47 protein-coding genes and 1 tRNA gene (2 of these 48 only partly in view) are annotated in these 57,671 nt (G+C 67.6%); 30 read left to right on the forward strand and 18 right to left on the reverse strand.

Annotation, left to right across the window (positions count from 1 at the left end):
• The 5 genes from HMF7854_RS11430 to HMF7854_RS11450 all read left to right on the forward strand — a co-directional run.
• Positions 1 to 716, forward strand: partial view of a tryptophan halogenase family protein gene (locus HMF7854_RS11430; protein ID WP_126719208.1) — the end only. 793 nt of this gene lie to the left of the window's left edge; 716 of the gene's 1,509 nt are visible here — the last part of the coding sequence; its start codon lies beyond the left edge, outside the window; it ends in the stop codon at positions 714 to 716.
• Positions 713 to 2,233, forward strand: a complete 1,521-nt coding sequence (locus HMF7854_RS11435) for a tryptophan halogenase family protein (RefSeq protein WP_126719209.1) — start codon at positions 713 to 715, stop codon at positions 2,231 to 2,233. The genes HMF7854_RS11430 and HMF7854_RS11435 overlap by 4 nt, the downstream gene beginning before the upstream one ends.
• Positions 2,230 to 3,291: a LacI family DNA-binding transcriptional regulator gene (locus HMF7854_RS11440; RefSeq protein ID WP_126719210.1), complete on the forward strand. Its 1,062-nt coding sequence runs from the start codon at positions 2,230 to 2,232 to the stop codon at positions 3,289 to 3,291. The genes HMF7854_RS11435 and HMF7854_RS11440 overlap by 4 nt, the downstream gene beginning before the upstream one ends.
• A complete protein-coding gene (locus HMF7854_RS11445; RefSeq protein ID WP_126719211.1) occupies positions 3,288 to 4,466 on the forward strand; it encodes an MFS transporter in 1,179 nt (392 codons plus the stop codon). The genes HMF7854_RS11440 and HMF7854_RS11445 overlap by 4 nt, the downstream gene beginning before the upstream one ends.
• Positions 4,467 to 4,546: 80 nt before the next feature.
• Positions 4,547 to 7,018 carry a glycoside hydrolase family 3 protein gene (locus HMF7854_RS11450; protein WP_126719212.1) on the forward strand — a complete coding sequence of 824 codons (2,472 nt, stop codon included), beginning with the start codon at positions 4,547 to 4,549 and terminating at the stop codon, positions 7,016 to 7,018.
• Positions 7,019 to 7,025: 7 nt separating this feature from the next.
• Here HMF7854_RS11450 and uvsE read toward each other — a convergent pair whose 3' ends face one another.
• The 9 genes from uvsE to cyoA all read right to left on the reverse strand — a co-directional run bounded on the left by uvsE (position 7,026) and on the right by cyoA (position 16,397).
• Positions 7,026 to 8,186: a UV DNA damage repair endonuclease UvsE gene (uvsE, locus tag HMF7854_RS11455; RefSeq protein ID WP_126719213.1), complete on the reverse strand. Its 1,161-nt coding sequence runs from the start codon at positions 8,184 to 8,186 to the stop codon at positions 7,026 to 7,028.
• A complete protein-coding gene (locus HMF7854_RS11460; protein WP_126719214.1) occupies positions 8,183 to 9,253 on the reverse strand; it encodes a single-stranded-DNA-specific exonuclease RecJ in 1,071 nt (356 codons plus the stop codon). Before HMF7854_RS11460 ends, uvsE begins: the two co-directional genes overlap by 4 nt.
• 401 nt (positions 9,254 to 9,654) lie before the next feature.
• Positions 9,655 to 10,188: a response regulator transcription factor gene (locus HMF7854_RS11465; RefSeq protein ID WP_126719215.1), complete on the reverse strand. Its 534-nt coding sequence runs from the start codon at positions 10,186 to 10,188 to the stop codon at positions 9,655 to 9,657.
• A complete protein-coding gene (locus HMF7854_RS11470; protein WP_126719216.1) occupies positions 10,185 to 11,498 on the reverse strand; it encodes an ATP-binding protein in 1,314 nt (437 codons plus the stop codon). Before HMF7854_RS11470 ends, HMF7854_RS11465 begins: the two co-directional genes overlap by 4 nt.
• The gene (locus tag HMF7854_RS11475) at positions 11,498 to 12,157 is read right to left on the reverse strand and encodes an SURF1 family protein (protein ID WP_476712811.1); all 660 of its coding nucleotides are present in this window, start codon (positions 12,155 to 12,157) and stop codon (positions 11,498 to 11,500) included. Before HMF7854_RS11475 ends, HMF7854_RS11470 begins: the two co-directional genes overlap by 1 nt.
• Positions 12,158 to 12,201: 44 nt before the next feature.
• Positions 12,202 to 12,588: a cytochrome o ubiquinol oxidase subunit IV gene (cyoD, locus tag HMF7854_RS11480; protein ID WP_126719217.1), complete on the reverse strand. Its 387-nt coding sequence runs from the start codon at positions 12,586 to 12,588 to the stop codon at positions 12,202 to 12,204.
• Entirely contained in the window at positions 12,585 to 13,223 is a 639-nt protein-coding gene (cyoC, locus tag HMF7854_RS11485) for a cytochrome o ubiquinol oxidase subunit III (protein WP_126719218.1), read from the reverse strand. The genes cyoD and cyoC overlap by 4 nt, the downstream gene beginning before the upstream one ends.
• The gene (gene cyoB / locus HMF7854_RS11490) at positions 13,220 to 15,223 is read right to left on the reverse strand and encodes a cytochrome o ubiquinol oxidase subunit I (protein ID WP_126719219.1); all 2,004 of its coding nucleotides are present in this window, start codon (positions 15,221 to 15,223) and stop codon (positions 13,220 to 13,222) included. Before cyoB ends, cyoC begins: the two co-directional genes overlap by 4 nt.
• On the reverse strand, positions 15,216 to 16,397 hold the full coding sequence (gene cyoA / locus HMF7854_RS11495) for a ubiquinol oxidase subunit II (RefSeq protein WP_239016950.1): 1,182 nt from the start codon (positions 16,395 to 16,397) through the stop codon (positions 15,216 to 15,218). The genes cyoB and cyoA overlap by 8 nt, the downstream gene beginning before the upstream one ends.
• 109 nt (positions 16,398 to 16,506) lie before the next feature.
• On the opposite strand from cyoA, the gene HMF7854_RS11500 reads away from it, so the two are divergent.
• The 6 genes from HMF7854_RS11500 to HMF7854_RS11525 all read left to right on the forward strand — a co-directional run bounded on the left by HMF7854_RS11500 (position 16,507) and on the right by HMF7854_RS11525 (position 23,282).
• Positions 16,507 to 17,835, forward strand: coding sequence for an MFS transporter (locus HMF7854_RS11500; RefSeq protein ID WP_126719221.1), 1,329 nt, complete (start codon positions 16,507 to 16,509; stop codon positions 17,833 to 17,835).
• A gap of 224 nt (positions 17,836 to 18,059) precedes the next feature.
• Positions 18,060 to 19,100: a glycosyltransferase family 2 protein gene (locus HMF7854_RS11505; RefSeq protein WP_126719222.1), complete on the forward strand. Its 1,041-nt coding sequence runs from the start codon at positions 18,060 to 18,062 to the stop codon at positions 19,098 to 19,100.
• Positions 19,101 to 19,108: 8 nt separating this feature from the next.
• Positions 19,109 to 19,867 carry an ABC transporter permease gene (locus tag HMF7854_RS11510; protein ID WP_185829263.1) on the forward strand — a complete coding sequence of 253 codons (759 nt, stop codon included), beginning with the start codon at positions 19,109 to 19,111 and terminating at the stop codon, positions 19,865 to 19,867.
• Positions 19,867 to 21,108 (forward strand): ABC transporter ATP-binding protein, encoded by a 1,242-nt coding sequence (locus HMF7854_RS11515; protein ID WP_126719224.1) that lies wholly within the window; start codon positions 19,867 to 19,869, stop codon positions 21,106 to 21,108. The genes HMF7854_RS11510 and HMF7854_RS11515 overlap by 1 nt, the downstream gene beginning before the upstream one ends.
• A gap of 1 nt (position 21,109) precedes the next feature.
• The gene (locus tag HMF7854_RS11520; protein ID WP_126719225.1) at positions 21,110 to 22,255 is read left to right on the forward strand and encodes a glycosyltransferase; all 1,146 of its coding nucleotides are present in this window, start codon (positions 21,110 to 21,112) and stop codon (positions 22,253 to 22,255) included.
• Positions 22,245 to 23,282, forward strand: a complete 1,038-nt coding sequence (locus HMF7854_RS11525) for a glycosyltransferase family 2 protein (RefSeq protein WP_126719226.1) — start codon at positions 22,245 to 22,247, stop codon at positions 23,280 to 23,282. Before HMF7854_RS11520 ends, HMF7854_RS11525 begins: the two co-directional genes overlap by 11 nt.
• Here the strand turns inward: HMF7854_RS11525 and HMF7854_RS11530 are convergent.
• Positions 23,279 to 25,426, reverse strand: coding sequence for an ATP-binding protein (locus HMF7854_RS11530; protein ID WP_239016951.1), 2,148 nt, complete (start codon positions 25,424 to 25,426; stop codon positions 23,279 to 23,281). The genes HMF7854_RS11525 and HMF7854_RS11530 overlap by 4 nt on opposite strands.
• Positions 25,427 to 25,621: 195 nt before the next feature.
• Positions 25,622 to 25,697: transfer RNA gene (locus HMF7854_RS11535), tRNA-Ala, on the reverse strand.
• Between the two features lie 190 nt (positions 25,698 to 25,887).
• On the opposite strand from HMF7854_RS11535, the gene HMF7854_RS11540 reads away from it, so the two are divergent.
• From HMF7854_RS11540 to HMF7854_RS11550, 3 genes are all read left to right on the forward strand, one after another.
• Positions 25,888 to 27,159: a DUF2171 domain-containing protein gene (locus tag HMF7854_RS11540; protein WP_126719228.1), complete on the forward strand. Its 1,272-nt coding sequence runs from the start codon at positions 25,888 to 25,890 to the stop codon at positions 27,157 to 27,159.
• A gap of 121 nt (positions 27,160 to 27,280) precedes the next feature.
• Positions 27,281 to 28,273, forward strand: coding sequence for an NADP-dependent oxidoreductase (locus tag HMF7854_RS11545; protein WP_126719229.1), 993 nt, complete (start codon positions 27,281 to 27,283; stop codon positions 28,271 to 28,273).
• 67 nt (positions 28,274 to 28,340) lie between these two features.
• Positions 28,341 to 29,258 (forward strand): endonuclease/exonuclease/phosphatase family protein, encoded by a 918-nt coding sequence (locus tag HMF7854_RS11550; protein WP_126719230.1) that lies wholly within the window; start codon positions 28,341 to 28,343, stop codon positions 29,256 to 29,258.
• On the opposite strand, the gene ypfJ is transcribed toward HMF7854_RS11550, so the two are convergent.
• On the reverse strand, positions 29,208 to 30,104 hold the full coding sequence (gene ypfJ / locus HMF7854_RS11555) for a KPN_02809 family neutral zinc metallopeptidase (protein WP_126719231.1): 897 nt from the start codon (positions 30,102 to 30,104) through the stop codon (positions 29,208 to 29,210). The genes HMF7854_RS11550 and ypfJ overlap by 51 nt on opposite strands.
• A gap of 148 nt (positions 30,105 to 30,252) precedes the next feature.
• Here ypfJ and HMF7854_RS11560 point away from each other — a divergent pair, with 148 nt between their 5' ends.
• From HMF7854_RS11560 to HMF7854_RS11570, 3 genes are read left to right on the forward strand one after another with little or no spacing between them, the layout of a single operon-like run.
• Positions 30,253 to 31,020, forward strand: a complete 768-nt coding sequence (locus HMF7854_RS11560; RefSeq protein ID WP_126719232.1) for a 3-hydroxybutyrate dehydrogenase — start codon at positions 30,253 to 30,255, stop codon at positions 31,018 to 31,020.
• A 38-nt stretch (positions 31,021 to 31,058) separates the two neighbouring features.
• The gene (locus tag HMF7854_RS11565; protein ID WP_126719233.1) at positions 31,059 to 31,679 is read left to right on the forward strand and encodes a DUF4893 domain-containing protein; all 621 of its coding nucleotides are present in this window, start codon (positions 31,059 to 31,061) and stop codon (positions 31,677 to 31,679) included.
• Positions 31,680 to 31,727: 48 nt separating this feature from the next.
• The gene (locus tag HMF7854_RS11570) at positions 31,728 to 33,047 is read left to right on the forward strand and encodes an amidohydrolase (protein ID WP_126719234.1); all 1,320 of its coding nucleotides are present in this window, start codon (positions 31,728 to 31,730) and stop codon (positions 33,045 to 33,047) included.
• 12 nt (positions 33,048 to 33,059) lie between these two features.
• Here HMF7854_RS11570 and HMF7854_RS11575 read toward each other — a convergent pair whose 3' ends face one another.
• On the reverse strand, positions 33,060 to 33,326 hold the full coding sequence (locus HMF7854_RS11575) for a hypothetical protein (protein WP_126719235.1): 267 nt from the start codon (positions 33,324 to 33,326) through the stop codon (positions 33,060 to 33,062).
• A gap of 98 nt (positions 33,327 to 33,424) precedes the next feature.
• The gene (locus HMF7854_RS11580) at positions 33,425 to 34,357 is read right to left on the reverse strand and encodes an aldo/keto reductase (protein WP_126719236.1); all 933 of its coding nucleotides are present in this window, start codon (positions 34,355 to 34,357) and stop codon (positions 33,425 to 33,427) included.
• A 77-nt stretch (positions 34,358 to 34,434) separates the two neighbouring features.
• Here HMF7854_RS11580 and prsK point away from each other — a divergent pair, with 77 nt between their 5' ends.
• The 5 genes from prsK to HMF7854_RS11605 all read left to right on the forward strand — a co-directional run bounded on the left by prsK (position 34,435) and on the right by HMF7854_RS11605 (position 42,683).
• A complete protein-coding gene (prsK, locus tag HMF7854_RS11585) occupies positions 34,435 to 36,555 on the forward strand; it encodes an XrtA/PEP-CTERM system histidine kinase PrsK (RefSeq protein WP_126719237.1) in 2,121 nt (706 codons plus the stop codon).
• Positions 36,552 to 37,928, forward strand: coding sequence for a PEP-CTERM-box response regulator transcription factor (gene prsR / locus HMF7854_RS11590; RefSeq protein WP_126719238.1), 1,377 nt, complete (start codon positions 36,552 to 36,554; stop codon positions 37,926 to 37,928). Before prsK ends, prsR begins: the two co-directional genes overlap by 4 nt.
• 113 nt (positions 37,929 to 38,041) lie before the next feature.
• The gene (locus HMF7854_RS11595) at positions 38,042 to 39,880 is read left to right on the forward strand and encodes a DUF885 domain-containing protein (protein ID WP_126719239.1); all 1,839 of its coding nucleotides are present in this window, start codon (positions 38,042 to 38,044) and stop codon (positions 39,878 to 39,880) included.
• Positions 39,881 to 39,891: 11 nt separating this feature from the next.
• The gene (locus tag HMF7854_RS11600) at positions 39,892 to 41,727 is read left to right on the forward strand and encodes a DUF885 domain-containing protein (protein ID WP_126719240.1); all 1,836 of its coding nucleotides are present in this window, start codon (positions 39,892 to 39,894) and stop codon (positions 41,725 to 41,727) included.
• A gap of 68 nt (positions 41,728 to 41,795) precedes the next feature.
• Positions 41,796 to 42,683 (forward strand): iron-containing redox enzyme family protein, encoded by an 888-nt coding sequence (locus tag HMF7854_RS11605; protein WP_126719241.1) that lies wholly within the window; start codon positions 41,796 to 41,798, stop codon positions 42,681 to 42,683.
• A 1-nt stretch (position 42,684) separates the two neighbouring features.
• On the opposite strand, the gene HMF7854_RS11610 is transcribed toward HMF7854_RS11605, so the two are convergent.
• From HMF7854_RS11610 to HMF7854_RS11620, 3 genes are all read right to left on the reverse strand, one after another.
• Positions 42,685 to 43,389 (reverse strand): hypothetical protein, encoded by a 705-nt coding sequence (locus HMF7854_RS11610; RefSeq protein WP_126719242.1) that lies wholly within the window; start codon positions 43,387 to 43,389, stop codon positions 42,685 to 42,687.
• A gap of 4 nt (positions 43,390 to 43,393) precedes the next feature.
• Positions 43,394 to 43,969, reverse strand: coding sequence for a DUF4337 family protein (locus tag HMF7854_RS11615; RefSeq protein WP_126719243.1), 576 nt, complete (start codon positions 43,967 to 43,969; stop codon positions 43,394 to 43,396).
• Between the two features lie 65 nt (positions 43,970 to 44,034).
• On the reverse strand, positions 44,035 to 45,840 hold the full coding sequence (locus HMF7854_RS11620; RefSeq protein WP_126719244.1) for an ABC-F family ATP-binding cassette domain-containing protein: 1,806 nt from the start codon (positions 45,838 to 45,840) through the stop codon (positions 44,035 to 44,037).
• 170 nt (positions 45,841 to 46,010) lie between these two features.
• Here HMF7854_RS11620 and HMF7854_RS11625 point away from each other — a divergent pair, with 170 nt between their 5' ends.
• The 7 genes from HMF7854_RS11625 to HMF7854_RS11655 all read left to right on the forward strand — a co-directional run bounded on the left by HMF7854_RS11625 (position 46,011) and on the right by HMF7854_RS11655 (position 55,816).
• On the forward strand, positions 46,011 to 46,307 hold the full coding sequence (locus tag HMF7854_RS11625) for a PepSY domain-containing protein (protein WP_126719245.1): 297 nt from the start codon (positions 46,011 to 46,013) through the stop codon (positions 46,305 to 46,307).
• A gap of 108 nt (positions 46,308 to 46,415) precedes the next feature.
• Entirely contained in the window at positions 46,416 to 47,081 is a 666-nt protein-coding gene (locus tag HMF7854_RS11630) for a response regulator transcription factor (protein WP_126719246.1), read from the forward strand.
• A gap of 119 nt (positions 47,082 to 47,200) precedes the next feature.
• Positions 47,201 to 48,514 (forward strand): sensor histidine kinase, encoded by a 1,314-nt coding sequence (locus HMF7854_RS11635; RefSeq protein WP_126720191.1) that lies wholly within the window; start codon positions 47,201 to 47,203, stop codon positions 48,512 to 48,514.
• 71 nt (positions 48,515 to 48,585) lie between these two features.
• Complete coding sequence (locus HMF7854_RS11640; RefSeq protein ID WP_126719247.1) at positions 48,586 to 50,613, forward strand: M13 family metallopeptidase; 2,028 nt, start codon at positions 48,586 to 48,588, stop codon at positions 50,611 to 50,613.
• 119 nt (positions 50,614 to 50,732) lie between these two features.
• A complete protein-coding gene (locus HMF7854_RS11645) occupies positions 50,733 to 52,706 on the forward strand; it encodes a M13 family metallopeptidase (RefSeq protein ID WP_239016952.1) in 1,974 nt (657 codons plus the stop codon).
• Between the two features lie 139 nt (positions 52,707 to 52,845).
• Complete coding sequence (locus HMF7854_RS11650) at positions 52,846 to 53,859, forward strand: polyprenyl synthetase family protein (RefSeq protein WP_239016953.1); 1,014 nt, start codon at positions 52,846 to 52,848, stop codon at positions 53,857 to 53,859.
• 34 nt (positions 53,860 to 53,893) lie between these two features.
• Entirely contained in the window at positions 53,894 to 55,816 is a 1,923-nt protein-coding gene (locus HMF7854_RS11655; RefSeq protein ID WP_126719249.1) for a S9 family peptidase, read from the forward strand.
• A 27-nt stretch (positions 55,817 to 55,843) separates the two neighbouring features.
• On the opposite strand, the gene HMF7854_RS11660 is transcribed toward HMF7854_RS11655, so the two are convergent.
• Positions 55,844 to 56,578, reverse strand: coding sequence for a Crp/Fnr family transcriptional regulator (locus HMF7854_RS11660; protein ID WP_126719250.1), 735 nt, complete (start codon positions 56,576 to 56,578; stop codon positions 55,844 to 55,846).
• 212 nt (positions 56,579 to 56,790) lie between these two features.
• Between HMF7854_RS11660 and hrpB the strand changes: the two genes are divergently transcribed.
• On the forward strand, positions 56,791 to 57,671 hold the beginning of the coding sequence (gene hrpB, locus HMF7854_RS11665; RefSeq protein ID WP_126719251.1) for an ATP-dependent helicase HrpB. The gene runs 1,591 nt beyond the window's last position; only the first 881 of its 2,472 coding nucleotides appear in the window; the start codon lies at positions 56,791 to 56,793; the stop codon falls past the right edge of the window.

The raw sequence follows: 57,671 nt of genomic DNA on the forward strand, positions 1-57,671 counted from the left end.
GCGCCAAGGCCTGCGACTACGGCTGGCAGTGGCGGATCCCGCTCCGCCATCGCGCCGGCAACGGCTATGTCTATTCGACCCGCCACCTCAGCGCCGACGAGGCGACCGCGGCGCTGCTCGCGGATCTCCCCGGCAAGCCGCTGCGCGATCCGCTGTCGATCCCGTTCCGATCGGGCCGCCGCACCCGCGCCTGGCAAGGCAACACCGTCGCGCTCGGCCTCGCCTCGGGCTTTCTCGAGCCGCTCGAGAGCACTTCCATCGCGCTGATCGAAACCGGGATCGAGCGGCTGAAGGAGCTGTTCCCGACCCGCGACCTCGACCCCGCGCTCGCCGACGAGTTCAACGACGCCACCGCTCGCGAGATGGAGCGGGTGCGCGACTTCATCATTCTCCACTACAAGCTGACCCGGCGCGACGACACGCCTTTCTGGGTTCATTGCCGCGACATGGCAGTACCACCGACACTGGAGCGCAAGCTTGCGCTGTGGGATGCCCGCGGCGAGTTCGTCCGCTATCGCTGGGAGATGTTCCACCCGGCCAGTTGGCTCGCCATGTACGCCGGCTTCCAGCGCATTCCCCGCTCGCTCCACCCGGCGCTCGCCACAGTCCCGGCGGGTCTCACCGGCGAGGGCCTCGACCGCATCCGCGCGGTGATCGATCGCCAGGTCGCCGCCTCGCCCTCCCACCAGGCGTTTCTCGACAAGGTGCACGGATGAACGAGGAGAGCGGCCGGCCGATCAGGAACCTGTGCATCGTCGGTGGCGGTACCGCCGGCTGGATCGCCGCTGCGCTGCTCGGCCACTATGCCGGCCACCTGTTCCGCATCCGCCTCGTCGAATCCGAGGAGATCGGCACGATCGGAGTCGGCGAGAGCACCATCCCGCCCTTCCTCCAGCTGATCGCCCGCCTCGGGATCAGCGAGAGCGAGTTCATCCGCGAGACCCAGGCCAGCTTTAAGCTGGGCATCCGGTTCGACGACTGGCTCGATCGTGGCAGCTCCTACTTCCACCCGTTCGGCGCGATCGGCGCGCCCAATCCGCCGGTCGATCCCTATCAGCTGTGGCTGCGCGCCCGCACCGCCGACCCCTCGCTCGAGCTGCAGTCGCTCGCGCCCGCCAGCGTCATGGCCGATGCCGGCCGCTTCATGCTCCCGTTCAAGGCCGCGACAACGCCGGTCGGCGGTGCCGCCTATGCGCTTCACGTCGATGCGAAGCGGGTCGCCGCCTTCCTCCGCCGCTTCGCCGAGGGCAAGGGCGTGGTGCGCACCGAAGGGCTGGTCGACCGAGTCGAGGCCGAGGGCGACCAGGTCGCCGCCATCGTTCTGCGCAGCGGCGAGCGGATCGCCGCCGACCTGTTCGTCGACTGCACCGGCTTCCGCTCGCTCCTCCTCGGCCAAGCGCTCGAGGTCCCGCTCGACGACTGGTCCGACCTCCTCCTGTGCGACCGCGCGGTGGTGGTGCAGACCGAGAACATCGGTCCGCCGCCCCCCTTCACCCTCGCTGAGGCGCAGGACGCTGGCTGGCGCTGGCGGATCCCGCTCCAGCACCGCACCGGCAACGGCCATGTCTTCTCCTCGCGCCACATGGGCGCCGACGAGGCCCGCTCCATTCTCCTCGCGAAGGTCGAGGGTCGGCCGGTCACCGAGCCGATGCTGCTGAGCTTCACCACCGGCGCCCGGCGCGAAATGTGGCGCGGCAACGTCGTCGCCGCCGGCCTGTCCGCCGGCTTCATCGAGCCGCTGGAATCGACCGCGATCCACCTCGTCTATCGCGCCATCGACTTCCTCCTCCGCTATCTCCCCGGCACCAGCCGCGCGCCCGAGCTGGCGGCCGAGTTCAACCGGCGAATGACCGGCGACTATGTCGAGATTCGCGACTTCATCATCGCCCACTACAGCCTGACCCGGCGCCGCGACGCGCCCTTCTGGCGCGATGTCGCCTCGATTGAATTGCCGGCCGGATTGCGCCATCGGGTCGCCATGTTCGCCGATGCCGGCATGCTACCCGAGGTTCTCGACGGCCTGTTTAGCGCGGTCAGCTGGCAGTCCGTGCTCGACGGCATGGGCGTGCTGCCGCGCCGCCCGCACCCGAGCGTCGCCAATGCCGAGCCGGCGGCGCTCGCCCGCGACCTCCGTGGGCTCGAGCAGGCGATCGGCCGGACCGTGCAGCAGCTGCCCACCCATCAGGCTTTCCTCGACCAGCACTGCCGCGCCGAAAAACCCCTCGCCGCATGAACGACTTCGCCGTGAAGCCGCCCGGCAAGATCACCATCCGCGAGGTTGCCGCAGCCGCCGGCGTCTCGCTGCAGACCGTTAGCCGGGTCATCAACAAGGGCCCCAACGTCAGCGACAAAGCGCGCCGCCGGGTCGAGGAAGCGGTCGCCGCGCTCGGCTATTCGCCCAGCATCGCCGCTCGGCGGATGGGCGGCAGCAAGTCCTATCTCCTGCTCGCGCTCAACGACCGCGACCGCACCATTGAGACTTGGCAGCTGCGCGAGGGCACCGACTGGGTCGACCAGATGCTGCTCGGCGGCATGCTGACCTGCGCCGAGCACGGCTACCGGCTGATCTTCGAACTGGTCGACACCCACAGCGACAACATCGAGCGCGAGCTGGCCGGGGCGCTCGCCGCGCTGCGCCCCGACGGTGTGATCCTCACCCCGCCGCACAGCGACAACGCGACCATCGTCCGCCTGCTCGACAAGCATGGCGTGCCTTGCGCCCGGATCGGCGGATGGGAGGGGCTCGGCGGCTCGCTGATAAGAATGGACGATCTCGAGGCCGCCGCCCGGACCGTCGAGCATCTCGCCGGCCACGGCCACCGCCGCGTGGCCTTCATCGCCGGCGATCCCGAATACCGGCTCTCCGAGGAACGCGTCGCCGGCTACCGCGCGGCGGTTGAGCGGCTCGGTCTCGACCGCGACCCGGAGCTCCTCGAGCAGGGCGATTTCGGCTTCGAGTCCGGCGCCGCCGCGACCCGCCGGCTGCTCGCACTCGACCGCCCGCCAACGGCGATCGTCGCCAGCAGTGACCAGATGGCGCTGGCGGTGCTAGCGGTCGCCCGCGAGCGCGACCTGATGGTGCCCGACGCCCTCTCCGTTGTCGGTTTCGACGACACGCCGATCGCCCGCACCAGCGTTCCGCCGCTGACCGCCGTCTCGCAGCCGGTCTCGGCGATGACCGCCTGCGCCGCCCGGCTGCTGATCGAAGGCAGCGACAGCGCCGCGCTTCCGCACATCATCAATTTTGAGCTGGCGGTGCGCGCCTCGACCGGCCCCGCACCGCGCGGATGACCACCGACGAACGGCAGCCGACCCGCCTGCTGATCGCCTTTGCCCTTGCTTGGGCGGGCGGCTGCATCGCCTACACCCCCTTCCTCACATTGCTACTGCCGATACGGCTGACCGAGCTGACGGGCAGCGCGGACCGCGACTGGCTCGCGCTGTCGGCGACGCTAGGGGCCATCGCCGCCAGCCTTTCCAACATCCTGTGGGGTTGGCTGAGCGATCGCAGCGGGGTGCGGCGCGCCTGGTTCGGCACCGGCCTCCTTCTCACCACGCTCGGTACCTGGCTGGTCACCCGCGCCGAGGACGCCCCGACCCTGCTCGCCTCGGTGGTCGCCTGGCAGGTGGCGCTCAACATGTTGCTCGGGCCGCTCGCCGCCTATTTCGCCGACAGCGTACCCGACCGCCAGAAGGGTGCGTTCGGCGGGCTGCTCGCCTTCGGCCCGGCCAGCGCCGCGCTGTCGCTGCTCGCCGTTTCGGCCGTCCCGCCGCACCTTCCCGCGCAACTCGCGGTCATCACCGGGGTGGTGGTCGCCTGCATGATCCCGCTGCTGCTGCTCGGCCGGGCAAAGCCGATCGCCGCCCGCGCCCATGCCGCCGCCCCTGCGACCGATAGCCCCGCGCATGGCCGCGCGACTCTCCTCGCGCTGTGGATCGCGCGGCTGGTGGTGCAAGTCGCCGAGGGACTGCTGTTTCTCTTCATCTACTATGTGCTGCGCGAGCGCTCGGGTGGCCAGCTCAGCGTCGCCGAATATGGCCTCGCCAACGCCTCGGTGCAGATGCTCGCCATCCCTGTCGCGCTCGGCCTCGGGCGGGTGTCGGACCGGACCGGCCGGCGCAAGCGCCCGCTGCTGGCGATGCTGGCGATGATGGCCGCCGGCCTTGCCGGCATGGCGATCTTCCACGACTGGACGCTGATCGTTGTCGCTTATGCGACCTTCCTGACCGGCTCGAACAGCTTCCTAGCGCTGCATTCGACCTTCGCCATGCAGAAGCTGCCCCGACCGGCGAACTACGGCCGCGACCTCGGTGTCTTCAATCTCACCAACACCCTGCCCTCACTGACCACGCCGCTGCTCGCCGTCGCCGTGATCGGCCACTTCGGCTATTCCGGGCTGCTCGCCGGCCTCGCCGTGGCAATGGTCATCCCGGCAGCCGTGCTGCTCCGCCTCCGGCTCGACTGATCGTCGCACGACTCCGCTTGCATCGGTCTCCGCTTTCGGCAATTGTGAACGTTATCAAAAAAGATCGAAGGGGGAGAGTCATGGTCGCAACCAAGTGGCGCGGAGCGACCGCGCTGGCCGCAGTCCTGGGCCTCGGCGGGCCTGCCGCCATGAGCCAGGCGCAGGCTCCGGCGCTGAGCCCGGTCGCTCATCCGGCGCGCTGGCCCGTCGCAGCCAGCCCCGCGACCTTCACCGACGCCGCCACCGAGTCGCGGATCAGCCGGATGATGGCCGGCATGACGCTCGAGCAGAAGGTCGGCCAGACGATCCAGGGCGACATCAGCACGATGAAGCCGGAGGATCTCGACACCTATCCCCTCGGCTCGATCCTCGCTGGCGGCAACAGCGGCCCGTTCGGCGACGAGCGCGCTTCCTCCTCGAAATGGGCCGAGCTCGTCCGCCAGTACCGCGCCCACTCGCGCGCATCGGGCGGCATCCCGATCCTGTTCGGGGTCGACGCCGTCCATGGCCATTCCAACGTCCCCGGCGCGACCATCTTCCCCCACAATGTCGCGCTCGGCGCCACCCATGACCCGGCGCTAATCCAGCGGATCGGCGCAGCCGCGGCCGCCGAGGTCACCGCCAGCGGGATCGAGTGGACCTTCGCCCCCACCATCACCGTTCCGCAGGATCTGCGCTGGGGCCGCAGCTACGAGGGCTTCTCGTCCGATCCCCAGCTGGTCGCCTCCTACGCCCGCGCCATGACTCTTGGCCTGCAGGGCTCTTTGGTTGTCGGCCGCCCGGTCGACGGCAACCATGTCGCCGCCACCCCCAAGCATTTTCTCGCCGACGGCGGCACTCTCGGCGGCAAGGACCAGGGCGACGCCCGGATCTCCGAAGCCGAGCTGATCGCCAAGCATGCCCAAGGCTACCCCGCCGCGATCAACGCCGGCGCGCTCACCGTCATGGTCAGCTTCTCCTCCTGGAATGGCGAGAAGAACCACGGCAACCAGTCGCTGCTGACCGGCGTCCTCAAGGGCCGGATGGGCTTCAAGGGCCTGCTGGTCGGCGACTGGAACGCCCATGGCCAGGTCGAGGGCTGCACCACCATCCATTGCCCCGCCGCCTACAATGCCGGGCTCGACCTGTTCATGGCACCCGACAGCTGGAAAGGCCTTTACGAGAACACCATCGCCGACGTTCGCGCCGGGCGCGTCCCGATGGCGCGGATCGACGATGCAGTGCGCCGCATCCTCCGGGTCAAGGCCAAGCTCGGATTGCTCGACGGCCGCCCGGTCCGCGACGTTCCCGCCGAGCTCGGCAGCGAGGCGCACCGGGCCATCGCCCGCGAGGCTGTCGCCAAGAGCCTCGTCCTCCTCAAGAACAACGGCATTCTCCCGGTGAAACCCGGCGCCCGCGTGCTGGTCGCGGGTGACGGCGCCGACAACATGGCCAAACAGGCCGGCGGCTGGACCATCACCTGGCAGGGCAGCGACACCAGCAAGAAGGATTTCCCCAACGGCCGGACGATCTGGGACGGGATCAGCAGCGCGGTCCGGGCCAGCGGCGGCAGCGCCGAGCTCGCCGCCGACGGCCGTTACGGCCAAAAGCCCGATGTCGCTATCGTCGTGTTCGGCGAGCCGCCCTATGCCGAGTTCCAGGGCGACATCGCCACGCTCGCCTACCAGCCGCAGGCACAGACCGATCTCGCGCTGCTCAGGCGCCTCAAGGCCGCCGGGATCCCGGTGGTCTCGGTCTTCCTGTCCGGCCGCCCGCTGTTCACCTCGGCCGAGATCAATGCCTCCGATGCGTTCGTCGCCGCATGGCTCCCCGGCACGCAGGGCGACGGCGTCGCCGACGTGCTGGTCTCCGCGCGCGGCGGCCGCCCGACCCGCGACTTCACCGGCCGACTGCCTTACGCCTGGCCGCGCGACGCGCGCTCGCCGGTCGTCAATCCGCTGTTCGCTCGCGGCTACGGTCTCAGCTACGCCAAGCCGGGCCGGGTCGGACCGCTCGCGGAGACGCCCGGCATCGATCTTTCGCAGGCGCTCAACGTCGAGAGCTATTTCGATCGCGGCCAGACGCTCGCGCCCTGGGCAATGACCCTGGTCGATGCCAACGGATCGCGGCCGGTCCGCGGCGCCGCCTCGGCGAGCCCGCTCTCGCTGGTCCGCGCTCGCCCGGTCGATGTCGCCGCGCAGGAGGATTCGCTCGCGATCGAGTGGACCGGCCCCGGCGCAGTCTCGATCGACGGACCCGAAGCGGACCTCGACCGCCAGCTGACCGGAGCCTTCGGGCTCCAGGCCGACATGATCGTCACCCGCCCGGCGAGCGCGGCCGTCACGCTCGGCGTGGCCGGCCAGGCGCTCGACGCGAGCGCCGCGCTCGGCAAGGCCGGTCCGGTCCACCTGCTGGTGCCGCTGCGCTGCTATGCCGACCGCGGCGCCAACTTCCGCGCGGTGCGCACCCCGGTCCAGATCCAGTCGAGCGGCGCGTTCGGGCTTACTATCCAGCGGCTGAAGCTGGTTCCGATCGGCGCGCCGACGCCTTGCCTGCCGGCGCCGCGCGGCTAGCGGCAGCCTACTCGGCGGCGATCGCCAGGCCCTCGTCGACGTCGGGCTGCTGCTCGGCGTCGACCCCGGCCTCGAGAGCCGCCTCGTCAGCGGCGAGATCGGCGGCGTCGGCCTCGGTAATCCCGAACCGCGCCGCCACGTCGGGCGCGAAGCGCAGCAGGTCGGGCCGCAGCCGAAGCAGGCTCAGGTCCTTCGACTTGCCCTCCAGCATCACGTCGAACACCAGTCCTTCCGCCGTCCGCATGAAGGTCGCGAACTCGAATGGGTTGGTGAAGTCGGCGTGCCCGGTCCAGATCGGCGGGCGGAGCACCGTTTTGACCCGCGCGGTCGCCTTGACCGGTCCCTTGAGCAGCGCCTTGGACTTGCTCGCCTTGCCGGCCTTCGCCGCCTCGCGCTGCTTGGGCGTGATCTTCTGTTTCAGCTCGCGCATCTCCGTCCGCGGTGAGGAGAAGTGCAGCTTGGGCCGCACCCCGTTCGGCCAGGTTGCCATGAACTTCTCGAGCGTGTCGCGCAGGTCCAGTCGCTCGGGGTTCAAGCACCAGAAGTGCTGATAGTCGAACACGAGCCGGACTCCGGTGCGTTCGTGGATCCACAGCGCGTCGGCGGCGGAGAAGCGGATGTCGTCATTCTCCAGCACCAGCCGGCGGCGGACATGCTCGGGGCACTGGCTCCATCCATCGATCCACCGCGCCCGGCTCGCCTCGCGGTCGTCGTAGACCCCGCCGACATGGGTCACCATGACCGCCTCGTCGTCCAGTTCCATCCGGTCGAGCATCTCGGCCTGGCTCGACAGGTCCCAGATGCTCTTGCGGGTAAGCTCCGGGTCGGGCGCGTTCAGCAGCACATATTGCGACGGGTGAAAGGACAGGCGAATGCCGTAGCCCCGCGCCTTTGCCCCGAACGCACGCAGCTCCGCGTTGCTGTCCGCCACCATCGAATGGAACTGCGGCATGTCGGGGTGGGTCGCGTAGGGCGCGATGTCCGATGACATCCGGTACATGTCGATGCCCTCGCGGTGGAGATAGTCGAGCACCGGGTCGAGCAGCTCGAGCGAGCATTTGAGGTGCGGGTCCTTCTGCCAGCGGCGGGTATCCTGTGTCTTCATCCCGCCGCGGCCCATCACCTTGACGGGGAAGCCGAGGCGGAGCGGGTAGCTGGGGTCGGTCATGCTGGCACCTGTGCTTGAGGGAGGCCGAGCCCGGCAATGAACGCGTTCCAGTCGGCGCTTCGGAGCGCGCCGCCGGTCGCCTGGGCGTGGCCGTTGCCGTAGCGCCCGTCGGCATTCGCCGGCCGGTGTTCGGCGAGAAAATCGATGAGGTTGCGTCCGCTCGCCGAGCGCGCGGCGAAATGGACCCAGCCCGCACGGTAGCCGCGATTGGCGGCGATCACGATCTTGTCCTTGAGCCGCATACGCCACTGTTGCGCGACCAGCGGGTGGATCTGGCATTCGCTGTCGAGCTGGATCAGCGCCACGTCGCCGGCGATCTGCGGCGGGGCGCGCTTGGCCGCCTCCATCGCCGTGCGGACCTCGGCCTTGGCGGTATGGAGCGCTAGCGCGTCCTCGCCCGTCCCCTTGGTGATCTCCTTCGGCCCGTCGCTGGAGAGCAGCAGCCGGAGCGCCGGGCCAGCATCCGCCGCGCCTGTCCGCCGCGGCGCGTTGAGCAGCGACACCGCGTCCTTAAGCGCGGTCTTGCCGAACCGCTTTTCCGCGTCGGCGAGTTCGGGGAAGCCGCGTTTCTCCGCCATGTCGCCGATCAGCCCGATCGCCGCCAGCCACAACAATCCTTCGTCGGCGTCCAGCGCGCCCGCCGCCCACCAGGCGAGCAGCGCGGTGGTCGGCTCGGGGTCGAGCCCGTTGCCGCTGATGGTGATCGCGTCCTCGGGCTCACCGGTCGGGACATGGTGGTCGATTACCAGCGTCGGGCAGCCGGGCAGCACCGGCTCGGGCCGGGTGCCCAGGTCGGCGACGATCAGCCCGCCCGGGTCGAGCACCGCCAGCCGGTCGCGGACCGCTTCGTCCCACGGCCCCTCGCCCTTCCCGACGAGCGCCGGCACCGCATGGCGCCCATGAGCCTCCAGCGCCCGCACCAGCAGCGCGGCGGCGCTCAGCCCATCGGCGTCGAAATGACCCAGTACGACCATCGGGCGCGCCGGATCGAACCACGCCAGCGCCTCGCGCATCGCTGCCGCGGCATCGCCGCGCGGGTCTCTGCTGTTGCTGAGGCGGCCGAGCATGAGCGAACAACGTCGTCCCGCCGACGAGGCTCCCGAGCGACCAAGTTTCCCTGCCGCCCGCAATGACGCCAAGCAGAACCCCCGACCACGATACCCGACGATGACGTCGGCAATCGGGCTTAGGTCGCCTGGCCTACTAGACCTCACCGACCATGCGGAAGAATAGGCCAGAGGCTGGAGGCTGCGAAGCAATCCTGAACGTCTCGCTCGCCATCACGGCCTCGGCGCAGTCGCATGAATAGCAAGGCCGGAACCCGGGACTGGTCGTCGCTACGCCCGAACCACACCGGACCGGTCGCCGGCGTGCAGGAGCTGAAGGGAGCGGGAGCCGACTGCCCCAACATGGCCAGCAGAGCCTTCAGCTCCTGCCGCCGGCACGAACCGAGCGCCGCTCGGCCGCCTCAGCTCAGCCGCCGCTTCTCCAGCTTTCGCGCCAGCGTGCGCCGGTGCATTCCCAGCCGCCGTGCGGTCTCCGAAATGTTGAACCCCGTTTCGGACAGCGTCTGGTTGATCCGCTCCCATTCCAGGTTCTTGATCGATGTCGGGCGCCCCGCGACCGGGGCCGAGGCATCACCCTCGCCGTGCCCGAACGCCTCCTCGATGTCGTCGGTGTTGGCCGGCTTGGGCAGATAATAGCATGCGCCGAGCTTGATGGCCTCGACCGCGGTGCTGATGCTGGCGAAGCCGGTCAGCACCACGATCCGGATCGCTGGATCATGCGCGTGGAGCTGCTCGACGCAGCCCAGCCCCGAGGCGGTCCCGAGCTTCAGATCGACCACCGCGAATTCGAACCGCTCGCGGTCGAGGAGCCGCGCGAGCGCGTCGGGGCTCGCGGCGTGCAGCACCGCATAGCCGCGCCGCTCGAACGAGCGCTGCAGCGTCCGCGCGAACGTCGCGTCATCCTCGACAATCACCAGCCGCCGCGTCTCGCTCATGCCTGCACTTCCCTGGCGTCGTCGGAACCCGCGGGCAGCTCAATCCGCACCTCGGCGCCGCGGCCACGCAGGTTGCGCGCCTCGAGCCGGCCGCCGAGCTGGCGCGCGACATTGGCGGCAAGGAACAGCCCGACGCCCCGCCCCTCACCCTTGCTCGACGGGACCGGCCGGCCGATCTGCTCGAGCTGACCGGATGCGAAGCCAGGGCCGCTGTCCTCCACCGCGATGACCAGCCGCTCGCCGCGCCGAACCGCGCGCAGCCCGACCTGTCCGGGCGACACCTCGGCGGCATTCTCCAGCAGGTTCCACACCGCCTGCCGGAGCGCGGGCTCGACAGCCAGCGTGGCGCTGCCGACATCCGCGTCGTCGACCAGCAGCGCGGTCGCGGGATAGGTCACTCGCCACTCCGTCGCGATCGCCTGGACGAATGCTCCGGCATATTCGCGCGCGAGCGGCGCTCCGCGCGGCTCGCCCGCCGAATGGAGGATGTCGGTAACGATCGCCTTGCAGCGCTCGACCTCGCCGCGCATCTCCTCGACTTCGGCGAGCAGCTGGGGATCCTCGCGGATCCGCGGCAGCCGGCGCCAGTCGCCGACCAGCACTGAAAGGGTCGCCAACGGGGTCCCAAGCTCGTGCGCGGCGCCCGAGGCGAACAGCCCCATCCGAACGATGTTCTCTTGCTCCGCCGCCCGCTCGCGAAGCTCGCCCAGGTAAGCGTCGCGGGCTCGCAGGTTGCCGCTGATCCGGCCCATGAACAGGGTCAGCAGCAGCCCCGCCAGCGCGAAACTGATCCATCCCGCGAGACCGTAGAGCAGGCCCGCGTCGGCGACGAGGCTGGAGGGCAGCCGCAACGGCCAGTGAACCAGTCCCAGCGCGGCGTAGAAGAAGGTCGCGAGCACCACCAGCAGCCACACCGACCAGCGCTCGAGCAGCATCGCGCCGAGCACCACCTGGAGCAGGAAGAGGAGGCTGAACGGGTTGGTCGTCCCGCCGCTGAGATAGAGCTGGAGCGCCAGCGCCCCCATGTCGAACAGCAACGCGAAGGTAATCTCGACGTTGGTGATCCGGTGCCGTGGCAGGCTGACCAGTGTGCCGAGGTTCACTGCCGCCAGGAGTGCTGCAATCCCCAGCATCGCGCCGAGTGGCAGCGGCACGCCAAGCAGGAAGTGCGCGACGAGGATAGTCGCGATCTGCCCGGCGACAGCCAGCCAGCGGAGCTGAACCAGCTGACGCAGGTTTTCCGCGGCGGTATCGGGGGTCGGCGGCAGCGCTGCCGCCGGCACCGGAGAGGTCGTGGGCGCTCCATCCATCAGCCGCGCCTCCATACGATCCACGCCCCGGCGAGCGACAGCAACGCCAGCCCGAACCAAGTCAGCGCATATTGGAGGTGCGCGTTGCGGAAGGAAACCACGGTCAGCCCGCCCTGCGGCCAGCCGCCCGGTACCGGGGTCGCGTCGGCATCAATGAAATAGGGTGCCGCCCCGGCAACCCCGCGCGCCCGGGCGATCGCCGCCACGTCACGCGAATACCAGCGGTCGGCGTCCGGACGGTTGCTGCGCAGGAACCCCCCGCCCGGCTCGCTGAACCGCAGCAGCCCGGTAACGGCGACTAAGCCCGGCAGTTCACCCGCCGCCCGGCTCGCAGGCGATCTCCGCTCGGGCGGGACGAAGCCACGGTTGACGAACACGCTGCCCCACCGGGTCCGGAGCGGGGTCATGACCCAGTAGCCGCCGCCCTGTTCGGTCACCGCCTGGACCAGCGTCTCGCGATCGTTCAGCAAGGTCCCCGCGATCCGCACCCGTCGGTATTCGGCATTGTCCCGGGTCAGGCCCGCCCAGGCGCCTGGACCCGGCGCGGGCGCCGGCGCCGCATGAACCCTCTGGTCGACCCGCGCGATGAGGTCGAGCTTCCACGCCCGCCGCTGCACCTGCCACACGCCAAGCCCAGTGAAGAGCGCCACGAGAAACAGCGCCAGCGCGAGCAGCGCCAGCCGCTTGGGCCGGGACCGCTCGCTTACGGAATGCCCCCGTTCCCGCCGGCCGACATCGGCATCATGTTCGAGTTGAGATGGTACATGATCCACAGCGAGCCCACGACCATGATCAGCAGCACCACCGAGGTGAACACCAGCGAGACTAGAGTCCAGCCCCCTTCCGCGCTGCGGTTGACGTGGAGGAAGCAGACGATGTGAACAATGATCTGGATCATGGCCATGGCAACGATCGCGATCACCGTCGCCTGCGCGTTGCCGAGCGCGCCGGTCATCACCAGCCAGAAGGGCACTGCGGTCAGCACGACCGAGAGGAAGAAGCCGATCAGGTAGCTCTTCATCGATCCGTGGCCGGGCGTGTCGCCGTGGGCGTGCAGCGCCGCCTGGCTGTCGGCGTCGGGCGCGCTCATCGCAGGACTCCCATCAGATAGACGAAGGTGAAGACGCCGATCCAGATCACGTCGAGGAAGTGCCAGAACAGGCTGAGGCAGAGCAGCCGTCGCTTGTTCTCGGGGATCAGCCCGCGCTGGGCGAGCTGGACCAGCATGATCCCGATCCAGAGGATCCCGAAGGTGACGTGGGCCCCGTGCGTGCCGACGAGGGTGAAGAAGGCCGACAGGAAGGCGCTCCGGTCCGGCCCCGCTCCTTCGGCGATCAGCCCGGCAAATTCCTTCAGCTCAATGCCGACGAAGGCCATCCCGAACAGCGCCGTGACCAGCAGCCAGACTTGGGTCTGGCGCAGCTTGCCCCGCTCCATCGCCAGCATGGCGAACCCGTAGGTGATGGAGGAGAAGAGCAGCATCGAGGTGTTGACCGCCACCAGCGGCAATTCGAACAGCTCGCGCGGGGTCGGACCGCCCGCATAGCCGGTCCCCAGCACGCCGTAGGTCGCGAACAGCGTGGCGAAGATGAGCGCGTCGCTCATCAGATAGATCCAGAAGCCGAGCAGCGTCGCACCGCCGGTCTCGTGGTGATGGTCCTCCGCCTCGACCTGGTAAAAGGTCGGGTTGGCCGCGCCCTCCGCGGTCACCGCGCCGCCGCTCATGCCGCGGCTCCGGCCAGCGCAGCGTCATGCGCCCGTTCGGTGACGGCCACCTCCTCCGCGGGAATGTAATAGTCGCGGTTGTAGTTGAAGGTATGGGCGATGGAGACGACCAGCAGCCCGGCGAAGGCGATCGCGGCGAGCCACCAGATGTACCAGATCATCCCGAACCCCATGACCAGCGCTAGACCCGACAGGATCACGCCCGTCCCGCTGTTGCGCGGCATGTGGATCGGCTGGAAGCGGTCGCTCGGCCGCTCGTGCCCGCGCTGCTTCATGTCGTACCACGCGTCGAGGTCATGGACGACCGGGGTGAAGGCGAAGTTGTAGGCCGGCGGCGGCGAGGAGGTCGCCCACTCGAGCGTCCGACCGTCCCACGGGTCCCCCGTCGTGTCGCGCAGCTGGTCGCGCTTCATGTAGCCGACAACGATGCTGAGCAGCCCGCCAAGGATGCCGATCGCGATGATCACCGCGCCGATCGCGGCGAGGACGAACAGCGGCTGCATCGTCGGGTCGTCGAAGTGCCGCACGCGGCGGGTCGCGCCCATCAGCCCGGCGACGTAGATCGGAGTCCAGGCGAGCCAGTAGCCGATCACCCACCCCCAGAAATGGACGCGGCCCCAGAACTCGTCGACCTTGAACCCGAACGCCTTGGGGAACCAGTAGTCGATCCCGGCGAACAGCCCGAAGATCACCCCGCCGATGATCACGTTGTGGAAGTGGGCGACGAGAAACAGCGAGTTGTGGAAGACAAAGTCGGCCGGCGGCACCGCGAGCAGCACGCCGGTCATCCCGCCGACCGTGAAGGTCAGCATGAAGGCGACGACCCACATCATCGGCAGCTCGAACCGGATCCGGCCGCGGTACATGGTGAAGAGCCAGTTGAAGATCTTCGCGCCGGTCGGGATCGAGATCACCATGGTGGCGATGCCGAAGAAGCTGTTGACGCTCGCGCCCGAGCCCATGGTGAAGAAATGGTGGAGCCACACCAGGTAGGACAGGATGGTGATGACCACCGTCGCGTAGACCATCGACGAGTAGCCGAACAGCCGCTTGCCGGTGAAGGTCGAGGTCACCTCGGAGAAGATCCCGAACGCCGGGAGGATCAAAACGTAGACCTCCGGATGGCCCCAGATCCACACCAGGTTCCAGTACATCATCGGGCTGCCGCCGTGATCGTTGGTGAAGAAGTTGGTGCCGATGTAGCGGTCGAGCAGCAGCATCGCGAAGGTCGCGGTGAGGATCGGGAAGATGGCGACCGCCAGCACGTTGCTGCACAGCGCGGTCCAGCAGAAGACCGGCATCTTCATCATCGTCATGCCGGGCGCGCGCATCTTGAGAATGGTCGCGACCATGTTGATCGCGGACAAGGTCGTTCCCACCCCGGCGATCTGCAATGACCAGAGATAATAGTCGACGCCGGTGTCCGGGCTGTTCTGGAGGTTGCCGACTGGCACGTAGCCGAGCCATCCGGTCCGCGCGAACTCGCCGACGAACAGCGAGGTCATGACCAGCGCCGCACCCGCCGCGGTTAGCCAGAAGCTCAAATTGTTGAGGAAGGGGAAGGCGACGTCGCGCGCGCCGATCTGCAGCGGCATGACGAAGTTGATGATCCCGACGACCAGCGGGATCGCCACGAAGAAGATCATGATCGTCCCGTGGGCGGTGAAGATCTGGTCGTAGTGATGGGCAGGAAGATAGCCCTGGTTCGCACCGAACGAGACCGCCTGCTGCGCCCGCATCATCAGCGCGTCGGCGAAGCCGCGGAGCAGCATGACGATGCCGAGGATCACGTACATGATCCCGATCTTCTTGTGGTCGACGCTGGTGAACCACTCGCGCCACAGCCAGCCCCACAGCCGGTACTTGGTGATCGCGCCGACCACCGCCAGCCCGCCCAGCGCGACGACGATGAAGGTCACGAGCACGATCGGCTCGTGGATCGGGAAGCTGTCGATCGTCAGGCGGCCGAAGATGGTCTTGAGAAGGCTCTGGCTAAACATTCACGGGCTCCCCGGCGCTCGCCGGCGAATATCTGGGGTCGTTGAAGGTCATGTTGCGGTTGCTGTTGCTGCCCGGGTTGGTCGCCCCAGGCGGCTCGCTGCCGCGCGGCGTGGTGAGGTGCGGGCTGCTGCCCTTCTCCTCCGGGCTCTTCTGCAGCGCGCCCTTGGGCTTGGTGCCGAAGATGGCGTCGGTGTCGCGGCCTGCCGGCATTCCGCCGCCCGACCGCATGTCGCGCGGATTGCCGCCGCCGCCCGCCTGATCGTGGCGCATCATGTCCGACATGCAGGGCTTGCCCGGCTCGACGCAGCGCTCGTAGACCCGCCGGAAGAGATCGGGCGCAACCGACGAGAAATAGATGGGTTTCACCTTCTCGCTGGGGCGCACCAGCTTGGCGAAATTGGAGTCGCTCAGCGGCAGCGGGCTCGCCTTCACCCGGCCGACCCAGCGCTGGAAGTCCGCCGCCGGCACCCCGTGCACCTTGAAGACCATGTCGGAGAAGCCTGCGCCGCTGTAATTGCCCGAGAAACCAATGGTTTCCACTGGCCGGTTGAGGATGGCGTGGAGCTGGCTGCGCATCCCCGGCATGGTATAGATCATCCCTGCCAGCGTCGGCACGTCGAACGTGTTCATCATGTTGGTCGAGGTCATGTCGAACCGCACCGGGACGCCGACCGGAAGCGCCAGCTCGTTGACCGTCGCGATCCCTTGGTCGGGGTAGATGAACAGCCACTTCCAGTCGAGCGAGACGACCTCGATCCGCAGCGTCTTCGCGTTGGGTGCGACCTTCTCGGTGGCCGACGCCTGCTCGATCGGCCGGAACGGGTCGAGCAGGTGGGTGCTCCACCAGGTCAGCGCGCCCAGCGCGATGATGATCAGCAGCGGGGCCGACCAGATCACCAGCTCGAGCGCGGTCGAATGGTCGAAATGCGGATCGTAGGTCGCGTCCTTGTTGCTCGCCCGGTAGCGCCAGGCGAACGCCACCGTGAGGACCAGCACCGGGACGATGATGAGCAGCATCAGCGCGGTGGAGATGAGGATGATATCGCGCTGCTGCTGCGCGATATAGCCCGCCGGGTTGAGCACGTCGGAGCTGCAGCCGGCGAGCAGCGGCAGCGCCACGAGCGCGAGGAACCGGGCAGGCCGGGCGCGAAGGCGAGAGAATCGATCGATCACGATAGTGCCCATCTAGTCGTCGGGAGCGGAACGCCCATTGGACAGTTTGTCCTATGTCACCGCCGTCGCTTTGGTTCCATAAGGCTTTCAGACCATCACCGGGACGACCATGACCTCCGCAGCCAATTCCACCCCGCTCGAGCAGGACGCGCGCCAGGTGAACGCGCGGGACCGGGACATCCGTCCCGGGGAGATCGCGATCGGCGTGATCGTCGGCCGCACCAGCGAGTTCTTCGACTTCTTCGTCTACGCGCTGGCCTCGGTGCTGGTCTTCCCCAAGCTGGTCTTCCCGGCGCTCGATCCGCTGACCGGAACGCTCGCCTCCTTCGCCGTCTTCGCCCTCGCCTTCCTTGCCCGGCCGTTCGGCACCCTCCTCTTCATGTGGGTCGACCGCGAGCATGGAAAGGGTGTCAAGCTCACCATCGCGCTGTTCCTGCTCGGCGGCTCGACCATGGCGATCGCCTTCCTGCCCTCCTTCGAGCAGATCGGCTGGGCCTCGGCCGCGCTGCTCGCGCTGTTCAGAATGGGTCAGGGCATGGCGCTCGGCGGCTCGTGGGACGGGCTCGCCTCGCTCCTGGCGCTCAACGCACCCAAGGATCGGCGCGGCTGGTACGCGATGATCCCCCAGCTCGGCGCACCGCTCGGCCTCATCGTCGCCGCCGCGCTCTTCTCCTTCTTCCTCGCGACCCTCTCGCCCGAGGACTTCCTCAGCTGGGGCTGGCGCTACCCCTTCTTCGTTGCCTTCGCGATCAACGTCGTCGCGCTGTTCGCCCGCCTCCGCCTGGTCGCCACGCCGGAATTCAAGGAGCTGTTCGAGAGCCGCGAGCTGCAGCCGGCACCGGCGTTCGAGACCCTCTTCGCCGAGTGGCGGACGATCCTGCTCGGCGCCTTCGCCCCGCTGGCTAGCTTCGCCCTCTTCCACCTCGTCACCGTCTTCCCGCTTTCGTGGGTCACCCTCTTCACTGGCGAGCCGCCGCTCCACTTCCTCGTCATCGAGCTGGTCGGCGCGGTCGCCTTCGTGCTGGCGATCATGGCCTCCGGCCTCATCGCCGACCGGGTTGGGCGCCGCGCGGTACTCGGCGTCTCGGCCGCGCTGATCGCCGTCTATAGCGGCTTCGCCCCGCAGTTGCTCAAGGGCGGCACGCTCGGCGAGACCGTCTACATGATCGGCGGCTTCGCGCTGCTCGGCCTTGCCTTCGGCCAGTCGCAGGGCGCGGTGAACGGCAGCTTCCCGGTCTATCGGCGCTACACCGGGGCCGCGATCACGGCCAATTCGGCCTGGGTCATCGGCGCCGGGTTCGCGCCGCTCGTCGCCCTGTTCGTGGCCAGCCGCTTCGGCGTTTGGGCGGTCGGCGTCTACCTTCTCTCGGGCGCTCTGTGCACGCTCGCGGCTCTGGCGCTCAACAAGGAATGGGCCAAGCGCGACGCCGACCGTTGATGAGCGTTTCCTGACAAGATTTCGCGATTCCGCCAAGTTCGGTGAACCTTGCGGTTGTTCAGCCGCTTAGACCCGCGTGAGGGCAGGGCCGGGTGACACCGCGCCAGGTGTGTGAACGTGTAAGGAGCGTCAGGGGTGCGCGGCATCGCCAGTCTGAACAACCGCCGCGCGGACCTGACCCCTCTTCTCCACCGCACGCCCTTCCGCTTCGGTTCGACAACGCAATGGGTCTAGCTACGCCCGGCTGGCATCCTCCTGCCGCGGCCAGCGAGACGGTCGCGGTCATCATCCCCGCCTACAATGCCGAGCAAACGATCGGCGACACGCTGCTCAGCGTCCGCGCCCAAAGCTGGACCGCGCTCGACATCGTCGTGGTCGACGACGGGTCGACCGACGCGACCGTCGCGATCGCCCGCCGCCATGCCGCCGCGGACCACCGGGTCCAAGTCATCGCCCAGCCCAACGCAGGCGTTGCCCACGCCCGCAACCGCGGCATCGCCGCCACGGCGAGTCGCTACATCGCCCCCGTGGACGCGGACGACCTCTGGTCCCGCGACAAGATCGAGCTGCAGATGGCCGCGGTCGCCCGCCACGGCGGCGAGCCGGGCCTCGTCTACACCTGGTTCTGCGTCATCGACGAGGACAACCGGATCACCCGCCGCGAGAGCCGCGGCCGCTCGGAGGGCAATGTGCTCGCCGAGCTCTGCCGGTTCAACTTCGTCGGTACCGGGAGCAACGCGCTGATGCTCCGCAGCGCGGTCGAAGCGGCCGGCTGCTACGACAGCTCGCTCCGCCGCCGCGGCGCCGAGGGGAGCGAGGACTATCGCCTCTACCTCGCCATCGCCGAGCACCACGAGTTCGTCGCCGTCCGTGACTATCTGACCGGCTACCGCGAGCTGCCCGGCAACATGTCGAGCAACGCGGCCCGAATGGTTCGCTCCCGCGACATCTGCGCCAACGACCTGGTTGTCCGCCACCCGGAGCTGCGGCCCGCCGCTGACGAGGGGCACATCCGCTTCATGCGCTTCATGATGGCCCGCAGCCTGCGCGAGGGCGACGCGGGACAGGCAGCCCGTCTGCTCGGCCGCATGTTCCGTGCCGATCCCCGCGTCGCGGCCCTGAGCTTCGCCGAGCTGGTCCGCCAGCGCTGGCACCGCCGCCGGCACAGCGCCGACCTCAAGAAGGAAAGACCGCTGTTCCCGATCGGCAATCCTGATACGGACGGCCCGATGCCAGCGCTTTCGCCACAAGGACCGGTCGTCTGATCAGCAGCGTGCTTCGCCGACCGCTCGAGGTGACCTATCTGCTCGTGCTGCGCGACTTCCGCGGGCGCTACAAGCACACCCGCGTCGGCATGCTGTGGTCGGTCATCAACCCGCTGCTGTTCCTATTCATCTTCTACTTCGTGTTCAGCGAGGTGCTCGCGGTGAAGACCCCGCGCTACGCCTCCTTTGCCTTTGTCGGCATCCTGAGCTGGAGCTGGCTGCAGAACTCGCTGACGTCGGCGGCGAGCAGCATATCGGGCAATCCGGGTCTCGTCAGCCAGCCCGGCTTTCCGGTCGGCACCCTGCCGGTCGTCTCGACCAGCACGGCGCTGCTCAACCTTCTCCTTTCCGCGCCCGTGCTCGCCGCCATCCTCCTGTTCGAAGGCGCTCGCCCGGGGCTGGCGCTCGCCGCTTTGCCGCTGGTGCTGGCGATCAACTTCGTGCTGATCCTCGGCCTTGCCTATCTCGTCGCGGCGGTGAATGTCGCCTTCCGCGACGTCGAGCATATCCTGCCGATCATCCTCCAGCTCGGCTACTACGTCACCCCGATCTTCTACAGCACCGACCGCATCCCGGCGCGTTATCACTGGGTGTTCCAGTTCAATCCCATGGCGCACATGATCGAGGCGTACCGCGACATCCTCCTCGACGACCGCTGGCCCGCGCCCGGCTCGCTGCTCGGCGCCGGGATCGCCGGCGCCCTCCTGCTAGGTGCCGGGATCGCCTATTTTCGCCGGGCCCGCTTCCGCTTCCTGGAAGAAATCTGATGGGCGGCCGGATCTCGGTGGCGAACGCCGGCAAGCGCTTCCGCCGCTACGGCCAAGGACAGTCATCGACGCTGAAGCAGTCGATGATGGGCGGGTTCCGCAGCAACCGCTCCGACGAGCGATTCTGGGCGCTCCGCAACATCGACCTCGAAGTCGCGCCGGGGACCATGCTCGGGGTCGTTGGCCACAACGGCTCGGGCAAGTCGACCCTCCTGCGACTGCTCGGCGGCGTGCTCCATCCCGACGAGGGGCGGGTCGTCACCCACGGCCATGTCACCGGCCTGCTCGACCTCAACGCCGGCATGCACTCCGACCTCAGTGGTCGCGAGAATCTGATGATCGGCGGGGTCGTCGCCGGCCTCTCGCGGCGCGAGGTGCTCGCCCGTTTCGACGAGATCGTCGCCTTCGCCGAGCTCGAGAACTTCATCGACAATCCCTTCCGCACCTACAGCGCCGGGATGAAGCTCCGGCTCGGCTTCGCGGTGGCGGTGCACGGCCGCCCCGATGTGCTGCTGATCGACGAGCTGCTGTCGGTCGGTGACGGCGCCTTCCAGGCCAAGTGCCTTCGCCGCATCGGCGGCTTCCTCGACGAGGGTGCCGCGATCGTCCTTGCCTCGCACGACCTCGGCCAGGTCACCGCCATGTGCCGCGAGGTGCTGTGGCTGCGCCGCGGAGAGATGGTCGAGCATGGCGAGCCCAAGGCCGTCGTCGGCGCCTACCGTGTCGCCATGGCCACCCAGCTGCTCGGCGAGGTCCAGGGTCATGTCGACGACCGGCGGACCCGCGGCGGGACCCTGCTCCGCTCCGGCGAGAACCGCTTCGGCTCGTTCGAGCACGAGATCGTCGACGTCCGCATCCTCGGCGGTGACGGCCGCGATGTCGAGATCATCGATACCGGCGCTTCCTTCGCGGTCGAGGTCAGCTGGCGCTCGCACCAAGCGGACACTCCGCTGCTCGTCGTCGCGCTCGGCGACGGCGAGGGGAACAAGATCCTCGACCTCAACAGCGCGGTCGACGGCTTCCCCGCCCCCGCCGGCCCCGGCCTCCGCCGCGCCCGGCTCACGGTCGAGCGGCTCGACGTCGCCGCCGGCGACTATTTCATCGACGTCGGGCTCTACGAGGCGGGCTGGCAGCACACCTACGACTATCACCGCCGCGTCTACCCGCTCCAGGTCAGCGCGCTGCGGCCCACGCCGGGGATCGTCGACCCGCCACGCCATTGGCAGATCGAGAAGACCTGACATGGCCGCCCCGCCCGCGCCCCTGACCGACCTCCCGCTCGGCCCCGGAGTCCGCCACATCGACCTCGCCGACGGGCCCTTTCCCGACGACGCGCCCGAGCCGATGCTGGTCGGGTGGCGCGACGGGCTCCCGGTTGCGCACCGGCTGCGCGGCCCGGACGGGGTTACCCGCTCCGTCGAAGCGACCCGACCTGCCGCGCCGCTTCCAAGCGCACCGCCGCCCTGCGCCAGCGTCGTCATCTGCACCCGCGACCGCCCGGCCGAGCTCCGCCGCTGCCTTGCCTCGCTCCCCGACCAGACGCTCGTCCCCGCCGAGGTGATCGTCGTCGACAATGCCTCGCGGACCGCCGAGACCCGCGCCGTCGCGGAGGCAGCCGGCGCCGTCTACGTCCGCGAGGACCGCCCCGGGCTCGACTTTGCCCGCAACGCCGGCGCCCTTCGCGCGAGCGGCGAGATCGTCGCCTACACCGACGACGACGTGGTCCTTCACCCGCGCTGGCTGGAGGCGCTGGTCGCCAGCTTCACCAGCCCGGCCGTCGGCGGGGTCACCGGTCTCGTCCTCCCGGCCGAGCTGGCGAGCGAGGCCCAGCTCCACTTCGAGACCTACTGGTCGTTCGGCCGCGGCTACGACCCGATCGATTTCCCGGCCTCGCTGGTCCGTGGTCCCGCGGCCGCCGCCTTCCAGGCGTCGACTGTCGGCGCCGGCGCGAGCATGGCCTTCCGCCGCTCGGTCTTCGCGGAGGCCGGACTGTTCGACGAGCGGCTCGACGTGGGCCAGGCCGGCTGCTCGGGCGACAGCGAATATTGGTACCGGCTGCTCGCCCGCGGGTTCGACTGCCGCTACGAGCCGCGCTCGGTCGCCTTCCACTATCACCGCCGCGGGATGGATGGGCTCGCCAGCCAGCTGCGCGCCTACATGCGCGGCAACGCCGCCTCGCTGCTGATCCAGTACGAGGACACCGGCATGGCGGTGAACCGCCGCCGGGCGCTGGTCTGGCTGCCCCGCTGGTACGCCGGGCGACTGCGGCGGCGGCTGACAGGCCGCCGCGTTCCCGACGACCGCTTCCTGCGGCAGGAGGTCGCCGGTTACCTGTCCGGCCTGCTCTTCTATTGGCGTCATCGCCGGCCGGTCCGCCATGCCGGCTGACCGCCTCGTCAGCGTCGTCGTTCCCGCCTACAATGCCGAGGCGACGCTCGACGAGACGCTACGCAGCGTCCGCAATCAGACCCACCGCGCGCTCGAGATCCTGGTCGTCGACGACGGCTCGGACGACGGCACCGCCCGCATCGTCCGTGACCATGCCGCCGCCGACCCTCGGGTCGTCCTCGTCGAGCAGGAGAACGCCGGAGTCGCCGCGGCGCGCAACAACGGTTGGAGGCGAGCCCGCAGCGACCTCATCGCCTTCGTCGATGCCGACGACGTCTGGGCTCCGATCAAGATCAGCCGGCAGCTGGCCGCGCTCGACCGTGCCGGCCCCCGCGTCGGCCTAGTCTACTGCTGGTACCAGCTGATTGACGCTGACGGTCGGATCATCGAGGCCGATCACAAGCCCGATTATCGCGGCGACGTGCTTCGCGACCTGTTCCAGGGAAACTTTGTCGGCAACGGAAGCGCCGCGCTGGTCCGCCGCCAGGCGCTGATCGATGCCAACGGGTTTGAGCCCGCGATGCGCGCGGCCGACGCCGGCGGGTGCGAGGACATCCTATTCTATTGCCGGGTCGCCGAGCACCACGAGTTCGAAGTCGTCGAGGAGGCGCTGCTCGGCTACCGTGTGCTCCCCAACAACATGTCGAGCAACCTGCTCCGCATGGCTCGCTCCTGGCTGATGATGGTCGACGAGATGCTCGGGCGACATCCCGACTGCCGACGCGAGCTGCGCCGCGGCCTTTATGAATATTCGGCCTGGCTGTTCCGCCAGTCGCTGCGACGGCGCCAGGCCGATCATGCCCGCGGTGTCCTCCAGCTCCTCGTCGACCGCGACCCGATGGTCGCCGCCGAGCTGATCGCCAGGCTCGGGCCCGGCTATGCCGTCAAGCTCGTCCGCAAGAGCGTCCAGCTGGTCCTGCCGCGCCGCCGGCCTCCGCCGAGCGAGCCCGTCTTTTTCGGCAGCGACCGCATCGAGCCCGCCGGCGCGCTCGAGCCGCTGACGCCGCTGCGAAGCGACCGGGCCTAGTCCGCCGCGCCGCGCTCCGGCGCCGGGCGGTTCCGCTGCCGTTCGATGATCTGCCGCACCCGATTGGCCAGCGTGTCGACAGCGAAAGGCTTGGTCAGGAGCTCCATTCCCGGCTCGAGATGGCCGTTCCCGAGCACCGCGTTCTCGGCATAGCCGGTGATGAACAGGATGCTGAGCCCGGGCCGCTGCCGCCGCGCCGCGTCCGCCATCTGCCGCCCGTTCATCCCGCCGGGCAGCCCGACGTCGGTGATCAGCAGGTCGATCCGGGTGTCCGACCGCAGGACCTCCAGCCCGGACGCGCCGTCGTGCGCCTCGATCGTGGCGAAGCCCAGTTCCTCGAGCACGTCGGTGACCAGCATCCGGACCGTCGGCTCGTCGTCCACCACCAGCACCGTCTCGCCGCTCGCGGTCGGCCCGGGCGCCGGTCGCGCCTGCGGCAGCGCCGGGTCGGCGACCTCGCCATAGTGGCGCGGCAGGTAGATGCACACGGTGGTGCCCTCCCCCACCTCGGAATAGATGCGAACCTGGCCGCCGGACTGCTTGGCGAAGCCGTAGATCATCGACAGGCCAAGGCCGGTCCCCTCGCCCAGTGGCTTGGTCGTGAAAAAGGGATCGAAGACCTTGGCGATCACCTCGGGGCTCATGCCCGAGCCGGTGTCGGAGACGCACAAGGACAGATATTGCCCCTCCGGCACGTCGTGCATCTCGGCTGCCTGTTGATCGAGCCACTTGTTGGCGGTCTCGATGGTGATGCGACCGCCGTGCGGCATTGCGTCGCGGGCGTTGATGCACAGGTTCAGCAGCGCATTCTCGAGCTGGCTGGAGTCGACCAGCGCTGGCCACAGGCCGCTCGCCCCGACGGTCTCGACCCGGATCTCCGGGCCGACCGTGCGCTGGATGAGGTCGGTCATCCCGTTGACCAGCGCGTTGACGTTGGTTGGCTTGGGATCGAGCGTCTGCCGGCGCGAGAAGGCGAGCAGCCGGTGGGTCAGCGCCGCCGCGCGCCGCGTGGCCCCGAGCGCCGCAGTCATGTAGCGCTCAGTATCCTCGAGCCGACCCTGGCTCAGCCGCGCGTTCATCAGCTCCAGCGAGCCCGAGATCCCGGCCAGAAGATTGTTGAAGTCGTGGGCGAGGCCGCCGGTCAGCTGCCCCACCGCCTCCATCTTCTGCGCCTGGCGGAGTTTTTCCTCGGCCTGCATCAGCTCGGCGGTGCGCTCGACCACGCGCTGCTCGAGCGTCTCGTTAAGCGCCCGGAGCGCCGCCGCGGTGCGGTCGCGCTCCGCCTCGACGGCGCGGCGTTCCTCGATATCGATCAGCACGCCCGGGAAGCTTGTCGGCGTTCCGTCGGGCGCATGGTGGACCCGGCCCGCCGCCTCGATCCAGCAGTAGCGACCGTCGGCACGTGCGACCCGGAACTGGTGGGCGTGGGACCCGCCCCGGCGGACCGCCCGCTCGATCGCGGCGCCCAGTTCGTTCTTGTCGTCGGGGTGGACCGTGGCGACGATCTGCTCGAGGCTGAGCCCGTTCCGGCCGATCGCGGGATCGAGTCCGAAAGCCCGCGCGAACGCCTCGTCGACGGTGAAGCAGTCGGTGGCGATGTCCCACAGCCAGGTCCCGACGATCGCCCCCGCCGCCAGCGCGAGCTGGACCCGCTCGATGTTCTCCCGCGCGACCGCCTCGCTCTCGCGCAGCGCCGTCTCCGCGCGCTTGCGGGCAGTAACGTCGCGAAACAGGACGGAGACCTGCCGCAGCGAGGGCGGCTCGATGCGCGCCGCCGAAACCTCGATGTGCCGACCGACCGCGGCGAACTCGCGCTCGAAGCGAATCGGTTCGCCGGTTGTCAGGACCCCGCCGTAGAGTTCCAGCCAGGCTGCCTCGTCGCCGGGCGCCACGTCGCTGAGCTTCTTGCCGACGATCCCGGCGATGCCGGTGTGGCGCTCGTAGCCGGAGTTGGCCTCGATATGGACATAGTCGCTGAGCGTTCCGTCAGCGCCTGCCACAAACTCGATGATGCAGAAGCCGTCGTCGACCGCGTTGAACAGGGCCTGGTAGCGCTCGTTGCTGCGGGCCAGCGCCGCGTGGCTCTCGACCGTTGCGGCGATGAGTTCGGAGCGGGACAACTGGCTGGGGTCGGCAGGATTCACTTGGCGCTCTTGATCATCCTGCGGCGTTGGCGGCCCGGTCATCGACTGACCTTCGAACCGACATCTTCAATGGGCCTCTTAGCGCCCGTGAGCGCGCAATGGTTCCTTGCCGACTGCGACATCGTCGACGATGCCGTCCCGACGATCGTCGGCGCACGATTGCCCTTCGACTGCTCTCCCGGGGACCGGACAGGCTGGTGGAGCTGAGGGGAATCGAACCCCTGACCTCTGCAGTGCGATTGCAGCGCTCTCCCATCTGAGCTACAGCCCCGCGCCTGTCGGTGGGGGGCTCTCTAGCGGCGCTTTCATCAGCCCGCAACCGCTTGTCTCACCAGATTTTCGCTCTGGCTCGTGACGTCAACGCGCCGCCGTAACGTCCGGAACGGCACCCCATAACCTTCGTTAGCTTTTCACCCGACGCCGGTACCCCGCCGGTGAAGGCATGCCCTTGGAGGAAGTGTATGGCTTATGACCGTTTTGACTCGCGGCAGGGCCGCGAGCAGGGTTCGCGATGGCGCGATGACGACCGCGGTGGCAACCGGAACCCGGAGAACCGCGGCTTCTTCGAACGCGCCGGCGACGAGATCGCCAGCTGGTTCGGAGATGACGACGCCGAGCGGCGCCGTCGCCAGGACAGCCAAGAGCGCGGCGAGGACCGCGGCGGGCGCGACAATCGCGACCGTGGCGACTACCGCAGCGAATATCGCAGCAACCAGCCCTACGGCCAGGCGGACTATGGTCGCGACCAGGACCGCAACCGCGGCGATCTCGGCTCCGACCGCAACCGCTGGGATCGCGACCAGGACCGCGACGACAACCGCTCGACCGGCTGGTTCGACAGCGGCCAAAGCTACGCCCGTTCGATGAGCGACGATTATGGCCGCTCTTCCAGCAGCAACCGCTCGGACTGGGATCGCAATCGTTCGGACCAGAACCGCAGCGACTATGGTCGCTCGTCGCAGAACTATGGCAGCCAGAGTAGCAATCGCTCGTCGGGGTACGACCGCTCCGGTAACGATGACCGCTCGACCGACTATCGTCCGATGACCGGCGACTACGGCCGTAGCAGCGGAATGGGCAGTCAGGACTTCTCGCGCGAGCAGTATGGCCGTCAGGAGCGGTTCCAGGACAGCGACCGCAACCGCGGCGTCGGTGCCGGTTCGACCCTTTATGGCCAGGGCAACGACCAGTCGCGCTTCTCCGGGCATCACAGCGATCCGCATTACAATGAGTGGCGGAACCGTCAGATGCAGGAACTCGACAATGACTATCACGACTACCGTCGTGAGAATCAGAACAAGTTCGAGAGCGAGTTCACTGGCTGGCGGACCAGTCGCCAGGGCAAGCGGCAGCTGCTCCAGCAGATCCGCGAGCATATGGCGGTGGTCGGCTCGGACGGCGAGCATGTCGGCACGGTCGACAAGGTCCGTGGAGACAAGGTGATCCTGACCAAGAACGATTCGTCGGACCAGCATCACCACAGCCTCAACTGCTCGTTGATCGACAGCATCGACAATGATCAGGTCAAGCTGAGCCAGCCCGCTCAGCAGGCCAAGCAGCAGCTCCAGCGCGAGGACGACAACCAGCAGCAGAACAGCGGCGGCAGCGCCCTGTTCGGTCAGCGCGACGAGAGCCAGACCCGCAACTTCGATCGCAGTACCAACCGCGATCAGGACGGGCCGCACATGCTCGACCGGAGCTTCTCCGGTACCTACGGGAACAACGGCGAGTAAGCTCGCCTGACCCATTGGCGAGTTCGTCGCCGAGGAGCCCGGCCGCAGCGATGCGGCCGGGCTTTTGCTTGGCCGCAACCCGGCGTAGAGCCCGGCCATCAGCAGCGAGGGAGAAGCAGAGATGGCGCAAGCCTGGCACCTGATGAGCCGACCGCAGGGTACGCCGACAGCGGAAAACTTCGCGTTGAAGGAGGCCAGCCTCCCGCCGCTGGAAGAAGGCATGGTCCACGTTCGCAATCGTTGGCTGTCCGTCGACCCTTACATGCGCGGGCGCATGAATGACGTGAAGAGCTACGTGCCGCCGTTCCAGCTCGACCAGCCGATGGAAGGCGGCGCCGTGGCCGAGGTCGTCGAGAGCCGGGATCCCTCCTTCGCTGCCGGCGACCTCGTCATGCACATGGCCGGCTGGCGCGACGAAGCGGTTCTTCCGGCAAAGGCGCTGAACAAGCTGCCGCCGATCCCGGGCATTCCGCCGGAAGCGTTCCTCGGCAATCTCGGCCTGACCGGCGGCACAGCCTATTTCGGCCTCCTTGCCGTAGCCGAGGCGAAGGAAGGCGATACGGTATTCGTGTCCGCCGCCGCCGGTGCTGTCGGCTCTGCCGTCGTTCAGATCGCCAAGGCCAAGGGCATGACCGTGATCGGGTCGGCGGGCGGCCCCGACAAGTGCGACTATGTCCGCTCGCTCGGCGCCGACTCAGCGATCGACTATCGCGCCGGTCCGCTGGTCAAGAGCCTCGGCGAGGCCGCTCCCCACGGGATCGACGTCTACTTCGACAATGTCGGCGGCGACCATCTCGATTCGGCCTTCGCCCACGCCCGCAACCATGCCCGCTTCGCGATCTGTGGGATGATCGGGGGCTACAACGCCGGGGGCGAACCTGCCGCCTTCCGCTATGTCATGCGGATCATCGCCGCGCGGATCCGGGTGCAGGGCTTCATCTGGACTGACTACATGGATCGCATCGGCGAGTTTTACCGCGACATGGGCCAGTGGATCGCAGCTGGACAGGTGAAGAGCCGCGACACGGTGGTGCAAGGGCTCGACCGAACGCCGGAGGCCTTCCTGGGGTTGTTCAGCGGTGCCAATACGGGAAAGATGCTCATCAAATTGTAATCATCCGGTCCGCTGCCGGGCGTATGCGCAGGCGTAGCGGCGAGCCTTCGAATAAGGAGGTCCGCCGATGCGCCGTCTGTTGGTTCCGTTCCTGGCCGTGCTTGCCGCCGCCGCGCCGGCCGCCGCCGCCGACCTCAGCGTGCTCAGCTACAACATTCACGGGCTGCCCTGGCCCATCGTCCACGATCGTACACGCGACCTTCAGGCGATCGGCGACCGTCTCGCCGCGATGCGGGCAGCTGGCACCCAGCCCCACCTCGTTCTGCTGCAGGAGGCTTTCACCGGGCACGCCAAGGCGATCGGGTCAATCGCCGGTTACCCCTATGCGGTGCGGGGTCCCGACAGTCGCGGTGATCTGGAAGACAGCGGGCTGCTGATCCTCTCGGACTATCCGGTGCTCGGCAGCGAACGCATCGTCTACCGTCGTGGGGCCTGCGCCGGGCTCGACTGCCTGTCGAACAAGGGCGCCCTGCTGGTCCGGGTAGCGGTGCCCGGCCTTGCCCAGCCGCTAGCCGTCGTCGACACCCACATGAACGCGCGCGCTCGCTCCTGCGCGGGTCGTCGGCACAGCGATCGTGCCTACGCGGCCCAAGTCGAGGAATTGCGCCAGTTCGTCGCGAGCCGGATCCTGCCGGGCACCCCCGCGATCGTCGGTGGCGACATGAACGTCGGACGCGCCGCTGCCCGCACCGCCCTGGTAACGGGCGACCAGCTGCTTGCGGGTAGCGACGATGCGGTGCGGACGGCGCTCGCGGGGGCCGCACCGGTGGACGATCCTGCGGCGGCGGCGGTCATCGCCAGGCGCAACAAGGACTGGCTGTTCGCGCGCGGGGACCAGGCGGTCACCTTCCGGCTAGCATCGCTTTCCGTTCCCTTCCCCCGCGGCACCCTGTCCGACCACGGGGGCTATATCGCCCGCTACGCGCTGGTGCCGTCACAGGCTCCGGCAGCTGTCCGGGTTGCCGGACTGGAAGCCCGTCCGTAGCGCGGCCATCCGCTGCGCGCTGGTGCCGTGGGTGAAGCTCTCCGGGACGACCCGGCCCTGCGACTGCTTCTGCAGCGTGTCGTCGCCGATCGCCTGGGCGGCGCGCATGCCTTCCTCGAAGTCGCCGGGCTCCATGATTGCCTGACCCTTGCTGTCGCGGGCATTGGCGGCCCACACGCCGGCGTAGCAGTCCGCTTGCAGCTCGACCTTTACCTGAACCGCATTGCCTTCAGCCTCGCTGGCGCTGGCCTGCGCGTTGTGAGCCTGGTCGAGCGTACCCTCGAGATGCTGAACATGGTGCCCGACCTCGTGCGCGATGACATAGGCCATGGCGAAGTCGCCCGGCGCCTGGAAGCGCTGCGACAGTTCGTTGAAGAAGGTCGTGTCGAGGTACACTTCCTTGTCGGTGGGGCAATAGAACGGGCCCATAGCGGACTGCGCCACGCCGCATCCTGAACGATCGGTCTGCGAGTAAGCGACCAGCCGGGTCGGCTGGTATTGCTGCCCGCGCGCGGCGAAGATCTTGCTCCAAGTGTCCTCGGTCGAACCGAGCACCCGGGTTACGAACTGCTTGGTCTGCGGATCGAGCGTCGACTGGCCGGCGGGTGCGCTGGCGCCGGGACCGCCAGTACCGATCCCACCGCCGCCGCCTAGGCCACCGATCGACTGCAGCGCGCAATAGCCGAGCAGAAGGACGACCACGCCGACGATCCCGAACCGGCTCGCAACGAGGCTCAGGATCATACCCAGGCCACCGCCACCGATACCGCCGCCGCCGAAGCCAACGCCGCCGCGGCCCGTGTCGTCCTGAAAATTGCTGCTTTCGCGCTGGTCGTCGAGCCGCATGTCGATCCTGTCTCCCTTGTCGGTCTGAATGCTTCGCTGCCGTTACAGTTGCAATCGCCGTGCAAGCCGTCATTGCGGCAGGTGAAGGCGACGCCGCTGCGGCCCTGCCCCGCAGTCGCGCCGAGCCCCTGACGCACGGAGATTGGCAATGCATCTGAACGGCAAGGTTGCGCTCGTGACCGGCTCCACCTCGGGCATCGGGCTCGGGATCGCGCGCGCGCTCTCGCAGGCCGGCGCCTCCGTGATGATCAACGGTTTCGGCGAGCCCACCGAGATCCGTGCGATCCAGGACGAACTCGGCGCCGTATACAGCGACGCCGACCTCTCGCGAGCCGACGAGATCGAGCAGATGGTCGCGCTCTGCACGACCGAGCTCGGGACCCCGGACGTCGTCGTGAACAATGCCGGCATCCAGCATGTCGCGCCGGTGGACTCCTTCCCGCCCGACCGCTGGGACGCCATCATCGCGATCAATCTCAATGCCGTGTTCCACACGGTACGGCTCACCGTCGGCGCGATGAAGGAGCGTGGCTGGGGCCGGATCATCAACACCGCCAGCGCCCATAGCCTCGTCGCATCACCCAACAAGAGCGCATACGTCGCCGCGAAGCATGGGGTCGCCGGCTTCACCAAGACCGTGGCGCTCGAGACCGCTCCCCATGGGGTTACGGTCAACTGCATATCGCCCGGCTATGTCTGGACGCCGCTGGTGAAAAGGCAGATCCCCGACACGATGAAGACCCGCGGGCTCAGCCGCGACCAGGTGATGAACGACGTCCTCCTCGCCGCCCAGCCGACGAAGAAGTTCGTCACCGTGGAGGAGGTCGCCAGCCTCGCCTTGTATCTCACCACCGACGGCGCAGCCTCGATCACCGGCGCCAATCTCAGCATGGATGGCGGCTGGACCGCGCAGTGAGGATTGCATCAGCCGGCCGCTTGGGTCACCCTCTCCCCATGATCCGAAAAAGCTTGATTCTTCCTGTACTTGGCCTGTTGCTCCAGGCCTGCGCCTCGACCGGATCAGGACGGATCATCGCGCATCCGAGCAGCGACTGGAGAGCCGCCGCGACTCCGCAGGACCGCGAGCGGCTGCGCAACTGGCGCAGCACCTGGCTGCAGGCGCTCGCACAGGCGCGGGCGGCAGGTCATGGCGCGGAGATCGCCTCGGAAGGTCGCCTGCTGCAACCCGACGCAGCGCTCGGCGGCGCCATTCGCAACGGCACCTATCAGTGCCGGCTCATCAAGCTCGGCGCGCGCTCGCCGGGAGGGGTGACCTTCGTGTCCTACCCTCGCTTCGGGTGCGAGGTACGCCAGGAGCGCCAACTGCAGGGCTTCGCCAAGCTCAGCGGCACCCAGCGCCAGGTTGGCCTGATCTTCCCCGGCGACCCGCTCCGCCAGGTGTTCCTCGGAACGCTGCTGTTCAGCGACGAGAGTCGTGCGATGCAATATGGCTGGGATCAGGAGCGGGACGTCGTTGGGTTCGTCGAGCGGATCGGTCCCGGGCGATACCGGCTGGCGATGCCCAGCCCGCGCTTCGACAGCCTGTTCGATGTCATCGAGCTGAGCGCCAGCTAAGCGCGAGAAGGCTCTGGACGCGGCGGTGGCGCTCCCTACACTCGTAGCATGATCCGCCTCCTGCTCGCCTCCGCCGCCCTGCTGGCGATCCCCTTCCCTGCCGATGCCGCGACGGCTGTGTCCGACGGGGTCCGCGCCGACATGCCGCAGCTGATGGCGCTGTACCGCGACCTTCATGCCAATCCCGAACTCAGCATGCAGGAGGTGCGCTCGCCGGCAAAGCTGGCCGCCGAAGCGCGCAAGCTCGGCTTCCAGGTAACTGAGCACGTCGGCAAGACCGGGGTGGTCGCGGTCATGAAGAACGGACTAGGCCCGGTGCTTCTCATCCGCGCCGACATGGATGCACTCCCGGTCGCCGAGCAGACCGGTCTGCCGTTCGCCTCCAAGGTCCACGGCAGGACCCTGACCGGCGACGACACGCCGGTGATGCACGCATGCGGCCACGACACCCACATGACCGCTTGGCTTGGCACCGCCCGCCGGATGGCAGCAGCCAAGGATCGCTGGTCGGGTACGCTGGTAATGATCCTCCAGCCCGGTGAGGAAACCGGTCAGGGCGCCAAGGCGATGCTCGATGACGGGCTGTTCACCCGTTTTCCCAAGCCGACCACGGCCCTTGCCTTCCACGACGCGGCGGCTCTGCCTGCCGGCGTGATCGGGATCGCACCCGGCTATGCGCTGGCCAACGTCGACAGCGTCGATATCGACGTCCGCGGGATCGGCGGTCACGGTGCCTACCCGCAGACCACCAAGGATCCGATCGTCCTCGCCAGTCGGATCGTCATGGCCCTTCAGACCTTGGTCAGTCGCGAAAATGATCCGCAGCAGCCCGCCGTCGTAACGGTCGGCAGCTTTCATGCCGGAACCAAGCACAACATCATCTCGGACAGCGCCAAGCTCCAGTTGACGGTGCGGAGCTACACGCCCGAGGTCCGCAAGGCGCTGCTCGGCGGCATTGCCCGCATCGCGCGCGGCGAGGCGATCGCCGCCGGCATGCCGGACAACAGGATGCCGGTTGTCACGGTTCACGAAGAGATGTTCACACCCTCGACCTTCAACACCGAACCGCTCAGCGACCATGCGATGGGCGTGCTCGCCGGCACGTTCGGCCAAACTCGCGTGGTAAAAACCCCTGCGGTAATGGGCGGCGAGGATTTCAGCCGCTTCTATCTCGCCGACAAGTCGATCCAGAGCCTGATCTTCTGGGTCGGGGGAACGCCCAAGGCCAAGTGGGATGCCGCGGGTGGGGACGCCGCCAAGCTCCCCTCGCTTCACTCGCCCTACTGGGCTCCCGAAGCGGAGACGGTCATCTCGACTGCTACCGAGGCGATGACCACGTTGGCGATGGACGTGCTGAAGAAAGCCTGAGCCTGCAGCCGACTATTCGGCAGCCCAGAGTTTCGCCTTCTCGGCGATGTCCAGCTCGCGCAACAAGCCGTCCACGCTCTCCGTCAGTTCCGGCAGGAAGCTGATCTGGTGCCGCGCGCCGCGGTAGCTTTCCACCAGGAGGAGCGCATCCACCAGCACGGGGAAGATCGCCGCCTCGGGGTCGTCGAGCTCGACCAGCTCCTTCAGCTTGGCCGCTGCCTTGCGCCGCGCCGACTCCGGATCAGCCAGTGCCGCATTACGTCCGATCATCCAGCTCATCTTCTTCGCCCTCGCCTGATGCCGGCCACCATAGGCGACGGCACCGGGAGGACCAGTTCGCCCCGTCGCGGCGAACGCGCGGTCCGGCGTTAGCGTCGTTAGGCGCTCGCCTCGTCAAGCCGCTGCAGCTGTGCCGGGCTGAGGTCCAGCGTCAGAGCCCCGACCAGTTGCTTCATCTGCTCCTCACTGGTCGCGCTGGCGATCGCTGCCGTCACGCCCGGCTGCGCCTTGGTCCAGGCCAGAGCCACGGTCGCCTGAGCGGCGCCAGTCTCGCCCGCGACTTCGTCCAGCGCGGCGAGCACCGCCCTGCCCTTGTCACTGTCGACATATTCCCGGTTGCGCCCGCCTCGGACGGACTTCCCCAGGTCCGCCTCCGAACGATATTTGCCAGCGAGGAAGCCGTTGGCCAAACTGTAGTAGGAGAAGAAGCCGACGCCGCGGCCGGTGACCACGTCCTGGATGTCGTCCTCGAACTTGCCGCGCTCGACGAGATTGTACCAGCCCTGCATCGCCGCCGCCGGCTCCCACCCGGCCCGGACCGCGACGTCGAGCGCTTCCTCGAGGCGCGCGGCCGAAAAGTTGCTGACCCCCACCGCTGCGATCTTGCCTGCCTCACGAAGCCGCTCGAAGGCCTCAAGGCTCTCGGTCAGCGGGACAGCCTCGTCATCCTTATGCTCGTAATAAAGATCGATGGTTTGGACCCCGAGGCGGCGCAGTGATTGGTCGCAAGCCTCAGCAATCTTGTCTGGCGCAAGGCCGCCCATCATGCCGGTCTTGGAAGCGATCACGACCTTGTTTCGCTTGGCAGGGTCCCTTCGTAGCCAGCGTCCGATCACCGTCTCGCTCTCACCGCCCTGATGCCCGGGCACCCAGGCCGAATAGACATCGGCCGTGTCGATCATGTTGCCGCCCGCGTCGACGAAGGCGTCGAGCAGCCGAAAGCTCGTCGCCTCGTCCGCCGTCCAGCCGAAAACGTTTCCGCCGAGCGCGATCGGCGCCACTGCGATCCCGCTCATCCCCATCTGCCGCATCGACCAGTCTCCTCTTGTCGTCAGGTCTTAGCAGCGCCGTTCAGAATATCTTTGTAAATTTCGCCGACAGGTAGCGCATGTCGGATTGGCTGACAGTTGGGCCTCGGGTCGGCGCCCTCGTCGTCTTCTGGAGCCATGCGCTCGCGGCGCTGCTGTTCGCGAGCCTGATCATCTGGCAACTGGTTGCAGGAGCCCGCCAGAACGGCCCGCGGCTGCTGCTGGCCGGCTTCGCGCTGACCGCCGTCTGGGCCTGGCTCTCAGCCATCGCTCCGCTCGTCATGCTGGTCGCAGCCGCCGAGACCGCTCGCAATCTCGTCTGGGTCGGTCTTCTTTACGCCCTGTCGAGCAGCAGCCCGTCGGCCAGCCCCCGCGATCGGCAGCAGGGCGTTCGGCTGGTCTACGCGGCCGTGACCGCCGTGATGGGCATGCAGTTCATCGTCGACCTCCTGCCGGCGATCAGCGTCGACAACCGCACCGCCGCCGTTTCGCTCACCTCCACCATCCTGCGCATCACCGGTTCCGCGGGCGCGCTGGTGCTGGTGCACAATCTCTACGGCCAGGCGGCTCCCGCCAGCCGGACAAGCATCCGTCCAGTCATGGCGGCGCTTGCGCTGACCTGGGTCTACGATCTCAACCTCTACACCATTGCCTATCTCGACAGCGGTCTTACCGGCGGGCTGTTCCAGTGGCGCGGGCTCGCGGTCGCACTCACCGCACCGCTCTTCGCGCTGGGTGCGCGGCGGGGCGACAGCTGGCGAATCAGTCTTTCGCGCGCCGCGACCTTCCAGTCCCTCTCGCTGCTCGCCATCTGCTCCTACTTTGCGATCATGGCCATCCTCGCCACCGCGCTGCGAGGCTCCGGGTGGGACTGGGCGCGCAGCGCGGCCCTGCTGCTGCTTGCCGGGATGACGCTCGCGGCGATGGTGGTGCTGCCGAGCAGCCGGGCGCGCGCCTGGGCCAAGGTTAAGGTGGCCAAGCATTTCTTCGAGCATCGCTACGATTATCGCTCGGAGTGGCTCCGCTTCACCGCCACGCTCGGCGCCAGCGAACCGAGCGCTCCGCCGCTCGGGGAGCGGATGATCAAGGCGTTCGGTGATATCGTGGATTCGCCCGGCGGCCTGCTGCTTGCGGCCAACGATGGGGGGACCATTTCCGTCGCCGCCATGTGGAACTGGACGGGGGAGAGCTCGGGGGCCGGCGAGGAAGCGGAGGACAGTGTCTTCTGGGCGGCCGTCGAGGGCGAAACGCGGATCGTCGAGTTCGACGCGCACCGCAGCCGCTACGGCTCCCCGCGCGACCTCGCGCTTCCGGTCCCGGCCTGGCTTGTGGCGGATCTCGAGGCGTGGGTCGCCGTTCCGCTGGTGCACGGCGAGCGACTGGTGGGCCTGGTAGTGCTTGCTGCGCCCGCCATCCGCCGCGCACTGGACTGGGAAGATTTCGACCTGCTTCGCACCGCCGGGCGACAGGCGGCCTCAAGCCTCGCCGAGGCGCATGGCCAGCAGGCGCTCGCCAATGCCCAGCGCTTCGAGGAGTTCAACCGCCGCTTCGCCTTCATCCTCCACGACATCAAGAACCTCGTGAGCCAGCTGTCGCTGCTCAGCCGCAATGCCGAGCGCCACGCCGGCAATGCCGAGTTCCAGGCCGACATGGTTGCTACGCTCAAGGGCTCGGTGGGCAAGATGAACGACCTGCTCGCCCGGCTGGCTCCGGCCGCTCGCGGCGTTCCGGCCCAACGCTCGCCCATTGCGCTTCGTCCGGTCTTGTCCGCGGCGATTGCGGCCAAGCGCCGGAGCCACGACGTGCTGCTGCTCGGCGACGCAGCGCTGTGGGCTGTCGGCGATGCCGTTCAGCTCGAGCATGCCGTCGGCCATCTAGTTCAGAACGCAATCGATGCGTCGCCGACGGACGAGCCGGTCACCGTCCGGGTGGGCCGCCGATCGACCGACGTGGTAATCGACATCCTAGACCATGGCAGCGGGATGGATCCCGAGTTCATCCGCACGCGCCTGTTCCAGCCCTTTGCCTCGACCAAGGAAAACGGCTTTGGCGTTGGCGCCTTCGAGGCCCGTTCGCTGGTCGCTGCGATGGGCGGACGGCTGTCCGTCGACAGTCGTGTCGGCAAAGGCACGCGCTTCACAATCACTCTCCCCATCGCCGCGGAAGTGACCGCCCCGGCGCGCCTCCGGAAGACCGCATGACCGACCTCCAGCCCGACCTTCCCGTGTTGCTCGTCGTGGAAGATGACGAAGGCCTGCAGCGCCAGCTGAAATGGGCGTACGACGGCTACCGCGTGGTGCTCGCCGGCGATCAAGCCAGCGCACTCGAGATGCTGCGCCTACACGAGCCTGCGGTGGTAACGCTCGATCTGGGCCTCCCCCCCGACCCGGACGGGACCTCGGAGGGTTTCGCGACCCTCACCGAAATCCTCTCGCTTAAGCCCGACTGCAAGGTGATTGTTGCCTCCGGTCATGGTGCGCGGGAGAGCGCCCTCAAGGCCATCGCGCTCGGCGCCTATGACTTCTATCGCAAGCCGCTCGACATCGACGATCTCGGGCTGATCGTCGCCCGCGCCTTCCATCTGCATGGTATCGAAAGCGAGAACCGGCGGCTCGAGGCGGAAGGAGGCAGCGGGACGGCGGTGCTGGGAACCATGATCTCGGGCGCGCCAGAGATGCTGAAGGTCGCCCGCACGATCGAACGGGTGGCCTCCGCCGACGTTTCGGTCATGCTGCTCGGGGCGAGCGGGACGGGCAAGGAGCTGCTCGCCCGCGCAGTCCACGAGAAGAGCCCGCGGGCGTCGGGCACCTTCGTCGCCATCAACTGCGCCGCAATCCCGGAAAATCTGCTCGAAGCCGAGCTGTTCGGCTACGAACGAGGGGCCTTTACCGGCGCGGTGAAGACCGTTCCTGGCAAGATCGAGCAGGCGCAGGGAGGCACCCTGTTTCTCGACGAGGTCGGTGACATCCCGCTGCCCTTGCAGGTCAAGCTGCTGCGCTTCCTCCAGGAGCGAGTGATCGAGCGGATCGGCGGCCGGCAGCCGATCGCGGTCGACACGCGGATCGTCTGCGCCACGCACCAAGATCTCGACGCGATGACCGCCGACGGCCGTTTTCGTGAGGACCTCTATTACCGCTTGGCGGAGATCGTCGTTGCCATCCCGAGCCTCGCCGAGCGGGCCGGCGACGCAGTCCTACTTGCCCGCCACTTCGCCAATCGATTTGCGCGCGACCTCAACCCGCGGGTCGCTGGCCTCTCGCCCGACGCGCTCGCCGCAGTCGACAGCTATGCCTGGCCCGGCAACGTCCGCGAGCTGGAAAACCGGCTCAAGCGCGCCGTGATCATGGCCGACGGCAAGCTGGTCACCGCCGAGGACCTCGATCTGCCCGGCAATCGCGGCTCGGGAGAGCCTGCGCCGATCAACCTGCGCGCCGCGCGCGAGGTCGCCGATCGCCGCGCCATCCGCCAGGCTCTGACCCGGACCGAAAACAACATCTCCGGCGCAGCCAAGCTGCTCGGGATCAGCCGGCCGACCCTCTACGACCTTCTCAAGCAGTATCAGCTGACCGCCTGAGGAAGGGCGCCTTGGCGCGCCGTCCATCTGCAAACATTCCCCTCGCTTCGACGAACAGCATTGCCCGGGCGTGTCGCCGGGTTAGGGTCGCCGGGCTTCAAGGGGAGAGAAAGATGGATCGTCGCCATTTCCTGGCTTCCGCCGGCGCTGCCACCGCCTTCGTCGGGCTGGAGGCCGCGGCCGCTCCGGTGCGCCGTGCCGCGCGACTCGCGGGAGCCGGTCAGCGCGACGCCGCCCTGAATGCGCTGTTCGATCGAATTTTCAACGAGCAGGTCCGCGATCACCCAACCTATGCGTCGTTCCTCGGGCTCGACAAGGGTCCGAACGCCGCGCTCAAGTTCAAGCTCGACACCCGCCCGGCAACCGTCAGCCGGGCCGCCGACCTCGCCGCCAACCGCCGCCACCTCGCCGAGCTCAACGCCTTCGATCCGGCGCGCCTCTCGCCTATGGCGAGGCTCAATCGCGAGATCGTGATCTACGACCTCGAGACCAACATGTTCGGGCCGACCCACTTCGACTTCGACGATGCGCAGCGCCCCTATGTGCTGAGCCAGCAGGACGGCGCCTATTTCTCGATACCCGACTTTCTCAATACCGGCCACACCATCGACAATGCCCGCGATGCCGAGGCCTATCTCGCCCGCCTGTCGCAGTTCCCGGCGGTGCTCGACGCCGAGGCCGCCGAGCAGCGCCGCCAGGCCGCGCGCGGCTATGTCGCGCCCGGCTGGTCGCTCGACCTGGTGCTCAAGCAGATGCAGGCGCTGCGCTCGCCCGCACCCGAGCAGAACACGATGACTGTTTCGCTGGTCACCCGGACCCGCGCCAAGAACATCCCTGGCAACTGGCAGGCGCGCGCGGCGGCGATCGTCCGCGGCCAGGTCTATCCCGCGCTCGACCGACAGATCGCGATGGTGCGCGAGCTGCGCGGCCGGACCCCGGCCGGCGACGGCGTGTGGCGGGTTCCGCACGGCGACGCCGTCTATGCCGCGGCCCTGCGCGAGGCGACCACCACCGACTACACGCCCGACCAGGTCCACCAGCTCGGCCTTGACCAGGTCCGCGAGATCGAGGGCCAGCTCGACCCGCTGCTGCGCGCCGCCGGAATGACGCAGGGCAGCGTCGGCCAGCGGCTGACTGCCCTCAACAAGTCGCCCGAGCAGCTCTACCCCGACACCGACGAGGGTCGCCGCCAGCTGATCGACAGCCTCAACGCCGGGGTCCGCGACATGGAAGCCCGCCTTCCGCGCGCGTTCGCAACCCTGCCCAAGCAGCCGCTGGAGATCCGCCGCGTGCCGGTCGAGATCCAGGAAGGCGCGCCTAACGGCTACTACAATCCGGCCAGCCTCGACGGCACCCGTCCGGCGATCTACTTCATCAACTTGAAGTCGACGACCGACTGGCCGAAATATTCGCTCCCGGCACTGACCTTTCACGAAGGCGTCCCCGGGCACCATCTGCAGGGCAGCATCGCGCAGCAGTCCGGCGACTTGCCGATGCTTCGCCGCAACCAGTTCTACTCCGCCTACGGCGAAGGCTGGGCGCTCTATGCCGAGCAGCTCGCCGACGAGCTCGGCGCCTACAAGGGCATCGAGCGCGCCGGCTATCTCCAATCCTACCTCTTCCGCGCCGCCCGGCTGGTCGTCGACACCGGGCTCAACCACAAGCGCTGGAGCCGGGAGCAGGCGACTGATTACATGGTCCAGACCACCGGCTTTGCCCGTCCCCGCACGCAGCGCGAAGTCGAGCGCTACTGCGCCTCGCCCGGCCAGGCGTGCAGCTACAAGATCGGGCATCTCGCCTGGAACCGCCTCCGCCGTGAATCGCAGCAGGCGCTCGGGTCCAAATTCGACCTCCGCCAGTTCCATGAGGTTCTGAAGGACGGCGCGATGCCGCTTACCATCCTCGAACGCCGGGTCCGCGAGCGCACCCAGGCCCAGCTCCGCTCCGCGTAAAGGAAGCCAGTATGAACCGCCGTAATTTCCTCGGTACCGCGGGGACCGCTCTTGCCGTCGCCGCCTCGGAGGCGGTTGCCGCCCCAGCTCGCAAGGTCGCCGCAGCCACGAGTGGTGCCCGCGATGCGGAGCTCAACGCCGCGTTCGAACAAATCTTCCAGGACCGGGTGCGCCGCTCCCCGAATCTCGCGACCTCGCTCGGCCTCGACAAGGGTCCGAACGCTGCGCTCAAGTCACGCTTCGACACCCGTCCGGACGCACAGGCGCGGCGCGAGGACCTGGCGCTCACCCGCCGCGACATTGCCAAGGTCCGCGCAATTGGTCCGGCCGGCCTCTCGCCCGCCGCCCAGCTCAATCGCGAGGTGGTGCTCTATTCGCTGGAGACGCAGGCGACCTCGCCGGCTCGCTTCGACATCGATAGCGCGCAGCGGCCCTACCCGATCACGCAGCAGGGCGGCGCCTATTACTCGACGCCCGACTTTCTCAATACCGCGCACACGATCAACGACGCCGCAGACGCAGAAGCCTATCTGGCCCGCCTGGCTCAGTTCCCGACCCTGCTCGACAACGACAGCGCCAACCAGCGCGCGATGGCCGCTCGCGGCTTCCTCGCACCGGCTTGGTCGATCGACCTGACGCTGGGCCAGATGCGCAAGTTGCGCGCCCCTGCGCCCGAGCAGAACACGCTGACCCGCTCGCTTGCCGGACGCGCGGCCAAGAAGGGCATCGCCGGCGATTGGCAGCGGCGCGCCGCCCTACTGGTCCAGCAGGGCGTCTACCCGGCGCTGGATCGCCAGATCGCGCTCATGGAGCAGCTGAAGACCACTACCCGGGCCGGCGACGGTGCCTGGCGCCTCGACAATGGCGCTGCCATCTACGCGGAGGCGCTCCGCCAGGCGACCACCACCAACTTCTCGCCCGACGAGGTCCATCGCATGGGCCTCGCCCAAGTGGCGGAAATCAGCGCGCAGCTCGACACGATCCTCAAGAGCCAGGGCATGAGCCAAGGCACGGTCGGGCAGCGTCTGGCCGCGCTCAACCGCGATCCGAAGCAGCTCTACCCCGACACTCCCGAGGGCCGCGCGGCGCTGCTTCAGAGCCTCAACGTCGGCGTCAAGGACATGTACGCCCGGCTTCCCGCCGACTTCGCCACCCTCCCCAACGCCCCGCTCGAGATCCGCGCGGTACCGGTCGAGATCCAGGATGGCGCGTCGAACGGCTACTACCAGCGAGCCGCGCTCGATGGCTCCCGCTCGGCCATCTACTTCATCAACCTCAAGGATCTCGGCGACTGGCCCAAATTTTCGCTGCCGACCCTGAGCTACCATGAAGGTGTCCCCGGTCATCATCTTCAGATCAGCCTTGCACAGGAGTCGAAGGACATTCCGACCCTGCGCAAACTAGGCTTCTTCTCCGCCTATTCGGAAGGCTGGGCGCTGTACGCCGAGCAGGTCGCTGACGAGCTCGGCGTTTATGCCAACGATCCGCTCGGCAAGGCCGGCTTCCTCCAATCCTATCTGTTTCGCGCGGCGCGACTGGTGGTCGACACCGGGCTTCATTCGAAGCGGTGGAGCCGGGAGCAGGCGACCGACTATATGGTCCAGACAAGCGGCTTCGCGCGCCCGCGCTCGCAGCGCGAAGTCGAACGCTACTGCACGATGATCGGCCAGGCCTGCAGCTACAAGCTCGGCCACATCGCCTGGACCCGCGCTCGCGCCGAGGCTCAAAAGGCGCTCGGCTCGCGGTTCAACATCAAGCAGTTCCACGAAGTACTGAAGGACGGCGCCATGCCGCTCACCATCCTTGAACGGCGGGTTCGGGAACGGACGGCGGCGCTGCAGGCCTGACCGGCGCCTCCAAGCTTCGAACTCCGTAGCAAAGCGGAACCTTACCGCCCCCCACCCGCTGGGGGGCCATGGCTACACGTGCATTCACGCCGACGGGTTCGCAGTTCCTGACGGACTCGTTCCAGCAATCCCTCGCTCGCTGGAATCGAACTCGCCTTGCTCCCGCCTTCCCCGGTCCGGACGCGGCCGCGGCGATCGACCGCAACGCCAGGATGAAGCGGCTCGAGATCGGCTTCCTCGAGGAACTGCGTGCCGAGGTCGCCCGCCGCGCCGCCGAGGCGCCGACTGACCCCACCGGCTTTATCGCCTGGTTCGAGCAGCTGGAGCAGGAGGGCCCTGGACAGCATGACCCGCTGTTCGCCTGGATCGCCGACGAGGCAAGCCTCGACGAGCTTAGGATATACCTGACCCAAGAGGCTGCCGGCGAGGCCGGGTTCGACGACTTGGTCGCCATGACGCAGGTTCGTGTTCCCGATCGCGCCAAGCTCGAACTGGCTCGCAATTATTGGGACGAGATGGGCCGCGGCAATCCAAAGGGAATGCACGGCCCGATGCTCCACTTCGTGGTCGAGACGCTCGGGCTCGAGCCGGAAATCGAGACGACGGTTTGGGAGAGTCTTGCGCTCGCCAACGCGATGACGGCCATGGCCGGCAACCGTCACTATGCGTGGCACTCGGTCGGCGCTCTCGGGGTCATCGAGCTGACCGCCCCGGCGCGTTCGGCTGCTGTCGCAGCGGGCATGCGCCGCCTCGGCCTGGACGCAAAGACCCGCCGCTACTTCGACCTCCATGCCGTGCTCGACGTGAAGCACAGCGAGGAGTGGAACAAGGAGGTGATCGTTCCGCTGGTCGCGGAGGATCCGCGCCGAGCGACCGCGATCGCCGAGGGCGCACTGATGCGGCTCACCTGCGGCCAGCGCTGCTTCGAGCGTTACCGCGCCATGCTGTGGAACTGAGCTAGCTCAGGATGTTGACCGCGCGCGCCGCCACCAGCGCGAGCGTCAAAAGCGATACTGCACTCTCCAGCATCATCAGCATTTTCGCGCGATCCGTCAGCGGCATCGTGTCGGTCGGCGAGAAGGCCGTCGCATTGGTGAAGCTCAGATAGAGATAGTCGGGAAAGCCCGGCGTCCAGTCGTCCTTGTACTGGTCGAGCGTCTCCTGCGGAAACAGAAAGTCGTCCTTGTCGCTGATGCATAGGTGCGACGAGGCCGGACCGCCGCGATCGGTGCTCCAGTAAATGAGCGAGAAGGCAATGACGTTGGTCGCCCAGATGTTCATTGCGTCGAGCAGGAGCGAGGGCCCGCTGATGTTCGAATGACCCGCGAGCATGACCCGGATCAGGGTCACGAGAGACGCGAAATTGGTAAGCGTGACCAGCGCGGTGAGCGTCAGCGCCATCCGGCGCACCCAGCGGCGAAGCAGCGCGACCCGGTCCCAATGCTTACTGTGCCGTGCGTCGCGGACGCTGATCTGGGTCCAAGCAGTCGCGAATGACAGGGGCAGCAGCAGCAGCGACTCCAGCGTTGGGAACAACCATCGCGGGCCGGGCAAAAACTGGTGATTGATGATCAGCAGCTGGAGGATCACCACCAGCAGCACCGAGCCGCGCGCAAACCAGAAATCGTGCGCATGGGTGTGGATGGGCGCGAGATGCTTCATGCGATCAGCCGAACGATAAAGCGGTAACGAGCGTAACGGCCAGTCCGGCGACAGCCAGTGCCACCGCTCCCCCGACCACCGCTCGCGAGCGGGAGATCAGCGCGATCGATAGGAGAACAATGGCGACCTGAAACGCCGTTTCACCCATCTCGTAGCGTTCGCCCTCCGCCGCAGCCGTCTCGCCTTCCTTTCGCAGCCGGTCACCCTCGGCTTGGAGCTGGCCGATCCCGTGCCCCTTGGCATCGTCGTGGCGCAGCCGGTCGGCTTCCTTGAGCATTGCCGCACGGTTGGCAGCGGCGATGCCGGACGTGGCGGCGCTGGAACGCAGCACCGTCTCGCGGATGATCTTCGCCTGCATGTAGTTGAAGCTATCGGACGCCTGGACGGTGCGCAGCACGCTCTCACGCTGGCTTCCGGCCGCGACGACATGGATAACGGCGAGCAGCACGGCGAACAACCCGACCAGCAGCGACAGCCGGTCGCGGAAGCGCCGCTCCTCCTCGCGCTCGGCCCTGCCCTTCTCCTCCTCACGCTCGATCGCCTCGTCGATCCATTCCTTGGCGTCGGCCGGCTCGACCATCTTGTCTCCTCGCTGCTCGAGCGAGGGTTAGTTGGGTTTGCCCGTCCTTGACAGTTACGAGCCGTTCAGGCGGACAGCGCCTCGGCCATCTCGGCCACCTCCAGCCAGCGCTCCTCCGCTGCTTCCTTTTCCACGCGCAGCGACGCCGCCTTCGTCATCAGCTCGTCGAAGCGCCGAGGATTTTCCGCGTAGAGCTTGGGATCGGCAAGCGCCAACTCGACCTTGCCGATCTCGCCCTCGATCCGCTCGATCTCCTGCGGCAATCGGTCGAGATCGCGCTGGTCCTTGTAGCTGAGCTTGGCCTTCCCGCTCGCTGCGCCGGAAGAAGCCGAAGTGCGCGCCGCGACCGACTCTTCCGCGGCGACCCGGCGACCAGCTGCCGGGAGGGTGGCACGCCGCCGCTTCGCCCAATCCTCATAACCGCCCGCGATGACGTCAACCCGGCCAGACCCGTCCAGTCCGAGCGTCACCGTCACGGTCCGGTCGAGGAAATCGCGATCGTGGCTGACGATCAGGACCGTTCCGTCATAATCGGCGATCACTTCCTGCAGCAGGTCGAGCGTCTCGAGATCGAGATCGTTGGTCGGCTCGTCCAGTACCAGGAGGTTGGACGCCCGCGCGAACTCCCGGGCGAGCAGGAGCCGGCTCCGCTCGCCGCCGGACAGCGAACCGACCGGCGCCTCGGTCATCTCGGGCGAAAAGAGGAAATCCTTGAGATATCCCTTGATGTGCGTCTTGTGTCCCCGCACGTCGATCCAATCGCCGCCCTCCGCCAGCACGTCGCGCACCCGCTTGTCAGGCGCCATCAGCTTGCGCTGCTGGTCGATGACGATGCCGCTCAGCGTCTTCGCCAGCGTGACTCTGCCCTCGTCCGGCTGCAGCTCGCCGGTCAGCAGCTTGAGCAGGGTCGTTTTTCCCGCCCCGTTCGCGCCGACAATCCCGATACGGTCGCCCCGCTGCACGCGCAAGGTGAAGTCGCGGATGATGGGCCGGTCACCGAAGCCCTTGGTCACCCGCTCGGCGTCGATCACCGCCTTGGTTTTCACGTCGTCCCGGGCCAGCCCGAGCTTGGCCGCGCCCGGGCCGCCGATCATCGCTGCCCGCTGCGCCCGCATCTCGTGGAGCTTGGCCAGCCGCCCCTGGTTGCGGCGCCGCCGCGCGGTCACCCCGCGCTGCAGCCAATGCAGCTCCAGCTTGAGCTTGGCATCCAGCTTCTCCGCCGCCCGCGCCTCTTCCTCGTAGACCCGCTCGGTCCAGGCATCGAAGCCACCAAAGCCGATCTCCGCTCGCCGAAGAGTTCCGCGGTCGAGCCAAATGCAGCTGGAAGTCAGCCGGGTGAGGAAGGTGCGGTCGTGGCTGATGACCACGAAGGCGCCCTTGAACCGCTTGAGCCAGTCCTCCAGCCAATCGATCGCCGCGAGGTCGAGGTGGTTGGTCGGCTCGTCGAGCAGGAGCACGTCCGGTTCCTGCGCCAGCGCCCGGACGATCGCCGCCCGGCGTCGTTCGCCGCCGCTCGCTGTCGCCGTCTCACGGGCAAGGTCGATCCCGAGCTGCCCGGCGATCGCCGCCGCCTCGTAAGGAGCTGGTGCATCTTCGCCCGCGAGCACCCAGTCCTCGAGACTGGCGAAGCCGGGAATCGACGGATCCTGCTCGAGAAGCACGACCTTCTTGCCGGGAACGATCGTCCGCCGCCCCTCGTCAGTCTCGATCAGCCCCGCCAGACACTTGAGGAGCGTCGTCTTGCCGGCGCCGTTGCGGCCGATCAGAGCGAGGCGGTCGCGCGGACCGACATAGAGGTCGATGCCGCGGAACAGCCAGCCGTCGCCCTGGACCAGTCCGAGGCCTTCGTAGGATAAGATAGGGGCAGCCATGATGAAGGGTCATTGGGGAGCCGCGGCCTTCCGCGCAACCTTCCTGTGCCCGCGCGGTCACGCCAATCCGCAAAACGGTACCCGATACGAACAAGGCTGAACAATCGACCGAACTGCGGTTCATAACGCATTCAATGCCTTGTGCTAAAACACAGCTCAGAAGATTCGTGATGCGCCTGATCCGCCCTCTTGCCGCCGCTGCGCTTGCAGCGAGCCTGCTTGCCAGCCCGGCTCTGGCTGATCGTCCGCGCGACCAGGACCGCGCCTTCCGGGCGCTTCGTGACGGCCGCGCCCTCCCGCTTCCGCGCGTCGAGCAGCGGGTCATCCCCTATATGGGCGGCGCCGATTATCTCGGGCCCGAATTCAACGGGTCGACCTATCGCCTCAAGTTCGTCCGCGATGGCCGCGTGATCTGGGTCGATGTGGACGCCGCTACGGGCCGGATCGTCGGCAAGTCGGGCGACTGAAGCGGCTCGTTCATTGACGTTTCAGCCGGCGAACGCCACTTCGTTGCGCAACCGAACCGCCCGCCTGCGGGTTGAGGCGGCAAAGATGAACGAAGCCGGAGCCACTGAATGCGAGTCCTGATCGTCGAGGACGAACCCAATCTGGGGCGGCAGCTCCGCTCCACCCTCGAAGGTGCCGGGTACGCGATCGATCTCGCCACGGATGGCGAGGACGGCCATTATCTCGGCTCGACCGAAAGCTACGACGCGGTGGTTCTCGATCTCGGGCTGCCTGAGGTGGACGGTCTGACGGTGCTCGACCGGTGGCGGAAGGAAGGTCGCAAGATGCCCGTCCTCGTTCTCACGGCGCGTGACAGCTGGTCGGACAAGGTCGCGGGGCTTGATGCCGGTGCCGACGATTATCTCGCCAAGCCGTTCCAGACCGAGGAGCTGATCGCCCGCCTTCGCGCCCTGATCCGTCGCTCGTCGGGCAACGCCAGCTCCGAGCTGATCGCCGGTGACATCCGGCTCGACACCCGCTCGGGCCGGGTCACCAAGGACGGCGAGCCGGTCAAGCTTACCGCGCAGGAGTATAAGCTTCTCTCCTACTTGATGCACCACAAGGGCAAGGTGGTGAGCCGGACCGAGCTCATCGAACATATTTACGACCAGGACTTCGACCGCGACAGCAATACGATCGAGGTCTTTGTCACCCGCATCCGCAAGAAGCTCGGTTCCGACGTCATCACCACCATCCGCGGGCTCGGCTACAGCCTGGAGGAAACGGCGGCGTGATGGACCAGGCCCCGGCTGTTGCCGGTGGCGAGACGAAGCCGGCGGTGACCTCGTCACATGCCGCCAAGGCGGAGAAGCTGCGGCGCCGCCGGCGCAACACCGGGTCACTGACGCGCCGCATGATCACGGTCGCGGCGCTTTGGATCCTCATCCTCCTGTTCGGCGGCGGCTACGCGCTTGATCGGGTGCTGACCGTCAGCCTGCTCAAGAGCTTCGACGCGCAGCTCGAGACGGTGATGAAGTCGATGCTCGCGTCGGCCGAAATCGGGCCCGACGGGGAGGTCCGCTTCAACCGACCGCTTGCCGACCAGCGCTTCCTCGAAGCCTACTCCGGCGCCTATTATCAGATCAGCGGCTCGGGTGCCGACACCTTCCCGTCCCGCTCACTCTGGGACCGGCGACTGCGGGTCGACGAGCACAACGACATCAAGCAACACGTCTACGACAGCAGCGAGTTTCAGGACGAACCGCTGCGCATCGTCGAACGGGACGTTATGCTACCCGGGTCGCCGAACCGCTGGCGCTTCCAGGTGGCGCAATCGCGGGATGACCTTAACGCCCAGATCAAGCAGCTTCGACGCGTGCTCATCATCAGCTTCGTCATCCTTGGTGGCGGCCTGATCATCCTTGCCACGCTGCAAGCATTCTACGGCCTTTGGCCGCTGCGTCGCGTCCGGCGCGAGGTCATCGCCATCCGCTCGGGTCGGCAGACGAGGCTGACCGAGGAATTCCCCAGCGAAATTCGTCCGCTCGTCAGCGAGATCAATGAGCTGCTCGCCCACAACGAGGCGCAGGCGGAAGAGGCCCGAACCCACGCGGGCAATCTCGCCCATGCGCTCAAGACTCCGCTTACCGTCATCACCAATGCGGCGATGGCCCGCGACGACGACCTCGCTCCGACCGTGATCCGCGAGAGCGCGGCGATGCGTCGGCAGGTCGACCACCATCTCGCCCGTGCTCGAGCCATCGGCCGACGCGCCTCGGCTCAGGCGCGGACGCAGGTATGGGACAGCCTGGAGGCGGTGCAACGCGCGGTCGAGCGGATGCACGAGGGCGTCACCATCGACATCGCTGGTGATCGCCAGACCTGCGTCCGGGTCGAACGACAGGATCTGGACGAACTGCTCGGCAACCTGGTCGAGAATGGCGCCAAATATGGCGGCGGGCGGGTATTCGTCACGATCGAGAAACCCGCCAATGGTTGTGTCGACATCGTCGTCGAGGACGATGGGCCCGGCATTCCATCTGGCCAGCGCGAGGAATTGTTCGTTCGCGGCCGGCGCCTCGACACCACCGGCAAGCCCGGCACGGGGCTCGGCCTTGCCATCGTCCGCGACGTCGCGGAGATCTACGGCGGCAGCATTGCAGTCGACGAGAGCGAAGATCTCGGCGGATTGCTGGCGCGGCTGCGGTTGCCGGCAGGACAGGTCTGACCGTTTGTCGAAAAACAGTCCCGGTCTGCTGACGCGCGCGTAAGGCTCGTTGCTTCGGGGAGGCTAAGTCCATGAATTTGCATCGATTGATCCTGGCCGGCACGGCGCTGGCCCTTGTAGCGGCAACACCCGCCGGCGCCGCGAGACCTGCGTTTGGCAGCTGGGGCTATGACAGCAGCGCGATGGACCGGGCGGTGAAGCCCGGCGACGACTTCTTCGCGTTCGTCAACGGGAGTTGGGACAAGCGCACCCAGATCGCTCCCGACCGTACCTTTGCCGGCATCGATTCGGTGCTCAACGACAAGATCGACAGCGACGTTCGCGCGATTGTCGAGGACATGGCCAAGAGTCCCGACAGCAATGGGCGGATCGGTCAGCAGGTCGGCGACTATTACGCCAGCTACATGGACCAACCGGGGATCGAGGCGCAGGGTCTCGGCCCGGTCCGCCCGGTGCTCGCCCGCATCGCCGCGTTACGTGACAAGAGCCAGGTTGCGCACCTCTTCGTCGATCCGAGCTTCACTGGCCCGATCGGCGTCGGCATCCTGCCTGACTTCAAGGACCCGAGCCGGTATATCGCGGCAGTCGCGCAGAGCGGGCTCGGCCTGCCGAACCGCGACTATTACCTGCTCACCGGCGAGAAGTACGACCGCTATCGTGCCGGCTATCGCGACTATATGGTCAAGACGCTGTCGATGGCTGGTTTCGCCGATGCCGCGGCTCGTGCCGACCGGGTCATCGCGCTCGAGACGGCGCTTGCCCGCTCCCAATGGACTCCAGAGCGCAGCCGCGACGTGCTGGCGGTCTACAATCCGATGGATCGCGCGAAGCTTACCGCGCTGGCGCCGCAATTCGATTGGACGCCGATGCTTGCCTCGGTTGGCCTCGGCAACGTCCCAACCATCATGGCGCTCCAGCCGAGCGCGATCAGCGATGCGGGCAAGCTGCTCGACACGACCCCGCTCGACACCTGGAAGGACTATCTCGCCTTCCACTTCCTGCGCACGCACGCGCAATATCTCCCCAAGTCATTCGACGACGCCAACTTCGATTTTTACTCCAAGCAGCTGCGCGACGTGCCGGTCCAGCGCGACCGCTGGAAGCGCGGAGTCACGGAGGTAAACGCGGCTCTCGGCGAGGGGGTTGGCCAGATCTACGTCCAGCGTCACTACCCGGCCGAGAGCGATCGGCAGATGGGCGAGTTGATCGGCGATATCCGTGCGGCGCTGCACGACAAGATCAATCATGCGAGCTGGATGGACGCTTCGACGCGCGCGCAGGCACTCGCCAAGCTCGCCGCCTTCGATCCGCGCACGGGCCACCCGGTCCGCTACATCGACTATTCGTCGCTCCAGGTCCGCCGCGGCGACCTGCTCGGCAATGCCCTGCGCGCCGAGCGGTTTGGCTGGGACCTGCAGGTTTCGCGTCTGCCCAAGCCGGTCGATCGATCGCTCTGGGGCATGCTGCCGCAGACCAACAACGCCTACTACGACCCGACGATGAACCAGATCACCTTCCCGGCGGCGATCCTTCAACCTCCCTATTTCGATCCGAACGCCGATCCCGCTTCCAACTATGGGTCGATCGGCGCTACGATCGGGCACGAGATCGGCCACGGGTTCGACGATCAGGGTCGTCATTTTGACGGCAGCGGCAAGCTGCGCGACTGGTGGAGCCCGGATGCGGCCAAGCTGTACACCGCCCATGCCGACCGCTTGGTCAAACAATACGATGCTTACGAGCCGATCCCCGGCGTGCGCATCAAGGGTCAGCTGACGCTCGGCGAGAACCTCGGCGATCTCGGGGGGCTGGAAGTCGCCTACGCCGCTTACCGCCGCTACGTCGCCAAACACGGCGAGCCGCCGGTGATCGACGGACTGACCGGCGACCAGCGCTTCTTCATCGCCTATGGCTACAGCTGGGAAACCAAGACCCGCGAGGGCGCGCTGCGGGCGCAGTTGCTGACCAACGAGCATTCGCCCGCCAAATACCGGGTCAACGGCGTCGTCCGGAACATGGACGCCTGGTACAGCGCCTTCAACGTGAAGCCGGGCGACGCCCTCTACCTGGCGCCCGCGGATAGGGTTCACGTCTGGTAATTGATCTTTATATCGTAATCACTTGCTCAGGCCAGTTGAGGGCCTGAACCATGGGGAGCATGCGTTAGATGATCAATCGTGCAATATTCGCCGGAGCAGCCCTTGCCGCTGCGCTTGCCGTGTCCGCAAGCGCGCAGGCCGCCAAGCCGGTCTATGGCACCTGGGGATACGACCAGGCGGCAATGAACAGCCAGGTCAAGCCAGGCGATGACTTCTGGCAGTTTGCCAACGGCGCCTGGGATGCCCGCACCCAGATCCCGGCCGACCGCACGTCGACCGGCCCGTTCGTCACCCTTTCCGACAAGTCGGAGCAGGACGTCCGCACGATCATCGAGAACATGGAGGCGCGCCCGTCCGATCGCCTATCGCAACAGGTTGGCGGGCTGTACGCCAGCTACATGGATACGGCGACGATCGAGAAGCTCGGTCTGGCGCCGGTCCGTCCGTACCTCGCCCGCATCAACGCGGTGCAGAACCGGCAGCAGCTGGTCGACCTGATGTTCGCGCCGGGCTTCGCCTCGCCGATCGGTGTCGGCATCACACCTGACCTCAACAACCCCAACCGTTACGTCGCCAGCGTCGGTCAGGGCGGCCTCGGCCTCCCGAGCCGCGAATATTATCTGCTCGACAACCCCAAGATGGCCGACATTCGTTCGGCCTATCGCGACTACATCGTCAACATCCGCCGGATGGCCGGTCTTCCGGGTGGTGCCGAGGCGGCCGACCGGATCATCGCACTCGAGACCGCGATCGCCAAGGTCCAATGGGAGCGCGCCCGGCTGCGCGATGTCAACGCCACCAACAACCCCATGGACCGTGCCAAGCTGAATGCGCTCGCGCCCGAGATCGCCTGGACTCCGGCGCTCGCCAAGATTGGCCTCGGCAGCGTCGACACGGTTATCGTTCGCCAGCCGAGCGCGATTACCGATACCGCCAAGATCCTCGCTGCCACGCCGCTCCCGGTGTGGAAGGATTACATGGCGTTCCGCTTCATTTCGGACCACGCCACCGCCCTGCCCAAGTCGTTCGACGATGCGCGCTTCGCCTTCTACTCGGCCAAGCTGACCGGCGTTCAGTCGCAGCGTGAGCGGTGGAAGCGCGGTGTCGCGCTGGTCAACGGCGCGCTCGGCGAGGGCGTTGGCAAAATCTACGTCCAGCAGCATTTCCCGGCGTCGAGCGAGGCGCAGATCGGCGAGCTGATCACCAACCTGCGCGAGGCCTACCAGGAGCGGATTCAGTCGAACCCGTGGATGGACCAGGCGACGCGCACCCAGGCGCTGGCGAAGCTCGCTGCGTTCGATCCGCGCATCGGGCACCCGGTCAAGTACATCGACTATAGTCCCTACGTCGTGAAGAAGGGCGACCTGCTCGGCAACACGGTGCGCGCCGAGGACTTCCAGTGGAAGCTGATGCTCTCGCGGTTGCCTAAGCCGGTCGATCGTTCGCTGTGGTCGATGACCCCGCAGACCATCAACGCCTACTACAGCCCGCTGACCAACCAGATCACCTTTCCGGCCGCGATCCTGCAGCCGCCCTTCTTCGATCCGAATGCGGACCCGGCAGCCAATTACGGGGCGATCGGCGCCGTCATCGGCCACGAGATCGGGCACGGCTTCGACGACCAGGGCCGCAAGTTCGACCCGACCGGCAAGGTTCGCGATTGGTGGACGGCGGAAGCCGCGAGCAAGTTCGAGGAGCGCACGACGCGTCTCGGGGCGCAGTACAGCGCCTTTTCGCCCTTCACCGGCGTTAATCTCAACGGCAAGCTGACGATGGGTGAGAACATCGGTGATCTCGGCGGGGTCGAGACCGCCTATGCCGCGCTCCAGAAGTACCAGGCGAAGCATGGCGCGCTGCCGGTCATCAATGGCTTCACGCCCGACCAGCGCTTCTTCCTCGCCTATGCGCAGGCATGGCAGGCCAAGCAGCGCGAGGACGCGATGCGCCAGCAGATCCTGACCGATCCGCATTCGCCGGCGGTCTACCGGGTCAACGGTGTCGTTCGGAATGTTGATGCCTGGTACAAGGCATTCAACATCCAGCCGGGTGACAAGCTGTACCTCGCGCCTGATCAGCGCGTGCACATCTGGTAAGCTCATCGCCTCCCCTGCGGAGCGAAGGCTTGGAGCATCGGGGTGGGAGGTCTTGCGAGGCCTCCCGCTCCTGCTCACCGGCAGGAAAGAGGCGGGCTCAACCTTGCCCCTCCCGTTCCCCCCGACTAGGCCTGCGCGCGTGACCGCGACCATCCACCCGTTCAATCCGTCTCGCGCGCCCTCGCTTGATCCGATGCTTTCGCTGGTCGCGACCGACCTTCACGCGGTGAACGCGGTGATCCTCGACCGCATGCAGAGCGAGGTGCCGCTCATCCCCGAGCTCGCCGGCCATCTCATCGCCGGTGGTGGCAAGCGGATGCGGCCGATGCTGACGCTCGCCTGCGCCCGGCTGCTCGACTATCCCGGCACCCGCCACCACAAGCTCGCCGCCGCGGTCGAGTTCATCCACACCGCCACCCTCCTCCACGACGACGTGGTGGACGGGTCGGGCCTTCGCCGCGGACGCCGCACCGCCAACATCATCTGGGGCAATCCGGCGAGCGTCCTGGTCGGTGACTTCCTCTTCTCGCGCAGCTTCGAGCTGATGGTCGAGGACGGTAGCCTTAAGGTGCTCCGGATCCTTTCCCACGCCTCCGCGGTCATCGCGGAAGGCGAGGTCGAGCAGCTGACCGCCCAGCGCCGCCTCGACACAACCGAGGAAACCTACCTCCACATCATCGGTGCCAAGACCGCTGCCCTGTTCGCCGCCGCCTGCCGCATCGCGCCGGTCGTTGCCGAGGCCGGCGAGGAAGCCGAGCTCGCGCTCGAGGCCTATGGCCGCAATCTCGGAGTCGCCTTCCAACTGGTCGACGATGCGATCGACTATGCCTCGGACGAGGCAACCATGGGCAAGGGTCGCGGCGACGATTTCCGCGACGGCAAGATGACCCTCCCCGTCATCCTCGCATACGCCCGCGGCTCGGATGATGATCGGGAGTTCTGGCGCGCAGCGATCGGTGGGGACCGAACCAGCGATGCCGATCTCGCTCATGCCATCCAGCTGATCCGCGGCTGCAACGCGCTTGCCGACACTGCCGAGCGAGCTCGCCAATATGCCCGCCGCGCGATCGACAGTCTCGCTACCTTCCCCAGTGGCAAGGCTAAGGCCGCGCTGGTCGAGGCTGCGGAGTTCGCCGTCGCCCGCGCCTATTGAGTCTCCGCCGCCTCCTGTTCCCGAGGGTCCTGCCATGCGTCATCTGTTCGCCGCCGCTTCGCTCGCCGCTCTGACGATCGCGGCTCCCGCCTGTGCCGCGCCAACCCTCCATCAGTTCGGCGGCCTGGCCATGAGCCCGACGGGTGATCGCCTGGCGACCATCGAAAATGATCTCACCTCGGACTCTCCGACCGCGCCTCACGCCCGCATCCTGATCCGCTCGGCAACAAGCGGCGCGATCCTCTCGGCCATCGATCCCTGCGCCAAGTGCAGCTACTCCGGTCTTGCGTTCAGCCGCGACGGGCGCCTCGCCTTCCTCGCTCGCGACGGCGCGGAGACCCGCCTGATGACCGCCCCGGTCCGCGGCGCCACAGCCACGCTGGCGACGATCAACGGTATCGCGCAGGAGCCGCGCTGGTCGCCCGACGGCAGCCGCATCGCGCTGCTCGCCACTGTCGGCGCGCGCAAGGAGGCTGGCGCGACGCAAGCGGGCGTCCGCCAGGTCGGCGAGATTGGCGAACAGAATGACGAGCAGCGCATCGCTCTCGTTCCCGCGAGCGGCGGCGCTCCGGCCTTCGTCTCGCCGGCGGATCGGTACGTCTACGAATATGACTGGCTCCCGGATGCCAGCGGGTTCGTCGTCACCAGCGCGCCGGGCAACGGTGACAACAATTGGTGGGTGGCGACGCTCGACCGCGTCGACCTCGCGGGCGGCCGCGTCACTCGCCTCGCCAACCCGTCCACCCAGCTGAATTTCCCGCGCGTGTCGCCCGATGGTCGCACCGTCGCCTTCATTGGCGGGCTGATGAGCGACTTCGGCTCGGTCGGCGGCGACATCTACACCGTGCCGATCGGCGGTGGCCCGCCGCGCAACATCACGCCGGGTGCGCGGCAGACCTTCACCTCTCTCGATTGGGGGCGCAGCGGGTTGGTCGCCTCCTCGTTGGCAGGCGCGGCCATGCAGATCGTGCCCGTCGACCTTGCGCGCGGGGCCGGTGCCCCGCTGTGGAGCTCACCCATCACCATCACGGCCGGCCGAGCGCGCTTTGCCCGCTCGGACGATGGCGCCCGCTTCGCCGCCGTCAGTCAGGATTTTGAGCATGGCCCGGAGATCCTGGGCGGCCCGGTTTCGCAGCTCCGCCCCGTCACCCGCGTCAACGGCGATTTCGGTGCCCTGACGCGCGCCCGCAGCGTGACCTGGCGGCGCGCCGGTGAGGACGTGCAGGGCTGGCTGCTAACCCCGACGAGTCCCGCTGCCAGCAAGGCGCCGCTGGTGGTCAACGTCCACGGTGGGCCCTCCGCCGCCCACACTCCGAACTTCGTCTGGCAGGGAACGAACGCCGCGCTGCTCCGCGCCGGCTATTACCTCTTCCTGCCCAACCCGCGCGGGAGCTACGGCCAAGGCGAGGCCTTCACCCGCGCCAACATCCGTGACTTCGGCGGAGGCGACCTCGACGACATCCTTGCCGGCATCGATGCTGCGGAGAAGGTCGCTCCGATCGACGACAATCGGCTCGGGCTCATCGGTCACAGCTACGGCGGGTTCATGGCGATGTGGTCGAACACACGCACCAACCGCTTCAAGGCGATCGTTGCCGGCGCTGGCCTTTCGAATTGGATCAGCTACTACGGCACCAACGGTATCGACCAGTGGATGATCCCGTTCTTCGGCCGCTCCGCCTACGACGATCCCGACGCCTACTGGAAAGTCTCGGCGATCCGCACGATCAAGCAAGCCAAGACCCCGACCTTCATCTACGTCGGCGAGCGCGACATCGAGGTGCCCCCGACCCAGTCGATCGAATATTGGCATGCGCTCCAGGCGATGAGCGTCCCGACCAGCCTCGTCATCTACCCCGACGAGGGCCACGGCATCCGCAGCCCCGAGCACAACGCCGACCTCAAGGCGCGGACCCTTGCCTGGTTTGGACGCTATCTGGGCGGCTCAACGCGCTAGCCGGCTGGCCTGAGCCGGCCTGACCGATCAGCCGAGAATCAGCTGGTCGTCGAGGTGAAGATAAAGCGAGCTGAAGTCGCCCACTTCACGCAATGCCGGATGGTCGGCAAAGCGGAGCGCGCGGCGGGAGCGGCTGATCAGGCCCTCGGCTTCGAAGCTGCGGATCAATCGATTGACGTGCACCGAGGTGAGCCCGAGCGCGTCCCCCAGCTGCTCCTGCGTCATCGGCACCTCGTACAGCGAGCCGGTCTGCTCCGGCCCGTTCAGCCGGACCGCGAACTCGCAGAGCAGGTGGGCGAGCCGGGTCCGTGCATCACGACGGCCGATGTTGGTAACCCACTCCCGCATGATCGCCGCCTCGACCAGCATGTGGAGGAGAATGGCCCGGGAAACCGCCGGCCGCTCGTCCAGCAGGGATCGAAGAGCCGTCATCGGCACGACCGCCAGTTCCGCCTGCGTCAGCGTCTGCATGTTGTGGTCGGCGTAGCTCAGATAGAGGTTCTGGAGGTCGACCGCTTCGCCCGGCAAGTGGAGAGAAACGATCTGCCGGCCGCCATCGCCAACGATCTTGTGTCGATAGGCGAAGCCCGAGAGCAAGATCGCGCAATTGCGGGGCGGCTCGCCCTCCCGCACAAGATAGGTCGCCGGCGGAACGCTCTTGTGACTGAACGGAAGCGCAAGGATGGCCTCGACGTCCGCCGCCGCAAGCTGTCCCTTCCGCTCCAGCTTGCGCACAAACAGCGTGAGATCCGGCTCTGGCATGAAGGCTCCCGCAACGAAGGGCGGGAGAACCAGTCTCTCAGTCGCCAGCGCCCACTATAAAGGCCCGCGATGCGTCCTCTATAACAGATGTCCGATTTGCCGCAGCTACATAAGTTAAGCTTCCGTTCCGATCCTCCCAGCGGCCGCTCTGTCGACCTCTTCAACTCGTCCAAACTTCGGCTATGGCTTGCAGCGGCTCTAAGACTATCGCCATGACTGCTTCGCTCCCCATCCATGCCGTGCTTCCCGACCTGCTTTCGGCCCTCCGGAGCGGCACCCGCGCGCTGCTCATCGCACCGCCAGGCGCAGGGAAGACGACCGCGGCAGCTCCTGCGCTGCTGAATGAACCGTGGTGTACCGGGCAGATCCTCCTGCTCGTCCCGCGCCGCCTCGCGGCTCGCGCGGCGGCGGAACATATGGCGCGGCAACGGGGCGAGCAGCCCGGGGGAACGATCGGCTACCAGACCCGGCTCGACAGCAAGGCGTCCCGAGCGACCCGGATCATCGTCATGACCCACGGCGTTTTCCTGTCCCGCATCCAGGCCGACCCCGAACTGGAAGGTGTATCCGCTGTCCTGTTCGACGAGGTTCACGAACGCAGCCTGGACAGCGACCTTGCGCTCGCCCTCACCCTCGACGCTGCCGCAGCGCTGAGGGAAGAGCTGCGGGTCGTCGCCATGTCGGCGACACTCGATGGCGAGCGCTTCGGCCGTCTGCTGGGCAACCCGCCGCGGATCGAAAGCGAGGGCAAGAGCTTTCCCCTCACGGTGGAGCATGCCGGACGCGACCCGGTCGCACGGATCGAGGCGCAGGTCGCCTCGGCCTGTCGCAGGGCGCTCCTCGATCATCCCGGCTCGCTGCTCGCCTTCCTGCCGGGCGTCGCCGAGATCGAGCGAACCGCGGACCTGCTGCGCGACCTCCCGGCCGGCACCGTTCTCCACAAGCTGCACGGCGGGGTCGAACCTGCCGCGCAGCGAGCTGCCCTCGCCCGTCCGAACGAAGACCAGCGCAAGCTGGTGCTCTCCACCAGCATCGCGGAGACCAGCGTCACTCTGGAGGACGTCCAAATCGTCGTCGACAGCGGGCTCGCCCG

It is taken from the genome of Sphingomonas ginkgonis (assembly GCF_003970925.1).
Classification (GTDB): Bacteria; Pseudomonadota; Alphaproteobacteria; order Sphingomonadales; family Sphingomonadaceae; genus Sphingomicrobium; species Sphingomicrobium ginkgonis.

Coding starts and splice junctions, on each gene's coding strand:
- HMF7854_RS11435 (WP_126719209.1), top strand. CDS start 713: ATGAACGAGGAGAGCGGCCGGCCGATCAGGAACCTGTGCATCGTCGGT.
- HMF7854_RS11440 (WP_126719210.1), top strand. CDS start 2,230: ATGAACGACTTCGCCGTGAAGCCGCCCGGCAAGATCACCATCCGCGAG.
- HMF7854_RS11445 (WP_126719211.1), top strand. CDS start 3,288: ATGACCACCGACGAACGGCAGCCGACCCGCCTGCTGATCGCCTTTGCC.
- HMF7854_RS11450 (WP_126719212.1), top strand. CDS start 4,547: ATGGTCGCAACCAAGTGGCGCGGAGCGACCGCGCTGGCCGCAGTCCTG.
- uvsE (WP_126719213.1), bottom strand. CDS start 8,186: ATGACCGACCCCAGCTACCCGCTCCGCCTCGGCTTCCCCGTCAAGGTG.
- HMF7854_RS11460 (WP_126719214.1), bottom strand. CDS start 9,253: ATGCTCGGCCGCCTCAGCAACAGCAGAGACCCGCGCGGCGATGCCGCG.
- HMF7854_RS11465 (WP_126719215.1), bottom strand. CDS start 10,188: ATGAGCGAGACGCGGCGGCTGGTGATTGTCGAGGATGACGCGACGTTC.
- HMF7854_RS11470 (WP_126719216.1), bottom strand. CDS start 11,498: ATGGATGGAGCGCCCACGACCTCTCCGGTGCCGGCGGCAGCGCTGCCG.
- cyoD (WP_126719217.1), bottom strand. CDS start 12,588: ATGAGCGCGCCCGACGCCGACAGCCAGGCGGCGCTGCACGCCCACGGC.
- cyoC (WP_126719218.1), bottom strand. CDS start 13,223: ATGAGCGGCGGCGCGGTGACCGCGGAGGGCGCGGCCAACCCGACCTTT.
- cyoB (WP_126719219.1), bottom strand. CDS start 15,223: ATGTTTAGCCAGAGCCTTCTCAAGACCATCTTCGGCCGCCTGACGATC.
- HMF7854_RS11500 (WP_126719221.1), top strand. CDS start 16,507: ATGACCTCCGCAGCCAATTCCACCCCGCTCGAGCAGGACGCGCGCCAG.
- HMF7854_RS11505 (WP_126719222.1), top strand. CDS start 18,060: ATGGGTCTAGCTACGCCCGGCTGGCATCCTCCTGCCGCGGCCAGCGAG.
- HMF7854_RS11515 (WP_126719224.1), top strand. CDS start 19,867: ATGGGCGGCCGGATCTCGGTGGCGAACGCCGGCAAGCGCTTCCGCCGC.
- HMF7854_RS11520 (WP_126719225.1), top strand. CDS start 21,110: ATGGCCGCCCCGCCCGCGCCCCTGACCGACCTCCCGCTCGGCCCCGGA.
- HMF7854_RS11525 (WP_126719226.1), top strand. CDS start 22,245: ATGCCGGCTGACCGCCTCGTCAGCGTCGTCGTTCCCGCCTACAATGCC.
- HMF7854_RS11540 (WP_126719228.1), top strand. CDS start 25,888: ATGGCTTATGACCGTTTTGACTCGCGGCAGGGCCGCGAGCAGGGTTCG.
- HMF7854_RS11545 (WP_126719229.1), top strand. CDS start 27,281: ATGGCGCAAGCCTGGCACCTGATGAGCCGACCGCAGGGTACGCCGACA.
- HMF7854_RS11550 (WP_126719230.1), top strand. CDS start 28,341: ATGCGCCGTCTGTTGGTTCCGTTCCTGGCCGTGCTTGCCGCCGCCGCG.
- ypfJ (WP_126719231.1), bottom strand. CDS start 30,104: ATGCGGCTCGACGACCAGCGCGAAAGCAGCAATTTTCAGGACGACACG.
- HMF7854_RS11560 (WP_126719232.1), top strand. CDS start 30,253: ATGCATCTGAACGGCAAGGTTGCGCTCGTGACCGGCTCCACCTCGGGC.
- HMF7854_RS11565 (WP_126719233.1), top strand. CDS start 31,059: ATGATCCGAAAAAGCTTGATTCTTCCTGTACTTGGCCTGTTGCTCCAG.
- HMF7854_RS11570 (WP_126719234.1), top strand. CDS start 31,728: ATGATCCGCCTCCTGCTCGCCTCCGCCGCCCTGCTGGCGATCCCCTTC.
- HMF7854_RS11575 (WP_126719235.1), bottom strand. CDS start 33,326: ATGAGCTGGATGATCGGACGTAATGCGGCACTGGCTGATCCGGAGTCG.
- HMF7854_RS11580 (WP_126719236.1), bottom strand. CDS start 34,357: ATGCGGCAGATGGGGATGAGCGGGATCGCAGTGGCGCCGATCGCGCTC.
- prsK (WP_126719237.1), top strand. CDS start 34,435: ATGTCGGATTGGCTGACAGTTGGGCCTCGGGTCGGCGCCCTCGTCGTC.
- prsR (WP_126719238.1), top strand. CDS start 36,552: ATGACCGACCTCCAGCCCGACCTTCCCGTGTTGCTCGTCGTGGAAGAT.
- HMF7854_RS11595 (WP_126719239.1), top strand. CDS start 38,042: ATGGATCGTCGCCATTTCCTGGCTTCCGCCGGCGCTGCCACCGCCTTC.
- HMF7854_RS11600 (WP_126719240.1), top strand. CDS start 39,892: ATGAACCGCCGTAATTTCCTCGGTACCGCGGGGACCGCTCTTGCCGTC.
- HMF7854_RS11605 (WP_126719241.1), top strand. CDS start 41,796: ATGGCTACACGTGCATTCACGCCGACGGGTTCGCAGTTCCTGACGGAC.
- HMF7854_RS11610 (WP_126719242.1), bottom strand. CDS start 43,389: ATGAAGCATCTCGCGCCCATCCACACCCATGCGCACGATTTCTGGTTT.
- HMF7854_RS11615 (WP_126719243.1), bottom strand. CDS start 43,969: ATGGTCGAGCCGGCCGACGCCAAGGAATGGATCGACGAGGCGATCGAG.
- HMF7854_RS11620 (WP_126719244.1), bottom strand. CDS start 45,840: ATGGCTGCCCCTATCTTATCCTACGAAGGCCTCGGACTGGTCCAGGGC.
- HMF7854_RS11625 (WP_126719245.1), top strand. CDS start 46,011: ATGCGCCTGATCCGCCCTCTTGCCGCCGCTGCGCTTGCAGCGAGCCTG.
- HMF7854_RS11630 (WP_126719246.1), top strand. CDS start 46,416: ATGCGAGTCCTGATCGTCGAGGACGAACCCAATCTGGGGCGGCAGCTC.
- HMF7854_RS11635 (WP_126720191.1), top strand. CDS start 47,201: ATGATCACGGTCGCGGCGCTTTGGATCCTCATCCTCCTGTTCGGCGGC.
- HMF7854_RS11640 (WP_126719247.1), top strand. CDS start 48,586: ATGAATTTGCATCGATTGATCCTGGCCGGCACGGCGCTGGCCCTTGTA.
- HMF7854_RS11655 (WP_126719249.1), top strand. CDS start 53,894: ATGCGTCATCTGTTCGCCGCCGCTTCGCTCGCCGCTCTGACGATCGCG.
- HMF7854_RS11660 (WP_126719250.1), bottom strand. CDS start 56,578: ATGCCAGAGCCGGATCTCACGCTGTTTGTGCGCAAGCTGGAGCGGAAG.